The sequence below is a fragment of the Roseibacillus persicicus genome, assembly GCF_014651675.1.
Classification (GTDB): domain Bacteria; phylum Verrucomicrobiota; class Verrucomicrobiia; order Verrucomicrobiales; family Akkermansiaceae; genus Roseibacillus; species Roseibacillus persicicus.
This window is the reverse complement of record NZ_BMXI01000005.1, coordinates 115,344-173,014: the sequence shown is the minus strand read 5'-3', so window position 1 is coordinate 173,014 and position 57,671 is coordinate 115,344. Positions and strand designations below refer to the sequence as shown.

Annotated in this window: 44 protein-coding genes and 1 other RNA gene (2 of these 45 cut by a window edge); 26 read left to right on the top strand and 19 right to left on the bottom strand. The window is 56.5% G+C overall.

Annotated features, from left to right (window positions below):
- Positions 1–344, bottom strand: the 5' portion of a protein-coding gene (locus tag IE099_RS07550) for an MOSC domain-containing protein (protein WP_189569133.1). It extends 163 nt beyond the left edge of the window; the window shows 344 of its 507 coding nt (coding positions 1–344); it begins with the start codon at positions 342–344; its stop codon lies beyond the left edge, outside the window.
- Positions 345–465: 121 nt separating this feature from the next.
- Between IE099_RS07550 and IE099_RS07545 the strand changes: the two genes are divergently transcribed.
- The gene (locus tag IE099_RS07545; protein WP_229809437.1) at positions 466–1,443 is read left to right on the top strand and encodes an ABC transporter ATP-binding protein; all 978 of its coding nucleotides are present in this window, start codon (positions 466–468) and stop codon (positions 1,441–1,443) included.
- 111 nt (positions 1,444–1,554) lie between these two features.
- Positions 1,555–3,021, top strand: coding sequence for a prenyltransferase/squalene oxidase repeat-containing protein (locus tag IE099_RS07540; RefSeq protein WP_189569131.1), 1,467 nt, complete (start codon positions 1,555–1,557; stop codon positions 3,019–3,021).
- A gap of 223 nt (positions 3,022–3,244) precedes the next feature.
- Here IE099_RS07540 and IE099_RS07535 read toward each other — a convergent pair whose 3' ends face one another.
- The 7 genes from IE099_RS07535 to cdd all read right to left on the bottom strand — a co-directional run bounded on the left by IE099_RS07535 (position 3,245) and on the right by cdd (position 10,954).
- Positions 3,245–4,255 carry an ABC transporter permease gene (locus tag IE099_RS07535; RefSeq protein ID WP_189569128.1) on the bottom strand — a complete coding sequence of 337 codons (1,011 nt, stop codon included), beginning with the start codon at positions 4,253–4,255 and terminating at the stop codon, positions 3,245–3,247.
- Positions 4,252–5,211: an ABC transporter ATP-binding protein gene (locus IE099_RS07530; RefSeq protein WP_189569125.1), complete on the bottom strand. Its 960-nt coding sequence runs from the start codon at positions 5,209–5,211 to the stop codon at positions 4,252–4,254. Before IE099_RS07530 ends, IE099_RS07535 begins: the two co-directional genes overlap by 4 nt.
- 32 nt (positions 5,212–5,243) lie before the next feature.
- Positions 5,244–6,086, bottom strand: a complete 843-nt coding sequence (locus tag IE099_RS07525; protein ID WP_189569122.1) for a hypothetical protein — start codon at positions 6,084–6,086, stop codon at positions 5,244–5,246.
- A 161-nt stretch (positions 6,087–6,247) separates the two neighbouring features.
- The gene (locus IE099_RS07520; RefSeq protein ID WP_189569119.1) at positions 6,248–8,122 is read right to left on the bottom strand and encodes a M48 family metallopeptidase; all 1,875 of its coding nucleotides are present in this window, start codon (positions 8,120–8,122) and stop codon (positions 6,248–6,250) included.
- 9 nt (positions 8,123–8,131) lie between these two features.
- Positions 8,132–8,725: a LemA family protein gene (locus tag IE099_RS07515; RefSeq protein ID WP_189569117.1), complete on the bottom strand. Its 594-nt coding sequence runs from the start codon at positions 8,723–8,725 to the stop codon at positions 8,132–8,134.
- Positions 8,726–9,197: 472 nt separating this feature from the next.
- Positions 9,198–10,247: a glycosyltransferase family 2 protein gene (locus IE099_RS07510; RefSeq protein ID WP_189569114.1), complete on the bottom strand. Its 1,050-nt coding sequence runs from the start codon at positions 10,245–10,247 to the stop codon at positions 9,198–9,200.
- Between the two features lie 287 nt (positions 10,248–10,534).
- Positions 10,535–10,954, bottom strand: a complete 420-nt coding sequence (cdd, locus tag IE099_RS07505) for a cytidine deaminase (RefSeq protein WP_189569111.1) — start codon at positions 10,952–10,954, stop codon at positions 10,535–10,537.
- A gap of 84 nt (positions 10,955–11,038) precedes the next feature.
- Here cdd and IE099_RS07500 point away from each other — a divergent pair, with 84 nt between their 5' ends.
- Positions 11,039–13,228 (top strand): sulfatase/phosphatase domain-containing protein, encoded by a 2,190-nt coding sequence (locus IE099_RS07500; protein ID WP_189569107.1) that lies wholly within the window; start codon positions 11,039–11,041, stop codon positions 13,226–13,228.
- Between the two features lie 68 nt (positions 13,229–13,296).
- Here the strand turns inward: IE099_RS07500 and IE099_RS07495 are convergent, their stop codons facing one another.
- Complete coding sequence (locus IE099_RS07495; protein WP_189569105.1) at positions 13,297–13,842, bottom strand: hypothetical protein; 546 nt, start codon at positions 13,840–13,842, stop codon at positions 13,297–13,299.
- A 227-nt stretch (positions 13,843–14,069) separates the two neighbouring features.
- Between IE099_RS07495 and IE099_RS07490 the strand changes: the two genes are divergently transcribed.
- From IE099_RS07490 to IE099_RS07475, 4 genes are all read left to right on the top strand, one after another.
- The gene (locus IE099_RS07490; RefSeq protein WP_189569102.1) at positions 14,070–14,609 is read left to right on the top strand and encodes a sigma-70 family RNA polymerase sigma factor; all 540 of its coding nucleotides are present in this window, start codon (positions 14,070–14,072) and stop codon (positions 14,607–14,609) included.
- The gene (locus IE099_RS07485; RefSeq protein WP_189569099.1) at positions 14,606–16,195 is read left to right on the top strand and encodes a LamG-like jellyroll fold domain-containing protein; all 1,590 of its coding nucleotides are present in this window, start codon (positions 14,606–14,608) and stop codon (positions 16,193–16,195) included. Before IE099_RS07490 ends, IE099_RS07485 begins: the two co-directional genes overlap by 4 nt.
- Before the next feature lie 7 nt (positions 16,196–16,202).
- On the top strand, positions 16,203–19,049 hold the full coding sequence (locus IE099_RS07480; RefSeq protein WP_189569096.1) for a PSD1 and planctomycete cytochrome C domain-containing protein: 2,847 nt from the start codon (positions 16,203–16,205) through the stop codon (positions 19,047–19,049).
- Positions 19,050–19,192: 143 nt separating this feature from the next.
- Entirely contained in the window at positions 19,193–20,620 is a 1,428-nt protein-coding gene (locus IE099_RS07475) for a DUF1501 domain-containing protein (protein WP_189569093.1), read from the top strand.
- A 407-nt stretch (positions 20,621–21,027) separates the two neighbouring features.
- Here IE099_RS07475 and IE099_RS07470 read toward each other — a convergent pair whose 3' ends face one another.
- Both IE099_RS07470 and IE099_RS07465 read right to left on the bottom strand, forming a co-directional pair.
- Complete coding sequence (locus IE099_RS07470) at positions 21,028–21,612, bottom strand: hypothetical protein (protein ID WP_189569090.1); 585 nt, start codon at positions 21,610–21,612, stop codon at positions 21,028–21,030.
- 163 nt (positions 21,613–21,775) lie between these two features.
- Positions 21,776–22,618 (bottom strand): BrxR family helix-turn-helix transcriptional regulator, encoded by an 843-nt coding sequence (locus tag IE099_RS07465; RefSeq protein ID WP_189569087.1) that lies wholly within the window; start codon positions 22,616–22,618, stop codon positions 21,776–21,778.
- 141 nt (positions 22,619–22,759) lie between these two features.
- Here IE099_RS07465 and IE099_RS07460 point away from each other — a divergent pair, with 141 nt between their 5' ends.
- The 5 genes from IE099_RS07460 (at position 22,760) to IE099_RS07440 (ending at position 27,750) form a co-directional block, all read left to right on the top strand.
- Entirely contained in the window at positions 22,760–23,425 is a 666-nt protein-coding gene (locus IE099_RS07460) for a vWA domain-containing protein (RefSeq protein WP_189569084.1), read from the top strand.
- Positions 23,426–23,543: 118 nt separating this feature from the next.
- A complete protein-coding gene (locus IE099_RS07455) occupies positions 23,544–24,161 on the top strand; it encodes a vWA domain-containing protein (protein ID WP_189569081.1) in 618 nt (205 codons plus the stop codon).
- A gap of 259 nt (positions 24,162–24,420) precedes the next feature.
- Positions 24,421–24,897, top strand: coding sequence for a RhuM family protein (gene rhuM / locus IE099_RS07450; protein ID WP_189569078.1), 477 nt, complete (start codon positions 24,421–24,423; stop codon positions 24,895–24,897).
- Between the two features lie 67 nt (positions 24,898–24,964).
- Positions 24,965–26,002 carry an SIR2 family protein gene (locus tag IE099_RS07445; protein ID WP_189569075.1) on the top strand — a complete coding sequence of 346 codons (1,038 nt, stop codon included), beginning with the start codon at positions 24,965–24,967 and terminating at the stop codon, positions 26,000–26,002.
- A complete protein-coding gene (locus tag IE099_RS07440; protein ID WP_189569072.1) occupies positions 25,999–27,750 on the top strand; it encodes an ATP-binding protein in 1,752 nt (583 codons plus the stop codon). Before IE099_RS07445 ends, IE099_RS07440 begins: the two co-directional genes overlap by 4 nt.
- A 541-nt stretch (positions 27,751–28,291) precedes the next feature.
- Here IE099_RS07440 and IE099_RS07435 read toward each other — a convergent pair.
- From IE099_RS07435 to ffs, 7 genes are all read right to left on the bottom strand, one after another.
- The gene (locus IE099_RS07435; RefSeq protein WP_189569069.1) at positions 28,292–30,403 is read right to left on the bottom strand and encodes a hypothetical protein; all 2,112 of its coding nucleotides are present in this window, start codon (positions 30,401–30,403) and stop codon (positions 28,292–28,294) included.
- Positions 30,404–30,687: 284 nt separating this feature from the next.
- Positions 30,688–32,088, bottom strand: coding sequence for a sulfatase-like hydrolase/transferase (locus IE099_RS07430; protein ID WP_189569389.1), 1,401 nt, complete (start codon positions 32,086–32,088; stop codon positions 30,688–30,690).
- A gap of 961 nt (positions 32,089–33,049) precedes the next feature.
- Entirely contained in the window at positions 33,050–34,498 is a 1,449-nt protein-coding gene (locus IE099_RS20780; RefSeq protein WP_229809434.1) for a hypothetical protein, read from the bottom strand.
- A 253-nt stretch (positions 34,499–34,751) separates the two neighbouring features.
- Positions 34,752–34,910, bottom strand: a complete 159-nt coding sequence (locus tag IE099_RS07420; RefSeq protein ID WP_189569066.1) for a hypothetical protein — start codon at positions 34,908–34,910, stop codon at positions 34,752–34,754.
- A 10-nt stretch (positions 34,911–34,920) separates the two neighbouring features.
- A complete protein-coding gene (locus IE099_RS07415) occupies positions 34,921–35,307 on the bottom strand; it encodes a hypothetical protein (protein WP_189569063.1) in 387 nt (128 codons plus the stop codon).
- 18 nt (positions 35,308–35,325) lie between these two features.
- Positions 35,326–36,207, bottom strand: a complete 882-nt coding sequence (locus IE099_RS07410) for a hypothetical protein (RefSeq protein WP_189569060.1) — start codon at positions 36,205–36,207, stop codon at positions 35,326–35,328.
- 293 nt (positions 36,208–36,500) lie between these two features.
- Positions 36,501–36,595, bottom strand: an RNA gene (gene ffs, locus IE099_RS07405) — signal recognition particle sRNA small type.
- A 118-nt stretch (positions 36,596–36,713) separates the two neighbouring features.
- Between ffs and IE099_RS07400 the strand changes: the two genes are divergently transcribed.
- The 9 genes from IE099_RS07400 (at position 36,714) to IE099_RS07360 (ending at position 49,177) form a co-directional block, all read left to right on the top strand.
- Positions 36,714–37,187: a DoxX family protein gene (locus IE099_RS07400; protein WP_189569058.1), complete on the top strand. Its 474-nt coding sequence runs from the start codon at positions 36,714–36,716 to the stop codon at positions 37,185–37,187.
- Positions 37,188–37,253: 66 nt separating this feature from the next.
- A complete protein-coding gene (gene pyrF, locus IE099_RS07395) occupies positions 37,254–38,042 on the top strand; it encodes an orotidine-5'-phosphate decarboxylase (RefSeq protein WP_189569056.1) in 789 nt (262 codons plus the stop codon).
- 23 nt (positions 38,043–38,065) lie between these two features.
- Entirely contained in the window at positions 38,066–38,974 is a 909-nt protein-coding gene (locus IE099_RS07390) for an MBL fold metallo-hydrolase (RefSeq protein WP_229809433.1), read from the top strand.
- 4 nt (positions 38,975–38,978) lie between these two features.
- Positions 38,979–39,386: a Holliday junction resolvase RuvX gene (gene ruvX, locus IE099_RS07385; RefSeq protein WP_189569054.1), complete on the top strand. Its 408-nt coding sequence runs from the start codon at positions 38,979–38,981 to the stop codon at positions 39,384–39,386.
- 12 nt (positions 39,387–39,398) lie between these two features.
- A complete protein-coding gene (locus IE099_RS07380; RefSeq protein WP_189569051.1) occupies positions 39,399–41,018 on the top strand; it encodes a DedA family protein in 1,620 nt (539 codons plus the stop codon).
- A 1,496-nt stretch (positions 41,019–42,514) separates the two neighbouring features.
- Complete coding sequence (locus IE099_RS07375) at positions 42,515–44,077, top strand: RtcB family protein (RefSeq protein WP_229809432.1); 1,563 nt, start codon at positions 42,515–42,517, stop codon at positions 44,075–44,077.
- Positions 44,078–44,237: 160 nt separating this feature from the next.
- Positions 44,238–45,245 carry an RNA 3'-terminal phosphate cyclase gene (gene rtcA, locus IE099_RS07370; RefSeq protein WP_189569048.1) on the top strand — a complete coding sequence of 336 codons (1,008 nt, stop codon included), beginning with the start codon at positions 44,238–44,240 and terminating at the stop codon, positions 45,243–45,245.
- A 1,084-nt stretch (positions 45,246–46,329) separates the two neighbouring features.
- Positions 46,330–47,799 carry a Do family serine endopeptidase gene (locus IE099_RS07365; protein ID WP_189569045.1) on the top strand — a complete coding sequence of 490 codons (1,470 nt, stop codon included), beginning with the start codon at positions 46,330–46,332 and terminating at the stop codon, positions 47,797–47,799.
- 106 nt (positions 47,800–47,905) lie between these two features.
- Entirely contained in the window at positions 47,906–49,177 is a 1,272-nt protein-coding gene (locus tag IE099_RS07360) for an alginate export family protein (RefSeq protein ID WP_229809431.1), read from the top strand.
- A 13-nt stretch (positions 49,178–49,190) separates the two neighbouring features.
- Here IE099_RS07360 and IE099_RS07355 read toward each other — a convergent pair whose 3' ends face one another.
- Complete coding sequence (locus tag IE099_RS07355; RefSeq protein WP_189569039.1) at positions 49,191–50,159, bottom strand: LysR family transcriptional regulator; 969 nt, start codon at positions 50,157–50,159, stop codon at positions 49,191–49,193.
- A gap of 89 nt (positions 50,160–50,248) precedes the next feature.
- On the opposite strand from IE099_RS07355, the gene IE099_RS07350 reads away from it, so the two are divergent.
- From IE099_RS07350 to IE099_RS07330, 5 genes are all read left to right on the top strand, one after another.
- Positions 50,249–51,298 (top strand): CmpA/NrtA family ABC transporter substrate-binding protein, encoded by a 1,050-nt coding sequence (locus IE099_RS07350; protein WP_189569035.1) that lies wholly within the window; start codon positions 50,249–50,251, stop codon positions 51,296–51,298.
- 40 nt (positions 51,299–51,338) lie between these two features.
- Positions 51,339–52,700, top strand: a complete 1,362-nt coding sequence (locus IE099_RS07345; RefSeq protein ID WP_189569032.1) for a CmpA/NrtA family ABC transporter substrate-binding protein — start codon at positions 51,339–51,341, stop codon at positions 52,698–52,700.
- A 97-nt stretch (positions 52,701–52,797) separates the two neighbouring features.
- Complete coding sequence (locus IE099_RS07340) at positions 52,798–53,664, top strand: formylglycine-generating enzyme family protein (protein ID WP_189569030.1); 867 nt, start codon at positions 52,798–52,800, stop codon at positions 53,662–53,664.
- A gap of 150 nt (positions 53,665–53,814) precedes the next feature.
- Positions 53,815–55,449 (top strand): ABC transporter permease, encoded by a 1,635-nt coding sequence (locus IE099_RS07335; RefSeq protein WP_189569027.1) that lies wholly within the window; start codon positions 53,815–53,817, stop codon positions 55,447–55,449.
- A gap of 221 nt (positions 55,450–55,670) precedes the next feature.
- Positions 55,671–57,671, top strand: partial view of an FAD-dependent oxidoreductase gene (locus tag IE099_RS07330; RefSeq protein ID WP_189569024.1) — the 5' portion only. Its footprint extends 12 nt past the window's final position; the window shows 2,001 of its 2,013 coding nt (coding positions 1–2,001); it begins with the start codon at positions 55,671–55,673; the stop codon falls past the right edge of the window.

Genomic DNA, 57,671 nt, shown 5'->3' with positions numbered 1-57,671 from the left:
AATTCCAAATCACCAATCGCGAATTGCTGCCCAATCAGCGAATTGAGGTCGACCCCGCTCACGATGACATTGCGTCGAAACTCACTCGCAGGCAGCTCGGGGAGGGCGAACTTTTCTTTCACCGCCAACCAAATCGACTCTTCGAAAAACGTGATCTGCCCTTTGAAATCCTCTTTGTGGTTGAAGTAGCGGTCTCCCACGATTCCGCTGCCGGCCACCAGCTCCACCTCATCGCAATCGACCACTCCATTGTCCTCGCGGCCCAAACCATGGCGCCCGCGAAAATCATGCCCGGGGGACACGAAGATGTGCTTCACTTCCAGAGGATGGCCGTCGCTTTTCATGCCGTAAAGAAAACCCAGTTCTCGCAAAAATGAACTTCTAATTCGTGGAAACTTCGCCTCCTCCCACCCTTCGCAAGATTAAGAACTGACAAGGCCGCCCTCTTGGTCGATAAATTCCCGAGTGTCGGCGATTCTTGTCCAAAACCTCTATCGATACTTCGGCCAGCTGAAGGCGGTCGATGGCATCTCTTTCGAAGTTCCCCATGGTTCGGTTTGCGGATTCGTCGGCGCCAATGGTGCGGGCAAAACCACCACCATGCGCATTCTCGCCACCCTCGACTACCCCACCATGGGCACCGCCGAGGTCTGCGGAATCAACGTCGTCCACCACCCTGACAAGGTGCGCTCCCTCATCGGTTGGATGCCGGATCACTTCGGCAATTACGACAACATGACGGTGCTGGAGTATCTCGACTTCTATGCGCGCGCCCTGGGTTTCAAAAACGAGGAACGCCGCAACCGCATTCAGGAGGTCATGGAGTTCACCGACCTCGGTCCCCTTGCCGACCGCCTTTCCAACAAGCTTTCCAAAGGACAAACCCAGCGGCTCGGACTCGGGCGCGCCCTGCTGCACGATCCCCAGATCCTCATCATGGACGAGCCCGCCGCAGGACTGGATCCCAAGGCCCGGGTGGAGCTCAAGCATCTCATTCGCATTCTCGCCGAAGAGGGCAAAACCATTTTCATCTCCTCCCACATTCTCTCCGAGCTCGGCGAAATGTGCGACTCCCTGCTCTTCGTCAATGGCGGTCGCATTGTTCACCACGGCGACGCCGATTCCCTCAAGATGGGCTCCGACGCCACGGGTGGAGTCTACTACGATATCCAGGTCGTCAACCGGCCCGAAGCGGTTGCGGACTGGGCGGTGCTCAATCCCGACGTGGAATTCATCGAGTCCCGCAAACGGGGCGGCCGCATCCGCATCAGTTCCGCCGACCCCGAAAAAGCAGCCGAAATGCTGCGCCGCATGGTCAAGGACGGGCTGCAAATCATTGAGTTCCATCGCGAAGAGCGAAATCTGGAAGACGCCTTCATCGACATTCTCAGCCGCATCGACCAAGGCGAGACGGCGATTCAGATGCCTAATGTAAAAAATTAGCCGATTTTCTTCCAAGAAGGAGGCTTCACATACGTTTATTCAATGAACCTAAGGGTCTACTTGCTGCTTGTCAGATGGACCTTGAAGTTCTTTCTTTAAGGAAAGCCAATTATGAGTCTTCACGCCCAACTTACTCCCGAAGCAGCAGAGCGCCTGCGTGCGCAAAAGCGCAACTCGACCCTCACAAGCTTGCTAATTTCCATTCTCACGATCGTGCTGATTGGAATCATTCTCGGCATCTGGGCAATGGCCTCCATCGTGGTCGATCAGCCTGATATCGTCACCTACAAGGGCTCTTCCAATAACGACGACACATTGGAGAAAAAGGAAATCAATCCTTCCATCCAGCGCAAACCTTCCGCGCCCTCTTCCGCAATGGCCAAAGTCATCGCGGCGAATACCACCAGCCCCACTGCCATTCCAGTTCCTGATGTGGATGTCCCTCTCCCCTCCAGCGACTTCGGCGACGGCGACGATTTTGGTGCCGGTTGGGGAACGGGTGGCGACGGCGGCGGCGGTGGCTTCGGCAATATCCCCGCCGACATGCGCAAGCGCTGTTCCAAGGCAGATCGTCTCCAACGTTTGGCCGAAAATGGCGGAAACGAGCAATGCGAAGAAGCAGTCATGAAGGCTCTCCGCTGGCTGAAAACCAAGCAGAAGCCCAACGGCAGCTGGGGCAGCGAGAAGCCAGTGGCGATGACTGGTCTGGCCCTGCTGGCCTACCTCGGTCACTGTGAAACCCCTCTTTCGGAAGAGTTCGGCGAGAATGTGACCAATGCCATGGTTTTCCTCGTGAACAACAACATGAAGCAGAATGGCAAGTCCGCTTCCGACCTTCAGGACAAGCACTGGTGCTACGAGCACGCCATCGCCATGTATGCCCTTTCCGAGTCCTACACTTTCTGTAAGCAGCTCAAGATCGAACACGTCGTTCCTCAGCTTGGTGAAGCCGTGAAGGCCGGCACCGAGTGGATTATTGATAACCAAACCAGCGCCGGTGGTTGGGACTATGCTTATAACACCGCTGGCCGCCCTGGCGATTCCTCCATCGTTGCATGGCACTTGCAGGCTCTCAAAGCTGCTTCCGCTACCGGAACCAAATTCTCAAAAATCAAGGGAACCGTTTCAGATGGACTCGACTTCTTGGAAAACACTCAAGCCAAGAACGGTGGCTTCGGCTACGGTTTCAATAAGAAGCCTGTCGGAACCTCCGGTCACTTCACCCTGACCGGTGCCGGAGCTCTCTGCTTCCAGCAGCACAAGGGAGCGTCCAACTCCAAGGCACGCGCTGGCATTAAATATATCGACGAGAACTCCAAGTTCAATTTCGCCAACCGCGAAGCCAATCTCTACGAGCACTACTACAGCAGTCAGGCCATGATTAACCACGGTGGCGAGCAGTGGAAGAGATACAACAAGCTCTTCCGTGATGAACTCATCAAGAACCAGAGAGACGATGGCAGCTGGCCAAACCCCGGCGGTCAAGGTAGCCACGGCGACCCCGTCTATACCGTTTCCCTCGCGACTCTCATGCTGGAAGTTTACTACCGCTTCCTTCCTGGAACCGGAGGCAAGTAATCCATCGCTGCGATTAACTCATTTTTCAAAAGGCTCCTTCGGGAGCCTTTTTTGTGGGCAGCATTCTCGCCCTTTCGGAAAGCTCAAGTGGCAATGGCGCGCTTCCTCTTCGTCGAAAGCACTTTCCTCTTTGACTCACCACTTGCTCAAAGACCAAGGATCAAGCGATTCCTCCCCCGCAACAAGATCCTCGTCAGCTGAAGGATGGATGAAAGCGGGTTCTCTAGAAATCGCGCCGGGCGAAGATCCAGCCTCCCATCCCCAGCATAACGACTTGAAAAAGGGCCGAGGGCAGGAGAATCTCAACTACAGACATCCGCTTCTCGGCCTCAATCTGAGCTTCTCTCATAATCCCCTCCTCCGGCACTTGGGCTCCAATACCGATCAACGAGACCCCGGCGAACTCGCCCAATTCATCATCGAAAATCAAGAAACGTTTGGTCAGTAAAGTCGTCTTGCGGGGCTTTGGCAGCACCCAGGTTGACTTCCGAATGAGGTTGTAATAGCGGAGATGATCTTCGGGAACTTCTTGCTTTTCCCCCGTGTCGACGAGCTCCAAGCCCTCTTGAACCAGACCCGCATTGGCATTCCGAATCCGCGAGTAGAAACCAAGCTCGGTGAGGTGAACCAGGAAACACACGCCCCAGAGCATCATGGTAGCAAGCAGGGCAAAGAGGGTGGAACGAGTCCAGACCCCGACAAAAACCGCAAAGGAATAGAGGATGCTGTAGACAAACGTGAGCAAAGGAACCGCCAGAAAGACCTCCCACTTCCAAACCTCCGCCCGCAAGCCCAGAGCTAGGAATACAATGAGACAAAACAAAGTCAGCGGTGCAGCCATGAATCCCAGCATCCCCAGATACTTGACGAAGAAAATTTTCCAACGGGAAACCGGCTTGGACAACACCGTCTCGATCGAACCCTCCTTCATCAGCTCGGGAAAGACCGAGCAGCTTGTTAGAATCGAAAGCAATACCGCCAGAAAACCCAACCAATGCGGGATGATGAAGTTGGTGAAGAGCAGGATATAGAACATCTTGGACAGCTCCGTTCCCTCTACCAAAAGCTCATTTCGCGCGACTTGAAACCAAAGGAAGGTTGCTCCCTCCTCATTGAAGCCAATCGACGCGTAAAGCAGTCCCACCACCAGCGAGATCCCGACGACAATCCAGAACAGTTTGCGGGCGCGGAGGAGCTTCAAGGAGTCTCCTAGAATAGTAAGCGTTTCTCTCATTTCAAAGCAGGTGGTTGTGGGCTTCTTGCCGCCTTGGGTGCGGCTCCCGGGGTATCGGTTCCGACGGCCTCCATGAAGACATCTTCCAAGCTCGCCGACTTCCGGACCAGCCCCTCGATGACCACGCCCCCTGCCCGCAGCTGGTCGAGCAAAGGCATGACTTCTTCAGCAGCGGCAGTGGCTACGACCAGATCCCCGGCCTCCCAGCGTGTGCCATCATTGACAAAGGATTGCTTGAAAACGGAATCAATTTTTCCGCAGGAAATGCGATACTCGACCTGGCGCCCCGTCAAATCCTTGAGCGCACCTTCGAGCTTAATCTCGCCCTTGGAAAGGATCGCCACCCGGTCGCAAACCATTTCCAACTCCCCCAGCAGATGGCTATTCACGAAGACCGTCTTCCCTTCTTTTCGCAACTCCTCCAGCAATAGGCGAAAGTCGCGTCGACCGGCGGGATCGACACCATCCGTAGGCTCATCGAGAAAGATCACTTCCGGATCATTGATGAGGGCCTGCGCGATGCCAACCCGCTGCTTCATTCCCTTCGAAAAGCCACCGACCTTTTTATTCTGCCAATCACCCAGTCCCACCCGCTCGAGCAGAGTGTTGGCTCTCCCGCGAGTGACAGCCGGTTGCATTCCGCTCAATCCGGCCGCCATATGCACGACCTCACGAGCTGTTAGATATTCTGGAAAGCGGGCATGCTCCGGGAGATAACCCACCCGCTTCAGGGTTGGCTTGTGCCCAACTGCCTCCCCGAGAAAGGTCCCCTCACAGGCGGTGGGCCGAATGATGGTGGTGAGAATCTTGACCAGAGTGCTTTTTCCAGCCCCATTGGGTCCCAGCAGCCCGAAAATCGTCCCCCTCGGTACCTGAAGATCAACCCCTCGCAGAGCCTCCACCCCTCCGCGATAGACTTTGCGCACTCCCTTCAAATCCAGCACCCATTCACTCATGTCCCAATGTATGAGAGAAGATGCCTTCGCCGTCAATTTTCGAACCAGAACCAAAAGATGGGCAAAGGTAACAATAGCGCCACATCCGCCAAAACCCGCAGCAAGCGAGCCGAGAGACGGGCTCGAAAATGGTCCAGGCTCAATAGGCCTGCAGAGGCCAACAACATGGAGTAGTAAAAGGGCTTGTGGTAGTCGTGCCAGAAAGTGGCTGCCAGTAGCGAGATGAAGCCAATGATCAGCAGTGGCAAAGTCAGCAGGAAGTCTCGCACCTCGAGATCTTCGCCCGCGATCTCCTCCCTTTCCCAAAGGTCAATGGCATTGAGATTCATCAAACAAAGAAAAGCAAAGCCCAGAGCCTCGAAGGATCCCATCATGGCGAACACCCCTTCCGAGGTATAGAAGTGGGCCCCGATTGCCGTTCCAAAGGCAAAAGTCAGGGCCGCCAAAGCATTCTTGAAGAGCACCGAATCCATGCCGTTGCCACTTCGTTGGCTAACAACGAAGTAACAGGCGGTCAAAAAGACCACGATGAAGCCGTGGGTCAAAAGAGCATGAGCCAGCGCCGCCAGACTAAAAGGAAAGCCCCTGGGCCAATCCCACACCAAGGCCACCGGAACCCCCAGGACAAATCCGACCAGACACGCCACCGCGACCGCCGCCACCAAGACCTTGAAGATCTTCCGGTGACGCCAATGGAACTCGTGACGTTCCCGCAATTCGGGATCCTCATTGGCGGCATCCCGCAGGCGATCCACCACATAGATGAGCCACACGGCTCCCGCCAGGAGCCAGTAGACAAAAGGATCCTGATACTTAACGTAGTAGAGACGCGAGAACATCCAAAGCCAGGCCACCGCCACCAATGGAGCGTCCAAGCTCAACAGGTTTGGCCACTGCCACCAGGGTATCCGGCTTTTCTCCACCAAGGGGAAATGTCCCAAACAGGCGAGAAACTCAAGCGCGGAGTCACTCTACTCATGACAAGAAGCGCGCAAACCAAGCGCTAGAAAGAATTGAGCAAGAGGGTGCAAGCCCCTCATCCCACCATCTTCAACTCCTCGACCCATGGCGGAATCGCACATCCGATGCTGTCGGCCATCGCGCGAAGAAGCTCGGCCTCGCGGCTGGAAAGCCTTTCATCGGCTGCTACCGAACGGGTGCATGCCTGCAAGAGGTCCCGCTTGACGAGAGGAGACGCCAACTCCAGACGCTCCAGCGCTTGACCGATTTCCTTGAGCGAAATCTTGTCTGGCGGCAAGAGTGACCCCGAAGTGATTTCCAGGCGTTCGAACCCTTCGGCAAAGGAAGCGGCCGGATCGGGGTTCAAGTGCGCAAAGGCAGAAAGAAGCACCTCGGCCTCGGACGACAAGTCCTTGAGATGATGGTAGCGGATTCGGCGAACTCCATGACGTCCAAAGTGCCCGTCGAGGTGATGCTCGATCAGCCTTTGCAGCATGAATTCGAAGACGTCCACCCGGCCATCACTGCTGATCAACTCCCGCGTGATCCCCACGAAACGTTCGTATTCGATGCGAGAAAGATTTCGCAACGTCGGAACCGCCAGGTCGATGAGCGCGATTTTGCGGGCCGAATGCGACTCGCCCAACTCTCTCTGCCAGCGGAGTGCCAGCTCGGCAGCAGCCTCACCTGCATCCCGCTGCAGGAGCGCGACCTCCCCCCGTCGCATGTGCTGATCCTGAGCGAGAAGAAGACCGAAGATCAAAGACTGTGCTTCATCGCGATGATGCACCGCACTCTGCCACTCGATCGGAAGGTCCTCTTTGATACGTCGACCACGCTCGTGGCTCACCCGGGCCGGGTTGCTCAAACCGCCACTCTCTCCACTTGAGAAGCCCGAAACACGCGAGTCCGTCCCCGCGCTCGCACGACTGGACTTTTCCGCAATGGCGGGGATCTCCCCATCCGCGAACTTGCCATCCCAGTCTTTCTGAATCCGGCTAATTCGCAGCGCCAGAGGCGGATGGGTGGCAAATCCGAAAGCGAACATCCCGCCGTCGGCAAAGAAGCAGTGACTGGCTTCCGAAGCCTTGGCCGTCGCAATCTTCGAGCCCTCGCTACCAATCTTCATCAGCGCACCCGCCAAACCTTCTGGCTCCCGGGTGAACTGAACGGCGGAGGCATCCGCCAAAAACTCCCGCTGACGGGAAACCGCTGCTTGCAAGAAACGCGCAAAGAACACGCCGATTCCTCCTATGATCATCAAGCCCACCCCCACAGCGAGGATCGCCAGCAGGATGGCACCGCCTCCATTGTTATCGCGATTATTCCCACCGACTCTCACGAAGCGCAAGCTCTCCAACAAACCTCGCCCCATGATTGAGAGAACCACCAAGCCAAAGATCCAGCCGATGAGCCGCATGTTCAGCTTCATATCTCCATTGAGAATGTGCGAGAACTCGTGCGCTATCACCCCCTGAAGCTCCGACCGGTTCAGCCGCATCATACAACCCCGGGTCACCCCGATGGCCGCATTGCCTGGCTCCGTCCCCGCCGCGAAAGCGTTGATGCCCTCCTGATCGTCCATCACATAGACCTGGGGCACTGGCACCCCGGAGGCGATCGCCATCTCCTCCACCACGTTCAGCAATTTGCGCTCCTGGCTCTCGGTGGTTGACGGGTCGACCAGACGTCCGCCCAGATCCCGGGCGACAACCCCTCCCCCTCCTCGCAGCTGCATGGCCTTGAAGCCACTCGCGACGAAGATCAGAGCCCCCGAGCCCAGTCCGATGAGAATTTGTAGCTCCAGCGGCAATGCTCCACCCAGCAGAATCCCCACCCCCCACGACAGGAGGCTGACAGAAATCACCACCCCAATGACACACAGTAGAAATAACCACAGCAACCAGCCGGTCTTTTTACGTGCGTCGTCTTGTGCTTCGAAAAAGTCCATCGAGGCAGATTAGTCGAACTTCACGTCGACGCGGTCACGCTCACCGGGCTCGCTCACTTCGAACAAGACCGCTGGACCGAAGTTAAACATGTTGGCGATGAAGCTGGTGGGAAAGCTCTCACGCTTGGTGTTGTAACTGGTCACCGCATCATTGTAGGCCTGACGGGAAAATCCGACCTTGTTCTCCGTGCTGGTGAGCTCTTCCTGCAGTTGCAACATGTTCTGGTTCGAGCGCAACTCGGGATAACTTTCGCTCAAAGCAAAGAGACGTCCCAAGGAACCGCCCAAGCCTCCTTCTGCCACACCCAGGGCGGCCACTGCATCCGCGCTTTCAGGACTGGCTCCGGAGCGCGCGCTTTCGGCCGCATTACGGGCCTGAATCACCGCCTCCAAGGTTTCGCGCTCATGCTTCATGAAGCCCTTGGCTGTTTCCACCAAGTTGGGAATCAGATCATGGCGACGCTTCAACTGGACATCGATTTGTGCGAAACCATTGCGGTAACGATTTCGCGAACTCACGAGGCCATTATACTGCGCCATCAGCCAAAAACCGACCACCGCGATGAGGCCGACGACAATGAGAATTACGATCAGTGCTTCCATAGAGCTGGAAATTAGCAAAGACCACTCGCTTGGCGATTACAAAGAGAGCCTCCGGTTGGAAGCCGCTCATTTGCCCTGCTCAGTTCGAAGGCGCCTACCAATCAAATATCCAGCACCCGGAAGCAGCGAAAGGAGGAAAAACGGCTCATCCGTGCGACCTCATTTTCATCTCGCCGCGCTGAACTCTCCCGCTGGGCGAGCATGGAAAACAGCGCTCCAATCAGGGTGAGCAGAGCGATGGAAAGACCCGCCAGCCGGCGGCCTCTCTCCGAACATATCGCAGTGAACCCGGTTTTCCTGCTTTGGGGTGCAGGAATTTCCTGTTCACCACAAGGGCGAGCTTTCTCGTTCATTGATTTCATGACCACATTCTCATCTGAAAAAAAGCTTCCCGGGGGGGATTTCCTGCAAGCGGGAGGCTCCAAGCAGGAGGGGAATGAATCGCGGGAACCCAGTTTTTGACTCAACTGTCTTAGGCAGTCTGAAAGTTGGAGATGCTTTTGGAATAGTCGTCCTCATCCACCGTCTCGAAGGCCGTCTTGTGCCGATGGGATTCGGTAATCGGAAGAACTCGCTTTGACTTCATTCGCTCGTGGGTGGAATTCTCCATCAGAATCCCCTGATTGAGAGTGAGGAAACCGGTGAGAGCAGACATCGATCCAGTAGTCATCAACACCCCGGAATCTTTCCCCAACACCATCAGGACCACTGCCCCGAACAACTGGAGCACACCTACTGCCATGAGAAGGAAGGCCGCTTTCCCCGCGTAGTGCATGGGAGAATCACGAAATTTCTTTAGAAAACTGACAGTGGTCATATCCATCACACCGATGGCGATGCGTCCCCAGCCATACTTGCTCACACCATGCAGCCGGGGATGATGCTCCACGACAATTTCGCCCGTCTTATAGCCATTGAAGGACGCCAAGGACGGCACCATCCGGTGCATATCGCCATACATTGGAATGCTTTCCAAGACCTCTGCCCGATAGGCCTTGAACCCGCAATTGTGATCGTGGAGGTGGACATCTACCAAACGGCTCAACACTGCATTGAAGACCCTACTGGGCAGGACCTTGTGCCAGGGATCGTGGCGCTTCTTCTTATACCCCGATACAATATCGTAGCCCTCCTCGAGCTTCTCGAGAAAGCGGGGAATCTCCTTCGGGTCGTCCTGCAGGTCGGCGTCCATTGTGAACACAATGTCACCTTTGGCCTCGCGATACCCTAGGGCAAGGGCATCGGCTTTGCCACGATTGTGGCGGAAACGGAACGCGCTCACATTCTCGGAGTGGACATAGGCCAGATTGAGCATCACGTCCCAGGAGGTATCGGAGGAACCGTCATCAATGAAGATGACCTCCCATCGCGAGCTCACTTTTTCGGCCTGATTCTTAATCCCCTCGAAGAGGGTGGCCAGGGTTTTTTCTTCGTTCATCGCAGGCACGATGAAACTGAGGGATGGCTTCTTTTTCTCGGTTGATCCGAGCATGTGGATGTTGTTGTCGGGAACAGTCTTCATATCTATTTGGATATAGCGCTCAGCGAACGGGATGTGGGATGGTCTGCTAAACAATTTGGATAATGACGATATTAAGACATCTTTACAAGTTGCCTTTTTGAAAGGAATTGTTAGACGCCGCAGACTTCACTGATTTACAGTCATTTACACGCCGAAAAAAAATGCAACAAAGCATCAGCGTTCAGCCAAGAACACTCAAAATAGTGCAACAAAGCGCAATTATGACACTATTAATCAACCTTCTCACAACAACCGAAAACTCAGGTTCCGAAAGCCTTTGCGACCTTTCAGGAGAGGTTTTCAGGCCCGAAACTCTCGGGCAAAAGCTCACCCAAGGTCATGAGTTTCCGGATTCCCTCCGGACCCGCAATTGCAATAGGTGTTTCCGCTATCGAAAACTCACGGATTCGTTGGCGACATCCACCACAAGGAGTGCATAGCCCCTCTCCTCCCCCGACTACAGCAATCGCTCGAATCCGTCTCGCCCCCGAGGCGACCATTGCGGCAATGGCTGCCGTCTCGGCGCAGATTCCATTGGGATAAGCCGCATTCTCGACATTCACCCCGGTATGGATTTCACCCTTTTCATCCAAGACTGCCGCTCCTACGAAAAAGTTCGAGTAGGGAGCATGGGCCATCGGGCGAATGGCGATTGCGGCCTCGGCGAGAGCAGACAAGGAATCAGGGGAAACGGCAACTTCCGGCATCACACCACCAAACTCCCGCTCCAGCCCATCGATAGCAATCGAAAAAGCTGCTAGGATTCTAGAATCACTTTCGTAGAGTGCAGCATGCAATTACCAATCCGTCCGCTGGCTTGTCTAGCGATTGCGACCAGCGCTGCCTTTGCCGCCGAGCGTCCCAATATCCTTTTCCTCTTTTCCGATGATCACGCCTGCCAAGCCATCTCGGCTTACCCCGGGGGAATTCTTGACGATTTGGCCCCCACTCCCTCCATCGACCGCATCGCCAAGGACGGCCTTCTCTTCGAGAATAGTTTCTGCACCAACTCCATCTGCGGACCATCCCGGGCCAGCATCCTGACGGGCAAGCACTCCCACCTCAACGGGTTCCTCGATAACGGGACTCAATTCGACGGCTATCAGCAGACCTTCCCCGTTCTCCTGCAGGAAGCGGGCTATCGCACCGCCATGATCGGCAAGTGGCACCTCGGAACCAATCCGGTCGGCTTCGACCACTGGGAAGTCCTGCCCGGACAAGGCTCCTACTACAATCCCGATCTCAAGCAAATGGATGGCGAGCTGAAGCGCTATCCCGGCCACTGCAATGACGTGGTCACCGACATCGCCCTCGACCAATTGAAGAAAAGCAAGGACTCCGACAAGCCCTTCATGATCATGGCCCAATACAAGGCGCCTCACCGAAATTGGTCTCCCGCCCTTCGTCACGTCAACCTCTTCGACGACGTCACCTTTCCCGAGCCCGACAGCCTCTTCGACGATTACTCCAATCGTAGCGAGTCCTTGAAAGGCCAGACCATGAGCATCAAGAACGACATGTATTGGGGCCACGACATGAAGTTCCACGGCGAGTCCGCCTACCCCGAATACTTCGCCAAGGGCCTACCGAATGGAGAATACAGGCGCATGACCGACGAGCAAAAAGCCGCTTGGGACGCCGCCTACGAGCCTTTGAACAAAGAGATCCTCGCCAAAATCGAAGCTGGCGAAGTCACCGACAAGGAAGTCCTCCAGTGGAAATACCAGCGATACATCAAAGACTACCTCCGCTCCATCCGCTCCATGGATGAAGGCATCGGCAAAATCCTCGACGAACTGGAAGCAAGCGGCCTGGCCGACAACACCATCGTCATCTACTCCTCCGACCAAGGGTTCTACCTGGGCGAACACGGTTGGTACGACAAGCGCTGGATGTTCGAGGAGTCCTTCAAAATGCCCTTCATCATCCGTTGGCCCGGCGTCATCAAGCCCGGCACCACAACCAAATCCCTTATCCAGAACATCGACTACGCCCCGACCTTCCTGGAAGTCGCGGGCGCAGAAATCCCCTCCGACATTCAAGGAAAGTCCCTCGTGCCCATGCTGAAGGAATCCGGCAAGGAGCCCGCTGACTGGCGCGACAAACTCTATTACCGATACTACGGCGAAGCGGTCCACTCGGTCGCCGCCCACGACGGCATTCGCACCGACCGATACAAGCTGATGTATTTCCCTGAAACCGAAGAATACAACCTCTTCGACCTCGTCAACGACCCTCAGGAAATGAAGTCCGTCCACGACGACCCTGCAATGGCCCAGATTTTCGCGGAGATGAAAAATGAACTGGTTGCCACCCGCGATGAATACCGCGCGAGCACCGCAGTGATTCCAGTCGACCGCAATCAGGAGGACTGGTGGAAAAAGCGCCAGAAGGCAAAAAACAAACAAGCTGCTGAAGCCAAACACGACCTCATCTTCATCGGCGACTCCATCACCCAAGGATGGGAAGGAAAAGGCAAAGCGGTTTGGGAAAAATTCTACGGCGACCGCAAGGCTCTCAACCTCGGCTTCTCTGGCGACCGGACTGAACACGTCCTCTATCGACTCGATCGTGGAAACCTCCGCGGCCAACAGAATGCCAAGGCGGCCGTCATCATGATTGGCACCAACAATACCGGTCACAGCCAACAAGATCCGGTAGAGACCGCTGACGGGATCTCCCGCATCGTCTCCATCGTGCGGGCCCGTTGTCCGAAGGCTCAGATCCTCCTCCTCGGAGTCTTTCCCCGGGGAGAGCAACCCGACCACCCGATGCGCAAGCTCAATGTCGAAATCAACAAGCTCATCGCCAAACACGATGGCACCGAACGTGTGCACTTCCTCGACATCGGCGAAACCTTCCTCGACGAGAATGGAGTCCTTCCCACAAGCGTGATGCCCGACTCCCTCCACCTCAACGAAGAAAGCTATCAGCTCTGGGCCGAAGCCATTGAGCCCAAGCTAAAAGAACTCGGCCTTTAACGAAAGGTTCGCTCGAAAGCCTCCACCGGAGCAGGGACGGAAATGTCCTCGCTCCGGTCGATACCGCCCTACGGCACGCGAAACTTATGTGGCATTTGGTCCACGGGCAATAACGTGCCATCAGGATTCCGATTCGCGGGATCCCTTTCATCATAAATGAGTCGCCCCGATTCCACGCCCCGCACATCGACCGGGCGATTCGTGTAGGGATTAAAGACCCAGCCCTTCCGGCTCGGCACGGGCATCGCGTAACGATAATCAATATTCATCGGCGGAAGCGGCGGCAAATCCTGGGCCTCGGCCCCCGCCTGGGCCATCGTCTGCTCTCCTGTCGCGCCCCCTGCGGAACCGCCTCCCCCAAACATTCCGGCTCCGGAAGTGCCCCCATTGCCGCCACTCAGTTCCGCCCGCTGCTCGCGCAATTCACGGAGCTCCTCACTTGTCGCCCGCTGACCGGATCCCACCGAGCTCACAGGAGTGCTTCCGCTTCGCACGGTCGCCATCCCGGGAGTCGACCCGGCCCCGGCTCCTCCATACGCACCACCTACCGGGGTACACGAAACCGCCCCCAACAAGGCTCCCGCCATCGAAATCAAAGACCAACGTTTCATCATGAGTGCTCTATAGGACGAACGAAGCGCCCAAATAGTCAATCCTCGGGCGTGAAATTCCCTTTCTTTTCAATTTTCTACCCCATTTCGACATATCCATCCTCTAGAGGGGTCTCACACACGACCCCATCCCATCTGCCTCCGATCAAAAAAACGTCGGCACGAAAAAATTTTCAACTTCGTGTTAACCTCAGGGGCGGAATGGACATTTCTAACTGTCCACAATCTCTATGGAAGGCCCCACCCCAGAACACGATGCCCAATTCGTCGCTTTGCTCACTGAGCATCAAAGCGCGCTCAGGCTTTTTGTGGCCTCATTGATGCCAGGAAACAGCCAGGCCTCCGATGTGGCCCAGCAAGCCAATGCCAAGATTTGGCAAAAACACGCTGACTTCCAACTGGGAACCAACTTCAAGGCCTGGGCTTTCGCCATTGCGCGCTACGAAGTTCTCAACTTTCGAAAGAAGCAGGCTCGTGACGCCCGCTTGGTCTTCAGTGAAGAACTGGAAGACGTATTCGCGGAAGAAGTCGCCGAACTGAGCTACGACCTCGAGGAACGCCAGCTCGCCCTGCGCGGTTGTCTGGAGGGCCTCAAGAAAAACGAACGCGAGCTCATCCTCAACCGATACTACGAGGAAGGAACTCTCGCCGACTATGCAAATAAAGTCGGCCGCAGCAAAAATGGCATCAAGGTCACCCTCCATCGGGTTCGCAACAAATTGCAAACTTGTATCGAAAAGAAACTCAACCCATCCCCCGCTGAGCTATGAAAAAAGATGAATTGATCCAACTCATCGACGATGCGCTCGATGGCGATTGCTCCGAAGCTGACTTTCTCCGCTTGGAAGCTCAGCTCCACGTTGATGTCGAGGCGCGTAAACTTTACTACAGCCGCCTCCTCCTCCAGGACAGCCTGACCATTCACAGCCAGGAATTGGCAGAAAACTCTCCCACGGAAGAGCCCACCAATATTGTGAGCCCCGACTGGGGGAACCGTTCAGGTATGTGGCTTTGGGCTGGGGCTTTCGCTGCTGCAGCTTCGATCACCCTTGGCTTCATCATCGAAGATAGTAAGAAAAAGAACCTCCCTGCTACTGCCTCCCAGAGCATAGGAGAGGAGCCAGTCGCGACCGGATTCGGAGTTCTCGCCGAGTCTTCCGGTGCCGTTTGGGACAATCTCACTCTGGAACGGGGAGCGCTCATCCCGGCGGGACCGCTCAAGTTGGAATCCGGACTCGCCAAGTTGGAACTCTTTAGCGGAGTGCAAATCATCATCGAAGGAGAAGCCGAGTTCGAGCTCCACTCCGCGATGGAAATGACGATGCAAAGCGGGAAATTGCAAGCCCAGGTCCCCGAACCCGCCCACGGCTTCAAGGTGCAAACCGCCTCGGGGGAAGTCGTGGATCTCGGCACCCAATTTGCCATGAACGTCACCGCAGAGCACAACGACCTTCAGGTTCTCGAAGGAGAGATCGAGTGGCATCCCAAGACCGCTCCCAAGGAAAACCTCCTCGATGGCGACTCCTTGCGATGGACCGTGCAAGGCCAACGCTCCCAGTTCCCTGCCAATATCAATCTCTTCGAAAAGGCGACCGATTTTGAGGAAAACCTCGAGCTCCGCAAGCGCTCCTGGCAAGAGGCCAGCAAGGAACTCCAACAGGATTCCCGCCTTCTCGCCTACTTCACCATCGAACCCGCACAACGCGGCAACCGTCATCTCAGCGACCGTTCAGCCAAAGGGAACGACGGGACTATCGTGCGCGCCTCCCGCGCCACCAACCGTTGGGGCGAGAGCGAGCGGGCCCTCGACTTCAGCCCCACCGGTAGCCGGGTTCGCCTGAATGTGCCGGGCAAGCACCCCGCCCTGACCCTCTATTGCTGGTTGCGCATCGACAGCCTCGACCGTCACTACAACTCGCTTTTCCTAACAGACGGACACGAACTCCATGAGCCCCACTGGCAAATCATGCACGATGGGCGACTGTTCTTTTCAGTCAAAGCCCACAACCCTCCGAACAAACACGGTGATAAACACATTGCCTACTCCCCCCCCATCTGGACCCCGGCCCAGAGCGGACAATGGATGCAAGTTGCCACCGTCTACGATAGCGCCAACCGCACCACCACCCACTACGTGAACGGCAAACAGGTGAGCCAAGACAAACTCTCAGCCTCCATGGTCGTGCCAGAGGTCAGCATCGGAGCCGCATCGATCGGCAACTGGAGCGAACCCTACAGCCAAGACCCCGACTTTGCAGTGCGCAACCTCAATGGCGCCATCGACGAATTCGCCCTCTTCTCCACCGCCCTCAGCGCGGAAGAAATCAATACTCTCTATCAGACAGGAAAACCCTAAATCACCCATGAACTCAAGGATCCCCCTCACCCTTCTCACCGGCTTCGCCCTCAGCTCTCAAGCCCTGGCGGAATTCTCCGACGAAGATCGCCACTTCACTCTCAAGGTCCTGCCTCTACTGACCGAGAAGTGCTTCGGCTGCCATGGTGACCCCAACCAAAAGCTTAAAGGCGGTCTCGACATGACCTCCCTCGAAAAGCTTCTCCATGGCGGAGACAACTTCACCAACGTCCTGGTCCCCGGCGATGCCGAGGCTAGCTTTCTCATGACCACCGTCCGTTGGGACGACGAGGACTATGAGATGCCTCCCAAGGAGAACGACCGCTTGGATGAAAAACAAATCGCTGACCTGGAGCAGTGGATCAATAGCGGTGCGACTTGGCCGGAAGAATCTGTCCAAGAGAAAATCTACCTCGCCGAGCGCGAGCGCGAGGTGACCGACGAAGGGGTTCTCATCAAAACCTCCGGCGGACTTGCCGACACTTGGACCTATCGACGTTATCAGGCCGAAGACGTCTGGGCTTTCCGCCCTCTCGACCGTTCCGTCGAACCCGTGGCGCAGTCCGCCCACCCTGTAGACTCTTTCATCTCAGCCAAGATGGAGGAAGCCGGTGTAGCCAAAGCCCCTCAAGCCGATGCACGCACTCTCCTGCGCCGTGCCTACTTCGACCTCACCGGACTCCCCCCCACCCCCGAGGCCACCGAGTCCTTCCTAACAGCCTATGCTGCGGATGAAGAAAAAGCCTGGACCGACCTCATCGACCAACTACTCGACAGCCCCCAATACGGAGAACGCTGGGCCCAGCACTGGCTCGACATCGCTCGCTACGCCGACACTGGCGGAATGTCGAACGACTACGAGCGCTCCAATGCCTGGCGCTATCGCGACTACGTCATCCGCTCTCTCAATGAGGACAAGCCCTACGATCAATTCATCATGGAGCAAATTGCCGGCGATGAACTGGCAGACACTTCCCTACGCAAGCGCACCCCAGACTGGGATCAGTATCAGACTGCCCGCGAGGAGGGACACTATAGCGAGAAGGAAGCTGAGCTTCTAATCGCCAGCGGCTTCCTGCGCATGGGCCCTTGGGACCCCGCCATGGTCAAGGTCGAAGAGGCACGCCAGATGTATCTCGACGATGTCATCAACTCGGTGGGCCAGACTTTTCTGTCCACCACCATGCGCTGCTTCAAGTGCCACGATCACAAGTTCGATCCCCTTCCCGCCCGCGACTACTATCGTTTCTACGCCAGCTTCGCTACTACCCAATTGGCTGAACGTCAGGCTCCTTTCCTGGAGGTCGAAGAACGCGCTGGATTCGAGGAAGGCAAGGAATTGGTGGAGGAATTGCTCTCCTACGCCACCGAGAAGAAAGACGAACTCTTTAACAAACAAGAGGATGCAGCTAAAGCGTGGTATGCCGAGCGAGGCAAGCCCTACGTCACTCTTGAAGAACGCAAGGACCTCCCCGATGAAGAAAAGCCCCCTCGCATGGTCGGTCTCGATCACATCGAGCAAGGCCGTTTGAAGGTTCGCGAACAGGATGTCTGGATCTGGACCCGCCGCCTCGAGCGCTACCAGCCCATGGTGCAATCCGTCTACAACGGACCTGACTCCAAGTGGGCCAATGCCCGGAAGCTGCGCATGAACACCAAGGGCAACGCCGATTGGGTTCCAAACAGCACCATCCTCTCGGGAGGATCCATCGAGGCCCCCGGCGTGCCCGTGACCCCCGGCGTGCTCAGCGCCCTCGGCCTGCCTTCTCCCACTGCCTCGGAGTCCGATCCCTACAAGTTACCCGAGGACCAGTTCGGTCGTCGCCGTGCCTTGGCCGAGTGGATTGCCCACCCCGACAACGCCCTCACCGCCCGTTCCATCGTCAACCGCATCTGGCAATACCACTTCGGCAAACCCATCGCCGGAACTCCAAACAACTTCGGGGTCAAGGGCGCCAAGCCCACCCACCCGGAACTCCTGGACTGGATGGCCGCCGACTTCGTGGAAAATGGATGGACCTTCAAGCGCCTCCACCGCCTCATCATGACCTCCGACACCTACCGTCAGTCGGCCCAACACCCCGACTTCGACAAACTGGTGAACGGGGATCCCAACAACGACCTCTTCGCCTACTTCCCCGTCCGCCGGCTCACTGCGGAGGAGATTCGCGATGGCATGTTGCAGATCACTGGCGAGCTCAACCTCGCTCAAGGCGGCCTCCCGGCTCGCCCCGAGATCAACATGGAAGTGGCTCTCCAGCCGCGCATGATTCAGTTCTCCCTCGCCCCCGCCTACCAGCCCTCCCCGACTCCCGAGGAGCGTAATCGTCGCAGCGTCTACGGCTACCGTGTGCGCGGAATGGCGGATCCATTCCTCGAGACCTTCAACCAGCCCAACCCCAACGATTCCTGCGCCGTGCGGGATGCGGCTTCGGTCTCTCCCCAAGCCTTTACCCTCATGAATAGCGACTTGGTCACCGACCGCTCCATCGCCTTCGCCCTTCGCTTGGAAAAAGAAGCCGCCACCCGCGACGAGCAAATCACCCGCGCATTCCAGCTCGCTCTGGGACGCGAACCCAAGGCAGACGAAGCAGCTAAGATGAAGGACTACATCGCCGAGATGGAGAACTATCATCAGGATTCCCATCCGACCAAACGCGAGTATCCCACCAAGATCACCCGCACCCTCATTGAGGAATTCTCGGGCCAGCCATTCCAATACGAGGAAATCCTGCCCGTCTTCGAGAATTATCAGCCCGACACCCAGGCCGCCGAGGTCCCCCCGGCCACCCGGGCGCTCGCCGACTTCTGTCTCGTTCTCTTCAACTGCAACGAGTTCGTCCACCTCTACTAACAGGGCAACTCGTGAACCCGGCTCCACGACCAAAGCACAAAAAAAATCAGAACAACTTTAAAGAAACACAACCCCGTCCTCTGCGCGCACTCCGAGTCTCTGAGACTCTGCGTCGAAAAACATATCAACAACCCCAACTCCCTATGATTCATCAAATTTGCTCCCGCCCCATTTCCAGCGCTTCCTCGCGTCGCGAGTTTCTCTATGGACTCGGTGCCAGCCTTGGCTCCGTTGCGATGACCAATATGTTGGCCAAAGAGGCTGCCCCTTCGATTCTCCAAAATCCTTTGGCCCCCCAGGCCCCCCTCAATCCTGCCAAAGCCAAGAACGTCATCATGCTCTTCATGGAAGGCGGTCCCGGCCACATGGACACCTTCGACCCCAAGCCCAAGCTGAATCAGCTTCACAAGAGCGAATCCAAGTTGGCGGCCGGGCTGGAGACAGGCTTCAAGTTCTTCGTCGGCAGCCCTTTCACCTTTTCCAAAGTCGGCCAGTCTGGCATCGAGATGTGCGACGAGTTCCAATACTTGCGCGACCCCGAGATTGTGGACGAGCTTTGCAACTATCGCGGTTGTCAGGCCGAGTCCCTCAACCACCCCGAAGCCCTCTTCCACATGAATACCGGCAGCCGTCTCGGTGCCGACCCCGCACTCGGGGCCTGGGCCACCTACGGCTTGGGTAGTAGCAACCAGAACCTCCCCGGATACGTCGTCATGACCGAGAACGCCCTTCCCCAGGGTGGCTCGCGAAACTGGTCCAACGGCTTCCTGCCCGCCTATCATCAAGGCACCGCTCTCCGCCCCACCGGCTCCCCTATTCTTGACCTCCAATCGCAAGGATATAAGTCGCGCGCCCACCAGCGCGCGGCTTTGGATGCCCTGGGCTACCTCAATCAAGAGCACGCCAGCCACCATCCCGAGCACGCCGACCTCGCCGCCCGCATTGAATCCTACGAGCTGGCCTACCGCATGCAGATGGAGGTCCCCGAAGTGGTCGCCATCGACGATGAGCCCGAGTATATGAAAGAGATGTATGGCCTCAACGACACCGACACCGCCGACTTCGGCCGCCAGTGTCTCATGGCCCGCCGCCTCGTCGAAAAAGGCACCCGCTTCGTTCAAATTTTCTCCGGTGGTTGGGACAGCCACGACTACCTCGAGCGTGGACACCGCGCCCGCATCAGAAGCGTGGACCGCCCCATGGCCGCCCTTATCAAGGACCTCAAACAACGCGGGATGTTGGAAGACACCCTCGTCATTTGGACCGGTGAATTCGGCCGCACTCCAGACAATAACAAGCGCGGCGGAGTCTACTCCATTGGCCGCGGCCACAACGCCAACGCCATGACCATGCTCATGGCCGGCGGAGGCGTGAAGGCCGGGAGCATTGTGGGCGCCACTGACGAAATCGGAGCTGAGGCCGTCGACGTCAAGCACCCCATCCGCGACTTCCACTGCACCCTCCTCCACCTGCTCGGGCTCGATGATAACAAGCTCACCTACTTCCACGCCGGCCGCTACAAACAGCTCAGCCAGTTTGGAGGAAAGGTGATCCAAGAGCTCATCGCCTAGACTGTTTTCCACATGAGATTGCCGAAATCACGGAGAGGAAATCTTTCAAGAACAAGGCGCGCCGAAGGAGCTGGTCGAGACCAGTGACTGAGAAGCAACGCCGTTATTGGAACATTTCATCCCGTTCTCACTCTGAATTGGAACGCAGTTCCCTAGATTTCGGATACTCTCGAAAATAGATTTCGGTAAGGTCAGGCGGAGAACGGGCTAAGCCAGATCAAGGTATCGAGTTCCCTCGAAAAACATCCACGAGTCGTCAGCCCGTCCCAAAAAACCTAACGTCAGGAAAAAATCCCCGACGTTTCCCACAGGCAAAACCAGGGACGAGCTGAAGACTCGCCGCTCTTCTTCGTGATAAAAAGGAGGGACACCCCTGCCCCTCCTGCGCGTTGTTGAGTTGTTCACCACTAGGCACTGGCGGTTACCGCCTTGGCCTTGTGCTCACTTTTTCCCTTGGCCGCGAGACGCTCCTGTCTCACGCCGTGGAAGTAAAGAATCAGAGCCATCACCGCCCCCACCGCGACGGACGAAATCACTGCCAACGGTCGGTCCACGAAGGAATCCGCGCCAATCGGAATCGTCATCACGACCGGGAGAGCCAGTAGGGCAAAGCCCGCCACGAGGGCATCGTTCAGGGTCTCCGTAATGCTCCAGCCTCCCCCACGAATCCCGACCCACAGCTTGCCTAGCAGCAACTGCCCGAGGTGACTGCCAAAGAGCGCCACCCCCGCCGCCACCAACACCCAGTTGACCCACGGCAGGTGGAACATCTCCACCTTATCGATCCACTCCAGCATGGAGGCCGCGGTCTCGCGACCTTCCGGAGTCTCCGCCAGCTCATTGAGCCGGCTCGAGATTTCTCCATACTCGGTCACCACCAGATTCCCCACATCCACTCCCGTATTCTCGGGAGTAGCCTCTTGCGCATTCGCACCTACTAGACTTCCCGTAGTTAGAAACGGGACCAGCAATCGATTCAATTTATTGTTCATGTTTGTTGTCCTCCTTTCGGATGGTCCAAAGAAACACCACCGCCACCCGATCGCCTATTACAACAGACCCCCTTCGTTGTAATGGGGGGGGGAGTAGTTGTCGGTTGTCGGTTGTCAGGAGGCACCACTCACCACTCACCACTCACCACTCACAATTCACAATTCACTCCCCTAGCACAAAATGCCGCGGCAAATTCCTCCCGCTCTCCTCATCTAAAAACAATCCCGCCAGCAAGTACGGCTTCATCGCCGCGCGCACCCGCAACTCCAACACCTCCCCCGTCAAACCATAATCCAATCGCAAGGCCTCACGCGATTCCTTCTTCAACTTCGGATTGATCACCAACTGAATCACCTCAATCCGACACCACGCCTCGTCCTTCGGCAACTCCTCCCGCACCTCCCCGGGCCACTCCACCGACTCGATTCGCCCCAGCACAAAATCCCGCCACTCCTCGTTCTCGCAACACCACGCCCGGGTATGCCAACGATGGCCATCCCAACCGAATCCCCGTGGCACCAGACTCCGCTTGCGAGCGGTGCCACTGGCGACGGAATAATAATTCACCTTCACCTCACGCCCCTCAATGGCGGCCAACACCATGCGACGCGCAATCGCTGGCTTCGCCCGCCGGCGCGGCAACTCCAGGGTCGCCACCCGCTCCACCGTCGGATGACCCTCACTCTTCGCGTTTCCAAACACTCCCGGCGTGCCCCCATCCCAATCTTCCTCCAAGAACCCCAAGCCCTCTCCCAACTGCGGTTCATGCAAAACACACCTCATCCGTGGCCCGCTTTCGTAACGCTTGCGACTGGTCTGATAGGACATCGCAGAAGGATTCAACTCGGCATATCGCTGCAAATCACTGGATGCCTGCGCCGCAGAAATCCCAAAGAGCGCCCGTAGATCACTGCGCCCGACCCAGCCCCGCCACCACAGCGTCACCTCCACCCAACGCAATCGTTCGCGTGCCGCCCAGTTCTCGAGGTTGGTTTCGTTACCCATCGTCTTTTTAGATACATTCGTCTTTTTTTCTTGTCATACAACCCAAACCCATGTCATTCCTTGTTCGTCGTTTTTTACGACTCGTTTGAATTTAACGCCAGTATAATTCCTATTATCGACGAACAAACCACCGTCTGAACCATGAACAAGAACCTCACCGAAATCGCCTACATCCTCGACCGCTCCGGGTCCATGCAACCACTGGTTGAATCCGCCATCTCCGGTTTCAACCAATTCCTCGCCGACCAACGCGAAGCCCCCGGACACGCCACCCTCAGCCTCGTGCTCTTCGATGACGAACACCTCGTCCCCCAAAACCGCGTCCCCATCGACAACGTGCCGCCCTTGGACACCCGCACCTACATTCCCCGTGGCAGCACTGCCCTCCTCGATTCCATTGGCATCACCATCGACGCCATCGGCCGCCGCCTGGCCAAACTTCCCGAGGAAGACCGCCCCGGACACGTCGTCATCGCCATCTTCACCGACGGAATGGAAAACGCCTCCCGCCAATTTACCCTCGGAGACATCGAGCAAAAAATCCGCCATCAACGCGAGAAGTATGGCTGGGAATTCCTCTTCCTCGGGGCCAATCAAGACGCCATCGCCACCGCCGCCAGTATGGGCATTGGTGCCGATTCCGCCGTCACCTACCACGCCTCCGCCAGCGGTCAGGAACGCTCTAACAAAGTTCTCTCCGACGCCATTCTTTACTCCCGTCGAAAACTCCAAGAGGGCGAATCCGTGCACGAAAAGGAAGTCACCCTCAGCCAACGCTACCAAGCCGAGGAAGACAACGAATCCTAAGGGACCGCGAGTATTTCGCTCGCCCCACGACCCCGTCAAAAAACCGTCACAAAGCACCCAGATAATCCGAACAGATCCCATCGCTACCAAGCAAGAAAAACAACCCGCACTCATCAACATGAACCCCAAGCTCACCGAAATCGTCTACCTCCTCGACTGCTCCCAAGCCATGCGCCCCCACACCGCGCGCGCCCTTCTTGGCTTCAACCGTTTTCTCCGCGAACAGCGGGAAAGCGCCGACCCCACCCGGGTCAGCCTCGTCCTCTTCAACGAGCAAGCCCGACTCCACCTCAACCGCGTCCCCACCGGCCAAACACCCCCGCTCGCCCTCCGGCACTACCGCCCCCACGGTCGATGCGCTCTTCACGACACCCTCAATCTCACCATCAACTCCCTCGAGCGCAAACTCAGCAGCCTGTCCGGGAAAGAGCAACCCGCCCACGTCCTCATCGCCCTCTGTTCCACCGGCGAGGACACCGCCTCCCGCCGCATCACCCTCCCCGCCATCCAGCAAAAAGTCTATCACCAGCGCACGCAACGAAACTGGGACTTCCTCCTCCTCGCCCCCGACCGAACCTCCCTCCTCACCGCCAACCGCCTCGGCATCGACCACGACTCCGCCCTCACTCTGGGAGAACCACGCCCAACTCAATCTCGCCGCCGCAATTCCATCTCACCCGAACGACACTTTCCTCCCCGCCCATTCCCCCACCACTTCGATCGGAATCAGAGCTAAAACCACGTAACTGAATCTATGGCAGTCGGACAGGATCCACTCTTCTTTCTCCTCGCCAAACTGTTAGATGATTGCCTAACTTGGCCTACAAAGTTTCTTTCATGCCCGCTACCAAGAAAATGACGGCTAAAAAGGCGAACAAAATTTCACTCAAAAACAACACTATTGGGAATGGAAGCGGGAACACTTCTGATTTGAATTGCCATGACCAGACGGGCGGCTCTCGCCGCGACTCAGCCGAACAGGAAAGAAGGCTTCGGTGAGCGAAGTCGTTCTCAACACTACCGACGATGGTCGCACCCGCCTCGACTTGCGCGTCGAGGCAGCTTCCGAGGAATTCTTGACAGTTAAAGCCGAGGGAAATCGTGAGATCCAGCGCTTGATTCAGCTCTTCAACCTCGACTTCATTTGCGCCATCAGCTACCGCGGTCGCTTCCCGCACGGCCTGCAGTTCCGCAAATGGGCCAGCAGCCATATCAAGGAACACCTCGTCAAAGGCTTCCTCATGGACGACGAGCGCCTCAAGAACTCCGGCGACTGGAAATACTTTGACGAACTCCCAGAGCGGATTCGCGAGATCCGACCTTCAGAAAAACGCTTCTACCAAAAAGTGCACAACCTCTCCGCTCTTAACAGAGTCTACCAGACTCGGGAAGAGGGAACCTCGATTTTCTCCGACGAGGCACAGAACAAACTCCTCTACGCAGCCACCCAGCACACCCCCTGCCGAAATTAAGGTATTTGAAACAGACTAAAAAGAGCTTTGAAAACATACCTATACAAAAGATTAGACTCACTATAACATGCCAAAAACCGCATTCGAAATTCTTAATAATCGCGCACAAGCCTGCATCGCAGCGACACCTGTGATTGTTCTTGGCAGTGGAGCTTCCATAGCAGCCGGAATCCCAGGTATGGGCGAGTTGCGGGAACATCTGCTCTCCCTAGCAGTTCCCCCTGCTCTCGATGAATCAGAGGCTGGCCTCTGGCAAAAATTCAGGAATACTCTTGAGAATACAGATTTGGAGTCCGCCCTCCAACAGGTCAACCTTCCCGAAGGGGTGGATGATCGGGTTGTGAGAGCGACGTGGGATTTCCTTCACCCCTTCGATCTTGAGGCACTGCGGAAATTACTTATCCAGCGCTCTCCCTACCCGCTGACCCAACTTTTTCAGCACCTTCTCAGGAGCACAAATCGGGAGATTGATGTCGTGACCCCCAACTACGACCGAATGGCTGAATATGCGGCTGACCTCGGGGGGTTCTATCATGAGACAGGTTTCTCCTATGCTCACTTGCGCAAGCCCTTGGGTGACAAACGACAAATTGTCCGTATTGCTGGAATCGATCAGTCAAAAGTGAACATTTGGAAAGTTCATGGCTCCTTTGATTGGTTCAAGGATCAACATGGGATTATTCAAGCACTACCAATTTCGTATCCCTGCCCAGATGGTTGGACCCCAGCCATCGTGACTCCAGGATTGCAAAAGTATCGCAGGGTTTATGACGAACCGTTTCTCTCGATCAAAGCGGCATCGGATCGTGCTTTTTCCAACGCAGGCGGATTTTTCTGCTCCGGATTCGGATTCAACGATGAGCACATTCAGACGAAGCTGAAGGAACGTTGTCGCAGCAAAAAAGTTCCATTGGTCCTTATCACCCATGGACTAACTCCGGCTGCACAATCTTTTTTTCAAGACGAATTCTGTCAGGAGTATCTCGCAGTTGTGGCAGCCCCAGAAGGCTGCCGAATTTTTTGCCCTGAGTTTCCCGAAGGGGAAATAGTATCAGAAGGAGAATTCTGGCAACTCGAAACATTTTTAACTCTTATCCAGTCATGAGCACTATTTTTTCATACCAAGACACAGACGCCCTCGGAACGGTGCGCTCAGTTGATACAGCAACAGTGATTGTTCACGTTCCGACACCCGAGAACCTTCGTAAACTCCAAGTTAATCGATTGGCAGTTCTACGAAGTAGCAAGCCGGGCCAGCACCTCATCGGAATCATCCAGAAAATTAGTAGAACTTCGATCGAAGGAGAAAAACCTGCCGATGATGAAGATTCTCCGCCACCTACTGAGTTGAATCTTGTGCGGATCGCGCTCATTGGTACCCACCTCGACAGACGGAGCACAGACACCAACGTCTTTGTGCGGACTCTCGAAACTGTTCCAGAAATCGATGCTAAGTGTTTTGCTCTCGAAGGTGAGGTCTTGACTCGGTTCATGGAAATCATCGCCAGCATCGGAGAAAATACTGCACAAAGGCTTTCTCTAGGCACCTATACTCTCGATGAGACCGCCGAAGCGTTTCTGAACGGCAACAAGTTCTTTCAACGCCATGCCGTGATCGTTGGCGGCACGGGATCTGGAAAATCGTGGACGACAGCCAAAGTTCTTGAACAGGTCAGCAAGCTACCGAATGCGAACGCCATCATCTTCGATCTGCACGGCGAATACGGTCCTCTACAAGGTGGTGGCTTCCGCCACTTCAAGATTGCTGGTCCTTCCGACTTGGATGCGAATCGAAGTCTCAAAGACGGAGTGATCCATCTTCCCTACTGGCTTCTCAGCTACGATGCGATGGTGTCAATGTTCATTGATCGGAGTGACAACAATGCGCCCAACCAAGCCATGGTTATCAGCCGGGCTGTTATTGCAGCAAAGCAAGCTTACTTAAGCGCGAAGGATGAAGAAACCTTGATCGACAACTTCACGATCGACAGTCCAATTCCGTTCGACCTAGCTGCAGTCTTGGAAAAGCTAGAAGAACTAGATACTCAGGACGTCGAGGGAGCACGACCAGGAACAACGAAAGCCGGTGAGTTCAAGGGTAAATTAGGTCGACTGATTCAACGGCTCAAAAACAAACAAACCGACCGTCGGTTAGGATTTTTGTTTCAAGGAGGCGACCAGACTCTCGAGTTCAACTGGTTAGAAAAATTGTCTTCCGCCCTCATTGCTGGCAGCAAGGACCAATCCGATGAATGCGGCGGTGTAAAGGTCGTCAACTTTTCCGAGGTGCCTTCCGACATTTTGCCATTGATCGTCAGTCTCGTGGCGAAACTCGCGTTCTCCGTACAGCAGTGGACAGCAAACAAAGATCGCCACCCAATCGCGCTCTTTTGTGACGAGGCCCACCTCTACATTCCCGAGAGAACAAGCACGGATAGTTCAGGGGAAGTTTCGGTCCAGATTTTCGAACGAATTGCCAAGGAAGGACGGAAATATGGCTTGGGCCTCGTTGTCATTAGCCAACGTCCATCGGAAGTGAACAGAACGGTTATGAGTCAGTGTAATAACCTCATAGCCATGAGGTTGACCAATGGCGACGACCAAAACGTAGTCCGCCGTCTACTTCCTGACAGCTTAGGTGGCTTTGGCGATCTCCTCCCGATTCTGGATACAGGAGAGGCACTTGTTGTGGGGGATGCAACTTTGCTCCCAACCCGCATTCGCATCGCCGAACCTGAGAATAAGCCAGACAGCGCTACAGTGGCGTTTTGGGAAGAATGGGCAAAAGAAGAAGGAAAAGATTCAATCTCTTCAGCCGTGGCCAACTGGCGTCGCCAATCAGTGCAGTCATAATTCTGAAACTTTTTGTTTCTTTTTAATGAATCGAAACAGCCGTCCCCATCCAAATTAATGTCGCCTCCAAAGTTTTGACGACATCACCCCACTTTATTTGTCGCTAAAGCTGCTAAGCACGACACAAAATAAATTTTTATATCGCAAAACCAAGGCGACGGATTGAGTTGGCCGGAATGTTACCGCTGAGATTCTAGACGCAGACAGGGAAACATTGCTCGCTATCGGCTCCGCCCGAGTGAGTTCGCCCTGTGGAAATCAAAATAGAAGTCTTGAAAGTGAGAGAATACGATACCGGGCAAGCTTTGATAGAGAACGCCGGCCTGTCACGCCGGAGGTCGCTTGTTTCGGCCGGATTGGTGGGCCGGAACTGCGGGGCGGGCTGAAGACCCGCGCTCCGGTGGGGGCTTTGGCCTTTGGCCTTTGGGGCTTGGGGCTGGCTTGCGGTTGGCCTCCCGCATCGCTTTTCATTCCAATAAAAAAACCGCCCGAACTTTCGTCCGGACGGTTTATTGGATTGCTTGCGAAAGAGAGCTTTTCCTTACTCAGCCTCGACGCGGAAGTAGCCGGAGGTCTCGGTTACATCGAACTCGAAGCGATTGTCGCCCGCGCCCGCAGGAGCCAAAGTCGTCGTTACATCCGACTTGTTGTTAGCGAAATCAAGCCCGGGCGCTGTGGTCACCTTGTAGCCAGCACCACCGGGGGCGAACTCGATGAAGAAGGTGTCGGCATCAACGAAACCGGAATCCGTAATCTCCAAATCGCCGGTCGGCTCGGGAAGAATCCCATCTTGAAGAAGATTCTTCACCGTCACTTGATCGAGGCAATCTTGAGCTCCTTTGTTGTTCCGGCCAAACTGCAACGCAAAGAAGGCATCCTGATATGGGAAGAAAGCATTTTCCTCCATCCACAAGAAGCTGCGGGGATTGGCAACGGTATCAAAAGTGAAGGTCTCACCTGAGGCGAGATTCTCCACCGTGAATTCCTGCAAAGTGAAGAGACCGTCCCAGAGACCGTCTTCGGGGGTCTCGTCCTCCGCCAAGATCACATAGGTGATGCGCAAAGGATCCGATTCCGTGTCCACGCCGTTGCCCAAGACGTTCAGAGGGTCGACCCCGACATCATGACCATCGATGAAGAATGCATAATCGTTCTCGACATTGACATCGTTCTCCATCCGACCCTCGTCCTTGAGGTCGGGGAAAAGCCTGAGGGAACCTCCAATGGAGTCGGCCGCGAAGGCGCCATACTTCATTGAGAAGCCTTGCGCAGGAGGTACGTTGCCGATGGAATCGGGGCGGAAGCCTAAAACCGCCAGATTGATGTTCGATGGGATATCGTCAATGGTGAAGGAGTAGTCGACAACCAGCTCGATGGAACGACCGGTCTCGAAGTCACCGTCAGTCACAGCCACTCCACCGGTACCACCCCGGAGACCTTCTCCATAGTGGGCGCGCAGGTATCCGCCATCAGCACAAATCTGGCCTGCGCCGTCGGTATCGACCACGGTCAAGCCCTGGCCCAACCAGCCATTCTGACCGCTCAGAGTTCCGGTTATGATGTCATCCGCGGGTTCCTCGGGAGTCCCGTTGTCATCGACAACGGTATCGACGTAGCCTTCGCCAGCAGTGAAGCCGAGGGAGAAGATCGTCTCGGGATCGCTTTGGGCATTCAAAGGATCGCTGCCATAGGTCAGCTCAATATTGTTTGGATAGCCGTCGCCGTCGGCATCGCCGTCGTCGCTGCTCACTCCACCTGCGATGACATCATCGAAGACAAACCCGGTCACTCCGCCGCCAGGCAGGGTCTTGTAGCCATTGCCAGAAATCGGACCAGCTCCGCCATCAGGATCCACCCAAGGCACTGAGACAACAGGATAAAGCGTTGTCACCCCGGGTACGACCAGATTCTCGGTGACAGAAAGCGGGTTGCCCTGATTGGTGGTCAAGACACGATCTACGACAACGTGCTCGAAAACAACGACTCCGCCGGAGTTGAGAACTTGCCCCTTCATATCCCACAGTTCGCGTCCCTCCGCGTCCTGCGTTCCCTTGCTTTCGAGGGTCAAGACAAGTTCGAACCAATCACTGGTAGCGGTCTCCCCCGCTAGCGGAAGTTCATTGGGCAGGCCGATGCCGCTATTGGCTTCCCAACCTGTTATCTGCCAAGACTGCGGCTCCAACGCGTCTTTACCAATCCCAGTCAAGCCAAAGCGCTTGCCACCATCCCGGCGGGTTAGGGAGAGGTTGATATTGGCACCATTCCACCACTCTGGTTGAGTCGACAAACCGACGGACACAATCGTATGGTTGGCCGCCTCGGGAACCAGGTCGTTAACCGTCAGCTGGAACTTCGACTTCACCTGATAGAAGGTTCCCACTACACCGCCGTCGGCATCTGCCATGCGGTAGTTGCCATTCGCGGTCACGGTATCAAGGACAACGCCTTGGGAACCATTCACTCCGCTCCCGGCAGTCGCGACCATGAGGTTCATCTGGTCGGTTTCCGCGGTGAAGGTCTGATTCGGCACAGTGCTGCCGTCTGCGAAGGACTCAAAATCTTCAACAATCAATTGGCTGGAGCCCAGACCTGCGAAGGCAAAGGAAAACATGGTGGCGAGCGGCCACTTCATCACTCTAAATTTGTCTTTCATGGATTTGAATTTTTGCACACGGGCGCACTTAAACGGCCACGTACAGAGAGGTGATGTCCAGGCAGACCAACAATTGAAGTGGTTTTGAAAAAAATAAGAAACTATCTCTCCGCCCGCCTGCGAGAGTGCATTTTGCCTATCTCCAAAAGGCTACATCTTTCTTAGAAAGCAAACTTCCAGCCACTTTCTTTGCCACGAGAAATCCAAGGTTCACCAGGCGATGAACACCAAATTGGCTGGCACGCGCGAGGGCGCGCACAGACCGGAGAATTTTCCGCGAGGAACTAGAGCTCGGGGGCTTTCCAAGCCGGGATTCCGGTGGATTCTTTTTGTTTGCGGTAGCTTTCGCTGAAGGGCTTGGGGACGTCGAGGGGGGCGTTCTCGTTGACCAGGAGGGGACGGGCCCTGTCCCAAAACGCATCATAACCTTTCATAAGCTCAGCAACCACTTCCGGATGCTGCTCGGCGACATTGTTCTTCTCACCCTGATCCTGGACGATATCGAACAGGTGGTCGGGGCCGACGAGGCGCCACTTCTCGGTGCGGACGGCGAAGGTCTTGTGTTTGTAATTGTCGATGTTCTTGTCACCTGCGCCAAACTTGCCTCTCGCGCCTTCCTTGGGCCAGCGGCCTCCATGGAAATAGAGCTGACGGTCGGGCCACTCGGTTGCGGGGTCTTTGAGGAGAGGAATCAGACTGCGGCCTTCCAACCCGAGCCCGGAGATGTCCGCCCCGGCGAGGTCGGCAAGGGTGGGAAAGATATCGATGTGGCGCGCGAGTTGATCCAGATCTTCGCCCGGCTCGGTGAGACCGGGGAGACGGAAGTAGAGCGGAACACGGGAGCCGCCCTCGCTGAGGGAGCCTTTCGCCCCGCGCATCCCGGCATTGAAGATGGGCGTGCCCTTGGAGCTGCCGTTGTCGGTGGTGAAGACGAGGAGGGTGTCCTTGCTAAGGTCCCACTCATCCAATTTTTCCAAGATGAGACCCATGTTTTCGTCCATGTTGGTGATCATGCCGAAGAAGATGGCGCGGTCGGGATTGTCGACCTTGTCGAGATAGGGATCGGAATACTTCTTGTCGACGACCAGCGGGGTGTGCGGGGTGTTGTAGGCGAGGTAGGCGAAGAAGGGTTGGTCGCCCTTCTCCTTCTGCTCGCGAATCCAGCCAAGGGTCTGCTGGGTGAAGACGTCCGCGCAGTAGCCCTCGGTCTTCACGAATGTGCCGTTGTGACGGATGGTGGGATTGAAGTAATTGTTGCCCGGGACATCTCCCTGCGAGCCGGCGAATCTCTGCCCAATGCCCCCTGCCCCATGGATGAAGACCTCGTCAAAGCCCCGGCTGCCGGGCTGATAGGCGTCCTCCTCCCCGAGGTGCCATTTGCCAAAGATTCCGGTGGCGTAGCCGGCCTTCTTGAGAATTTCCGCGACGGTGGGAACACCAAGGGCCATGCGCTCGCGTTCCACGATGGTGTGGGTGACGCCGACCTCGAAGGGATTCTTACCCGACATGAGCGCGGAACGCGTGGGTGCGCAGGTGGGGCTAACGTGGTAGTCGGTGAAGCGGGAGCTCTGGGCGTAGAGCTTGTCGAGATTGGGAGTCTGGATGAAAGGGTGCCCGTGGGCTCGAATATCGCCGTAGCCCTGGTCGTCGGTCATGACGAAAAGGATGTTGGGCTGCTTGCCCATGGCTTGACCGAGCAAGGCCGCACCGCAGAACAGAAGAGCGGCGAGAGAACCAAGAGGGCGATGGGAGGAGGAGGAGGAGTGGAGCGGACTTTTCATGATGGTGAAGTCGTGGGCGCAAGACATTCGGTCGCGCGCGCGAGCTTTCGCGGTTACCCATAGCCCGGCAACGCTCTTTCACCCGCTGGCTGTCTTTGAGGAGAAAGGACAACTCCTTGGAGAATTCGAGCGTTTGAGAAGTAGTGAGAGGTCGTTCGGGAACGGTGGGGGCCTTCTGGAGTGCGTGCCGCTTGCTGCCGCTCTGGGGTGGATGGGTTCGTTCTTTGACTCTCCTGGGAAGAGCAAAGCTTGCTTGCTCGACCAGATGGCCACCACGAATCAAGGAGAGAAGATATCCAAACGACCAAAGACCTCCCCGCACCATCGATGCGCATCGGTAGGGTCCTTTTGACAAAAGGACCGCGAGTGGTCTGAGTTGCTCGTAGGATCGGTGAGCGGACGAAGCGCGAGAACCCGGGGACCTTCCCCGAACATTCGCGGCTGTTTTGTCAAAACAGCCCTACCGGTGGAGGCCTTTTGGAGTGCGTGCCGCTTGCTGCCGCTCTGGGGTGGATGGGTTCGTTCTTTGTCCTTCACGGGAAGAGCAAAGCTTGCTTGCTCGACCAGATGGCCACCACGAGGCAAGGAGAGAAGATATCCAAACGACCAAAGACCTCCCCGCACCATCGATGCACATCGGTAGCGTCCTTTTGACAAAAGGACCGCGAGTGGTCTGAGGTGGTCGAAGAATCGGTGAGTGGACGAGGCGCGAGAACCCGGGGACCTTCCCCGAACATTCGCGGCTGTTTTGGCAAAACAGCCCTACCGGTTGGCACTAGAACAATTCGTTAGTCGAGTGATGAGTTACAGAGACGATTCGGTGGGGCGAGTGGGGGCACTCGCGGTCCGGGGAGCCTTCAGCTTTCTAGCGCTTGATGGCGAAGCCTTTTCCGTTGCCCACGGCTGCGGCTTCGTCGATGTGAATCCAGCGAATCTCGTAGCGGGCTCCCCAGGAATCACTCACCGCTAGCTCCTGCGTCGCCTCGTTGTAGCCGATGATCATGCACACGTGAAAGTTGGCTTTGACGTTTTCCATCGTCTTGGCATTGGCCTCCGCTTCTTCCGCGATTTGAGCCGCGTAGGCCGCCCAGTCTGTCACGCTTTTGCGTGCTTGGGTGCGCCGGTTTGCTATGGCGTTGTATTCGGACAAGCTGCACATCTGCCACATGATGGGCACGCCCTCGTCGATGTAACGCTGCACGGTGCGCATGCGCAGGGGGTTGATCTTCACGTCGTCTGGACGACGCCCTTTGCGGCGCACGATGGACTCCACTTCTTCAAAGAGGCGCTGGGTATTGGTGCCACCACCGGGGGCGGTTCCGCCAGCCACCGCAAGGAGATACATGTCGGCGGGGACGCCCTGATAGCGCATCGCACGCTCGAAAGTGGCGGGGACGCAGTAGCCCTTGGGCCCCTGATTGACCATGGGGATGTTCTTGATGTGAACGTCGCCATTCTTTTCGTGCACCACGTTGTTCGCGAGACGCTCTTTGATTTCGGAATCAGGAATGCGGTCGGTGCGGCCCCGGTTCTCAGCTTCCTCAATAGAGACGATGAGGAGCCCGACATATTCCTCATCCTCTTCGGAGAGAATGAAGGCGTGCCCGTTCCAGTCCCATCGCACAACCCGCCGCCGGTCGTTGCCTTCGCCAAAGTACTGCACCTCTCCTTCCCCCAACACGCTGGTGAGTGAATCAGTCACGGCGGCGACGTCGTGCTTCAGCATCTGGGCGAACTTCTTCATGGTGGTGTCGCTCTCCCCTTCCTTGAAGTGGTCCTCGGCCATACCTGCAGCGGAAAAAGAGTCGCCCTTGTTAGCAAAAACGAGGGACATGCGGGCGAGAAGCCCACGATCATCCCCGTAGGCGGCGACGGAATAGGGCCGCGCGCCGAGAAAGCGGTAGTCGGACCCGGTGTAGCGGCGGAAGCTGCTGGAAAAGGGCGTTTTCGATTCCGGCCGCCAGGCAAGACGTTTGGCGACGACCTCGGCCTTTTCGTCCCACAAGCGCCAGGAATCGAGGAAGACGGGTTGACCGATGACGGCATTGAGCTTTTTGCCAACCGCGGCGCGCTTTTTCCAATCGGCTTCCCACTCGAGAAACCAGCTCCGGTCTTCGCTGGAAAGAACCTCCAGAGGAGTCTCGAACTGTTCGCCGGCTTCGTTTTCTAACAAGACACGCCCTTCGCCTAACAGAGCCACCGCGCGGGCATTGACGCCCCGGCCATCACCGGCCGCCAAACGGCGCCAGTCGTTGTTAAGTGCTCCAGGGAGCAAAAGTGTGGTGATGGTGAAAAAAATGAGAGTCAGGCGCATGGGTATCGATTCGAGTAGAGATGAAACGCTGCCCAGAGAGATATCTTTGTAAAAAAAGCCATGGAGCAGGGACATTCCTGTCCCTGGCACGGTCCGTCCGCACCAAATCCGTCCCTCCCAAAACCTCTGACACCCCGGGGCTCTGCCCATGGACAGAAATATCCATGCGCCGGTGAGGGCCCTCTTTTCACGAAAAAGGGGAGTGGCGAACCACTCCCCTTTTCACACACATGCCGCATGGCAATCGATCGAACTACTTGGTTCCGCTGATGTAGCTCCCAGTGGGAGTCACTGGCGGCACGGAGCCTGGGTAGACCCCACTTGGCTGTTCACTAACCGGAGAACAACTCACCAAAACCCCCGCGACAAACGCTGCCGCGGCTAATGCTACTACTATTGTTGTGCTTTTCATTTGAAGAAATCTATTTGCCCTCTTCCGGGAGACATATCATGCCCACCAAAGGAGGATCGTCCTGACCACTACTTCCCGAACAAGCAGCCAGACCTAAACTACCTGCTGCCGCCGCCCCGAGAACAACCTTCCGAATCTGTCGCTCATTCACGGCCTTCGAGCCGCAACCCTGCGTCACCAATCTGTCTTCGGCATCACGGCGCAATCGTACACAAGCCTGCCCGAGAGCTCCGGCCTCTTCGACAAAAGCCTCGGCTTCCTCGCGCGACATTTGCGACAAGTCGGTAACGGTCTTCTGACATTTGCTACAAAACCGCTCACGCTCATCGCCCGCCATCGCGTCCCAATCCATCGGGCAGCGAAAGCCGATCGTCACTCGTTCCAAGACACTCACCATCTTCTAACAATTCGGATTCTAGCGCACGGTGCGCAAGGGGGCTTCTGCAAAAGGACGGGCCTCGCCCCGTTGGCTTGCGTCGTTGGTCGCCCAGCGCCAGGGAGGACTTCCTTTTTCGGCAAAAACGGCCAAGCCAATGACCCCGATGTCGCGGGTCTGACCATGGCGCAGGTTGCTGTAACTCGCCCCCACGGTCGAAAATTCGAAGGCCGCCACAGTGTCGTAGCTGGTGCGGAACCCTTTCACCTCAATCTTTTCGCCAGGTGCAATGATGTAGCCCCGTTTCTTGAAGCTGGCGGCCTTGCCATCCATCACATCGAGTCCGTCGACCGAAAGGACCACTTCCAGCCGACTGTCGCTGACATTGCGCACCACGAGAGAATACTTCCGTCCTTTTTTCCCCACCACATAGCGTTTGGAACCGGACATATAATGATCGGGGGTAGACCAACCACTCTTCACTCCCCACTCGACTGCTCCGTTGGCGGCCCGCTGATAGGCCGAGGTTTTGTTCTTATATGAACCAGCCATGGCATTAATCCCCTCTTGATCATTGTAGTAAATCATCCCCACTCCCCCAAAGGGCTGATTGCTTTCTCGAATGAACTGCGTGTTGTTCAATGAGGAAGAAATCGTATCCCCCCAACCCGTTCCCAGTCCGGGGCGTCTGGTGGGAACCTTCATTGTATAATCACCACTGCGCAAACCACTCGTGACCGTTCCTCCCGAAAGGGCCGCCGATCCATCTGCTCCCACTGGAGCCATCGCTACTGATTCCGAAGCCGGAGCTGGTGCAACCGGACCTGTCGAGCAGCTCGCCAAAATCAAGACCGCGCAGACCGCAGCCCCAATCAGCAAGAATGCTCCCAACTCTTGAAAAACTTCCTTCTTCACTTTCATGCGTGCTAAAAAACCAGCAAATACCTCCGGGGTCAAATCCTTTTTGCTGAAAATCCAGCATTAAAAAATCGATACCTGAATGGATTCAGCTTCCTCAACCGCAGACGGAGGCGGAGATAGGCAGATTTCCGAACGAAACGGTCCGAATCATGAATGGAGGGAAAGCGCTCCCAGCTTCACGCCGGCCCATCCCCCTATCCACCCTGAACTGAAGAGAATGGTGCGGATTGAAAAGACCTGACGACGGCGCAGTTGCTGCTCAAAAAGCCAACCCCCCCTTTGCCACAAAAAAGAAAAACCAGGGGACCACGGCAATGAGAGACAAGCTACGGCTGCTACGTTTCCGTCCTGACCGGGTTCACCAGCTCGCACTCCGCGGCCCCTGGCAAGGACAGCCGTAATCGCAAATGCCATTGGGCGAAAGTCGTTTTTTCTACTTTTTCCCAAATCATCAATTTCGCCCTCCCAGTTTGCGCCCTCCCTGTCCCTTTGCTAGCTTGCCATCCATGCCGAGCATCACCGCCACCCTCTTTCTCATCCTCCGCCTGGGATTGGGAATCTTCTTTGTGTGGAGCGGTCTGATTAAGCTCGCAGACCTCGATGCCTTCACCGAAGCGGTCTTCAACTACCAGATCCTTTTCCCCCCTTACGATGGCTATGCCGCCTATTTCGTCGCATGGCTGGAGGTCATCGCCGGCTTGGCGACGATCATCGGTCGCTGGGGCGCGCGGGGAGGGCTGCTGGCAATTGCGTTCATGCTCGCTGCCTTCAACATCGCCTTGGGCATCGCCGCCAGCAAGGGGCTCAATATCAACTGCGGCTGCTTCGGCTCATCCGAGGAGCCAACCAACTATCTCTTGCACATCGGACTCAACCTTCTCTTATGGGTCCTCGCCATCATCCTGCTGTGGCGGGAATTCACCGCGCGCTCGAAGCGTCTCTTTAGCGAAAACAAACTCAGTCTCCCGAACCAATCCTGATCTGAACAAACTTCTGCGTGTCCAATGCGCCCTTCGTGGTTCAAAACCAGTCGCAGCGACCTACCCATGACTTTTCTCGAAAAACTCACCGCCCGCACCGCCGCCGTTGGCAACCTCTGCATCGGACTCGATCCTCGCGTGGAGAATCACCACAACCGCATCAACGAAGTCGAGGACTACCTTGTCCGCTTGATCGAGGACACCGCGCCTCACGCCGCCGCCTTCAAGCCCAACAGCGCCTATTTCGAGAGCTTGGGCTCAGAAGGTTTTGCCATGCTGGAAAGAACAGTGGCGCGGATTCCGTCCGAGATCCCCATCGTGCTGGACGTAAAGCGCTCCGACATTGGCGAAACCCAGCGACGCTATGCCATCGCTTGCTTCGAGCATCTGCGGGCTGATGCCGTCACCCTCAATCCCTTCATGGGCTACGATTCTATCGAACCATTTCTCGACTACCCCGGCGGCAAGGGTCTCTACCTTCTGGCCCTGACCTCCAACAGTGGCAGTGCGGACTTCCAACGCCTTGAGGTCGCGGGCGAGCCGCTCTATCAGAAGGTAGCTTCCTTTGCCGAACGAGCTCGCTCACAGAATCGCCCTTCATCGGTTGGACTCGTGGTTGGCTTGACCAACGCGGGCACCGATGTCCTCGAGCGCATCCCCGATATTCCCTTGCTCATCCCCGGCCTCGGCGCCCAAGGGGGCGACCTCGCGAGCTTGGCTTCCAGCAATCGCCTGGCTCCCAATTTGATCAATGTCTCGCGCGGCATCATCTATCCTGGTGAAGGAAAAACCCCGGCCGACATGGCAGAGCACTATCGCCAGGAAATTGCCACGGCCTTGAGCAAACAATCGTAAACACCTCAATCACTTCCCCCGCCTTGTCCAAGAACGGTAAATCCTCAGGCTCCTACTCCGGCATCTTTCCGAAAAAAGGATGGACCGAGCGTTCGTATCGCTTTTGGAGGCATCGCATCATCCCGCAGATGTTCCGCCAACCCGAGGGCGAGACTTTGCACGCCAATCACGAGCCCCCTCCCGAAGGCAAAACTCGCGTGACATGGATCGGACACGCGTCCTTTCTCGTCCAGTTCGATACTCATTCCGTTATCTTCGACCCCAATTGGGCAACCTGGATGGGGCCGGTGAAACGCCAGCGCCAACCGGGATTGCATCTGGACTCCTTGCCCGAGGTAGACTTGGTCTGCGTTTCGCACGCGCACTTCGACCACATGCACCGTAGTTCCCTCCGCATCATCAAGTCGCGTCAGGGAATCGTAGTCCCCAAGGGCTCGGGCTCCCTGGTGCGCAAGCTGGGTTTCCAGCGCGTGACCGAGATGGCGATTTGGGAGGAACAGATTCTGGACGGCATCGATGTGATCCACACCCCATCCCATCACTGGGGCGCGCGCTTTGGCCACGACACCCATCGGGACTATGGCGGCTTCATCGTGAAGACCCCGAACCGCAATGTTTATCATGCCGGGGACAGCGCTTACTTCGAGGGATTCAAGGAGATTGGAAAGCGCTACGAGATCGACATCGCGCTCATGCCCATCGGCGCTTACGAGGCCCCCAGCGGACGGGATGTCCACCTCAACCCCGAGGAAGCGCTGCAAGCCTACCTCGACCTGGGGGCGAAAAAACTAATTCCAATGCACTACGCCACTTTCCCGCTGGGGAACGAAGAACCCAGCGAACCCGAGGAGCGACTCCTCAAAGAGGCCGACCGGCTGGGTGTTCTCGACCAAATTCTAATTCTGGATCCCGGGGAGGGAGTAGAGGTCTAACAAGATGCATCCCATCCTCGCCATCGATCACGGAGAAGCCCGCATTGGTCTGGCGGCCACCGACGAATTCGGAATTGCAGCCTTCCCGGTGGAAACCATTCAGCAAGCCACCACTGAACCCCTCGAGCGGCTCGCGGAAATCATCGCCCAGCGAAAGACCAAAACCTTGCTGTTAGGCTTGCCCCTGAAGAGTGACGGACGCGAGGGTGACGCCGCCAAGAAGATTCGCGCCTTTGGCAAAGAGCTGCGGGAGACCTTTCCCGACCTTCCTCTCCACTACCACGACGAGTCCTTCACCACCGTGACCGCTTCCGCCAAACTGAGGCAAGCTGGCAAGAAGGCGAAGAATCAAAAGGACATCATCGATCAAGCCGCAGCCTTGGAGATATTGCAAAACTTCCTCGGCTGGTAAGCCTTTCCCGCTATGGACTGGCTTGAGCAACTCCAGAACCATCAAGCCCCTCCTCTGGTGCTCGCCGCGCTGATCTTTCTCGGCACTCTATTGAGCGAAGACTTGGCCTGCATCGCAGCTGGCATCTTGGCGGCCAAGGGCTGGATCCCGCTCCCCATGGCAACCGGAAGTGCCGCTCTGGGAATTTGGTCCGGTGACATCGGGCTCTATTTCCTGGGATGGCTCAGCCAGAAATCCAAGACCCGATTTCCTTGGATACAACGGCTTGCTAGCGAGCACCGCATCGAGCGGGGACGACGATTATTCGCCCGCTTCGGCACCACCTGGATCTTCCTCTCCCGCTTCCTTCCAGGGAGCCGGGTGCCATCCTACCTCGCTGCCGGGGCGGTTGGCTGGTCATTCCCCCGATTCTCTTCCGCCCTCGGAATCGCGGTGCTCATCTGGACTCCGATCCTGACCGGATTCTCCTTCTACTCAGGTCAAAGGACCCTGCTCTTTCTTGAAAACTACCAGCGCCTGGCTTGGCCTCTTCTTCTCAGCGTGGGTCTTTTGATCTATCTCTCGATCAAACTCGTCATCCCCCTCTTCAGTTGGCGCGGGCGGCGGATCTTGGCCGGACGGTGGCGACGGTTCACTCGTTGGGAATACTGGCCCCCGGCCATTGTCTATCCGCTGGCCATCTGGCCTCTCCTCTTCCGGTGGCTCCGGGGCGGCAGGCCACTGGACTTTCTCTCCTGCAATCCAGCGATGCCCTTCTCCGGATTCGCAATGGAATCCAAAGGCGACATTCTCGACGGCTTCACCCCGCCCCACCCCCACCGAATTCGCACCGCAAGCTATCGCAGGTTGACGGGCAAAGACGGGCTCGATGCCGTGCTCGCGTTCGTCGAGCAACATTCCTGGCCAGTGGTGCTGAAGCTCGATGTAGGCGAACGTGGTCAGGGCGTGGCAATCGTTAGAAACAAAGACGAAGCAAACGAGTGGCTGAATCTAAACAAAAACAGCCCCGCTCTCGTGCAAGAGTTCATCACGGGTTTGGAAGTGGGGATTCATTGGGCCCGGCGGCCCGGCGAGACAAGCGGCCGCATTACCTCACTCGCCCGCAAGCTTCCCCAAAGCCTGTCCGGCAACGGACGAGAGACAGTCGAGGAACTGATTCTCCACGACCAACGGGCTGCCGCAATGGCCAAGCATTTCCTCTCCCAACATGCCCAGCGCCTGCACGAAATACCGGCAGAAGGCGAGAAGCTGGTCCTAACCGAGCTCGGCACACACTGTCTCGGCGCCATCTTTGAGGATGCCCGCAATTGCATCACCCCAGAGCTTTCCCTCAGCATGGATCAGGCAGGTCGGAGCTATGAAGGATTTCACTTCGGACGCTATGATATCAGAGTGCCGGATGAAGAGTCTTTGAAGAAGGGTGAGGGTCTGGTCATCCTTGAATTGAATGGAGTCACCGGAGAACCCGCGCACATCTATCAGCCCGGTTACCCTCTCCGAAAAGGCCTGTCTGACCTGCGGAAGCACTACCAGCTCGCGAGTAAAATTGGCTATCAGTTGCAGAAAGAAGGAACCCCTTCAGCATCCCTCAAAGAGCTTTGGTGCCTCATCAAAGAACATCGCAAGAGGTAAGAAGAGGTAGCGCAACGGACTCGCCAAGACGCCGTGGAGTCTAACGTAGATTCTGACTCACCGGGGCTCTGCTCATGGACAGGAATGTCCATGCTCCGGTAGGGTCCTTTTGATAAACGGACAGCGAAAGCTCTGGGGTGTTCGAAGGATTCTATCGCGGACGACGGGCGTGAATCTAAGGACCTTTCCCAAACATTCGCGGCTGTTTCGGCGAAACTGCCCTACCGATGGAGCAAGGACATTCCTGTCCTTGGGACGGTCCGTCTGCACCAAATCGGTTTCCTCGAGCTTGCCGAAGCACGGTGGTGTTTGACGAAAGTTCTGACTCACCGGGGCTCTGTTCATGGACAGGAATGTCCATGCTCCGGTAGGGTCCTTTTGATAAAAGGACCGCGAATGCTCTGGGGTGTTCGAAGGATTCTATCGCGGACGACGGGCGTGAACTAGAGGACCTTCCCCGAACATTCGCGGCTGTTTTGGCAAAACAGCCCTACCGCTGGAGCAAGGACATTCCTGTCCTTGGGACGGTCCGTCTGCACCAAATCGGTTTCCTCGAGCTTGCCGAAGCGCGGTGGTGTTTGACGAAAGTTCTGACTCATTGGGGCTCTGTTCATGGACAGGAATGTCCATGCTCCGGTAGGGTCCTTTTGATAAAAGGACCGCGAGTAGTTTGGACTGTTCGACAGGCTCTCTCGCGGACGAGGGGCGTGAACCAGAAGACCTTTTCCGAACATTCGCGACTGTTTCGGCGAAACAGCCCTACCGCTGGAGCAAGGACATTCCTGTCCTTGGGACGGTCCGTCTGCACCAAATCGGTTTCCTCGAGCTTGCCGAAGCGCGGTGGTGTTTGACGCAAGTTCTGACTCACCGGGGCTCTGTTCATGGACAGGAATGTCCATGCTCCGGTAGGGTCCTTTTGATAAAAGGACCGCGAAAGCTCTGGGGTGTTCGAAGGATTCTATCGCGGACGACGGGCGTGAACTAGAGGACCTTCCCCGAACATTCGCGGCTGTTTTGGCAAAACAGCCCTACCGCTGGAGCAAGGACATTCCTGTCCTTGGGACGGTCCGTCTGCACCAAATCGGTTTCCTCGAGCTTGCCGAAGCGCGGTGGTGTTTGACGAATGTTCTGACTCACCGGGGCTCTGTTCATGGACAGGAATGTCCATGCTCCAGTAGGGTCCTTTTGATAAAAGGACCGCGAAAGTTCAGGCCTGTTCGAAAGGCTCTCTCGCGGACGAAGGGCGTAAGCCTAGGGACCTTCCCCGAACATTCGCGGCTGTTTCGGCGAAACAGCCCTACCGCACCCCTACCCACCATCTCATTTTTTCTACTTTGTTCTCTTAAATGCTACAAAACAAGAAACAAGACCTTCCTTACTTACACCATTAAAAATCCGAAATCCACTTAAAATAAAAGACTTAAGAAAAACAGAACAATCTTGGCACGACGAATGCCATTAGGTATCCCGCTAGCAATTCGGCTGGCTTTAAAAACATGAAAACCAAGCCCTTAGACCCGATGAACAATATCTCCCAACCCCTCTCTTCCCCTGCCCCTCTAACCAAGAGCTCGGGAATCAAGATCCATCAGACGGATGAGGCCATCGGCTTTATCCCTCTTCCTGACAACTCCGGCAAACCCATCACGGTGATCGGCAATGATGCCATCCGAAACTCGTTCGACGACACTTGCCTCCAACAAATCGTGAACTCCCGCATGTCGCCCGGGGTGACCGAGGTGATTCTCAATCCCGACGGGCACGCTGGTTACGGGGCCCCCATCGGTTGCGTGATGGTGTCGCCGACTCACATCTATCCAGGTCCGGTGGGCGTGGATATCAAGTGCTCGATGTCACTCTTGCAAACCGATATCCCCGAAGAAGCCGTCGCCGACAAGTCGGTTCGCCGTGCGCTCATCGATGCCATCACGGAGCGAACTCCGACTGGCGCGGGACGCGGAACCCGAAGCGTGAAAAAGGGACGCAAGTTCACCAAAGAGCTCGGCATCCAGGTCGTGACCGAAGGCGCTTCGCCTGCCGTCTGCGAAGCCTTGGGCATCCCGGTGGAATGGGCGGAGCGCTGCGAGGACTCGGCGCACTTGGGACATGACGGGACAGCGGAGAGCTTGCGAAAGCGACTCGACTTCATCCTGGAAACCAAGCGCGTGAAGAACTTTGGCGACAAGATTGGACAGCTCGGTTCCTATGGAGGAGGCAACCACTTTGGCGAGTGCGAGATCACCCGAATACTGGACCTTCCTTCGGCGAAAGAAACCGCCGAGGTGTTCGGCCTAAAGGATGGCCACGTATCTTTTCTTAGTCACTGCGGGTCGCGCGGATTCGGAAACATCTTGGCCTGCGCCCAGTTCAAGGACTTGGAAACGATGTTCAACAAGTGGGGCATCCCCTACCCAGCCGGAGACAAGAAGCTGGTCTACGCGCCCCTCGGAACCCCGGAGGCCAATGCCTATCTGGATGACATGGCGCTGGGGGCGAACTTTGCGACGGTGAACCACCTCCTGATCAACGCGCTGGTGTTAGAGGCCTTCCAAGAGGTCCTCCCGGGAACGACTGGAAAGCTGGTCTACTTCATCTCGCACAACATTGCGCGGGAGGAGATCGTCGAGGGCCGCAAGGCTTGGGTTCACCGCAAGGGGGCGACCCGCGCGGTGCCTGGGGGCCACTTCTCGCTCGCGGGAACGCCCTTTGCCGAAACCGGACACCCGATTCTGCTGCCAGGAAATCCTCGCGATGGTTCGGTGGTGATGGTGGCGCAAGGGGGAGCCGAGCGAACCGCGTGGTCGGTGAACCATGGAGCTGGTCGTCAGATGGGTCGAAAGCATGCCGCCCAAACTTTGGACCAAGCTGCCGTGGATGCGGAATTCGATTCGGCGGACATCCTCTACAACAGCCGAAAGTATCCCATCGACGAGTCGCCGGATGCCTACAAGAACTTCGCGGACGTGCTCAATAGCGTGGAGGCGGCAGGACTGGCCAAGACGGTGGCGAAGCTGGAGGCACGCTTTGTGATTAAGGACTCGGCGGAAGCCGATGATTGAGAGAAAGGACCAGAAGGGATGGGGTGAATGGGATTTCCTGTTTATTCTATTCGTTCTGGTCCAATTTTGGGAAAGCGAAGGACTAGGGCTTTGTTATTTTTGGACAGGATTGGACAGAATTTGACGCGGGCTTGGGCTGGGAACTTTTTTGAGTAGCAAGATGAAATTGATTCAATTGAATGGCCAGTCAGGTGGTGGGCAGATGCTGCGCACGGCGCTGAGCTTGGCGATGGTGACGGGACAACCGTTTCGGATGACTCATATCCGCGGCCAGCGCTCGAAGCCGGGCCTGATGCGGCAGCACTTGACCTGCGTGAAGGCCGCGGTGGAGATCTCGCAGGGAACCGCTGATGGCGCGGAGCTGGGGTCGACCGAACTGGTCTTTCGCGCGGGAGAGATTCAGTCGGGCGACTATGAGTTCGCGATTGGCACTGCGGGGAGCACCACTCTCTTGCTGCAAACTTTGTTACCAGCGCTTTGGACGGCAAAGGGCAAATCGACGCTACGTCTTTCGGGAGGGACCCACAATCCCCTCGCTCCGCCTTTTGACTTTGTGGAACAGGTCTTTCTGCCCGCGATGAAGAAGTTCGGGGCAGAAGCTACTATCCGTCTAGTAGAAACAGGTTTCGCCCCCACGGGCGGCGGGATTCTGGAGGCTGGAATTTCTCCAACTGCGGGACTCGGGAAGGTGAACTTCACGGAACAAGGCGAGTTGCAGGCGACGAGCCTGCGAGTAATCTCGCGTCAGGTTTCGGATTCGGTTGCCTCGCGATTGATGGATGCCGTGGGAAAGGCTTGGACGTGTGAGAAGCGCAAGATCGAACATCGCGACGAGGGCCCCGGACAAGGGTTGATCGGCTATGCGGAGGCACACTTTGCAAATGGCTGCGAAATGGTCAGCGGCTGCGGCGAACGCGGACAAAGCGCGGAAAAAATCGGCCATCGAATGGGCAAATCGATGGCGACCTTCATGAACACCCGCGCGGCTGTGGGACGCCATCTGGCCGACCAGCTTTTGCTGCCCATGGCCTTGGCTGGCGGAGGCGAAATCACCACCACCGCCCCAGACGCCCACGTCCCCACCAACGTCTCCATCATCGAAAAGTTTTTGCCGGTGAAGTTCTCGATAGAAGACGAAGACGGCGGACTGTTTCGGATAAGCTGTTAGAGCGTATCAATCGTGAGAATTTTCAGAGAGCCGCCCCACTGCGAGTGAGGACTTTCTGGAGTGCGTGCCGCTTGCTGCCGCTCTGGGGTGGATGGGTTCGTTCTTTGTCGCTCCCGGGAAGAGCAAAGCTTGCTTGCTCGACCAGAGGGTCGCCACGAATCAAGGAGTCAAAGTCTCCAAACTACCAAAGACCTCCCCGCACCATCGATGCCCATCGGTAGGGTCCTTTTGACAAAAGGACCGCGAATGGTCTGGGGTAGCCGAAGGATCAGCAAGCGAACAATGGGCGAGAGCTTGAGGACCTTCCCCGAACATTCGCGGCTGTTTTGGCGAAACAGCCCTACCGATGGAGCAAGGACATTCCTGTCCTTGGGACGGTCCGTCTGCACCAAATCTGTTTCCTCGAGCTTGCCGAAGCGCGGTGGTGTTTGACGAATGTTCTGACTCACCGGGGCTCTGTTCATGGACAGGAATGTCCATGCTCCGGTAGGGTCCTTTTGATAAAAGGACCGCGAAAGCTCTGGGGTGCTCGAAGGGTTCTCTCGCGGACGAAGGGCGTGAGCCAGAGGACCTTCCCCGAACATTCGCGCCTGTTTTGGCGAAACAGCCCTACCGATGGAGCAAGGACATTCCTGTCCTTGGGACGGTCCGTCTGCACCAAATCTGTTTCCTCGAGCTTGCCGAAGCGCGGTGGTGTTTGACGAAAGTTCTGACTCACCGGGGCTCTGCTCATGGACAGGAATGTCCATGCTCCGGTAGGGTCCCTTTGATAGAAGGACCGCGAATGGTCTGGGGTGCTCGAAGGATCTGTGAACGAACGAAGGGCAAGAGCCTGAGAACCTTCCCCGAGCATTCGCGGCTGTTTTGTCAAAACAGCCCTACCGGTGGGGACTCGAACAATTCGTTAGTTGAATGATGAGTTGCAGAGACGATTCGTTGGAGCGAGTAGGGGCACTCGCGGTCCGGCCGCGACCTCTCCTGAAAGAGCGATTTTTCGCGGTCACTCGTTTGACTTTCGGGCAATCTGTGCAGAAATTTTTTCAGATAAAATCCGTCTCACAGAGCGATTCCCTGTCGAAACCTTATGAAGAAAAAGAACCAAATTTTCCTCCCCTTGGCGGCCGCTGCGGTGGCTGCGGTGTCGGGCTATCTTGTGGCCCAGGATAAAATCGAAGACAAGCCCGCCCCGCTCATCATCAAAGCCGACAACCGGCCAATTGAGCGCGTCGGGGGTGCACAGCCCACCAGTTACGCCCCGATGCTCGCTGAGGCCAAGCGCTCCGTTGTCTCGGTCCACACCGCCGAAGTCGTTCGCTATGCGCGAGGCTCGGGCTCCCGCGAAGACCAGATCCTGCGCCAGCTCTTCGGCATGGGTCGAGCGCCGCAGGGCGAAGAGTCCATCCAAGAACAGCGCGTTCCCCAAGGGGTCGGCTCCGGGGTCTTGATCAGTCCTGATGGCTACATCCTCACCAACAATCACGTGGTCGTCGACCAGCGGGGTGGCGATGCGGATGAAATCCTCGTGACCTTGAGCGACGACACCGAGATGAAAGCCACCTTGATCGGCCGCGATCCGCAAACAGACATCGCGGTCATCAAAGTCGACGGCGAGGATCTTCCGTTCGCCCGCGTGGCCGACAGCGAAGAGATCATGGTGGGTGACATCGTTTTTGCCATCGGCAACCCCCTCGGCGTGGGAATGACGGTGACCTCCGGCATCATCTCTGCCACCGGTCGCTCCATTGGGATCTACGGTCAGGACGGTTACGAAGACTTTATCCAAACCGATGCCGCCATTAACCAAGGAAACTCCGGTGGTGCTTTAGTCGACATCGAAGGCCGTCTCATCGGTATCAACTCGGCCATCATGTCCCGCTCCGGCGGCTCCATCGGACTGGGCTTTGCCATCCCCGCCAACCTCGCGGTCGATATCGCGGAACGTCTCACCGAATCCGGCGAGGTGAAGCGTGGCTTGATCGGAATTCGCATGAGCGAGTTGGATCCCCGGGTGGCAGAGGCCATGGGCGTGCCCAACACCAAGGGCGTGCTGATTGAAGAAGTCATCGAGGGCTTCCCGGCGAAAGAAGCCGGCCTGCTGCACGGCGACATCATCACACAAATCAATGAACGCAAAGTAGAGGACCCCAACGACCTGCGCCTGGAGGTCGCCGCGATGAAACCCGGTGAAATCCTACAGATCAAAGTCCTGCGTGACTCCAAGGAAAAGTCCTTTGACGTCAAGATCGCGGACCCCGACCAGACCGCCTCGCTGAGCGACGAATTCGTGGAAGGCGTGAAGGCGGCCCTCCTCAATAACGAGCTGCGCCAGACCTACGGCATTCCCCGCGGAGTGTCCGGATTGGTCATTACAGAGGTCAAGGGCAGCTCCCCCTTCAATCGCTACCTGGAACCCGGTCTCGTCATTCTGGAAATCAACAAGCGACCCGTTGACTCCCTCGAACAAGGGCGCAAGCTCCTGCGCGACAGGGGCAACAACCTCCTCTACGTCTACAACCAAGGGCGCACCTCCTACTTTGCGCTACGGCTGAACTAAAGGAGCATGAATCAAAATCATAGTTTCGGAAAAATGATTTAGGGCTAGCGAGGCGGGTTACGAAAACAAGTGGCACTGGAGCGGCTTCTCCTCGAGAGACCATTCCATGAAAATGTTACAACCAACCATTTGCTGCTACGCCCTCAGTCTTGGCCTCCTCTCCCCTGCCTTCGCGGGGGAGACGGTGGTCGACTACATCCCCGACACCACTGCCCCTGGTGAACCTGATGCCTTTCAATGGCTCAAGCCCTCGGTCGACATCAATACTCGCTACGAGTTTCGGGAAGTCGATGGACTGGATCCGTCGAATGCCCTGACTGCTCGCGCTCGCGTCGGTCTCTTGTTAGGTGACTTTGGCGGTTTCAGCGCTTTTGCCGAGGGCGAATTCACGGGCGCCGGGGTCACGGACTATCGCAGTAATCCCACAGGCAGCGACAGCACCTATCCCTACGTCGCCGGCAATACTCCCATCGGCGACCCACAGAATGCGGAGCTGAACCGCGCTTGGGTCCAGTATGAAAGAGACGGCTTCCTTGCCAAAGTCGGACGTCAGCGCATTATCCGCAACTCCGCGGCCTTCATCGGTAACGTAGGCTGGCGCCAGAACGAGCAGACCTTCGACGCAGCGCAAATCGCCTACAAGTCCGACGACTTTTCGTTATCCTACGCCTATTCCAACCGGGTGCAGCGCATCTTCGGAAACGACGCCAACGATGCGCCTCCGGGACCACCACTCCATGATTTTGAAGGTGACTTCCACTTCATCGATGGAACCTACAATGCGGACTTTGGTAAAGTGGGCGGATACGCCTATCTCATTGACGTCGACAACAATGCCAATGTTGGCGAAAGCAATACCTACGGCCTCTTCACCACCATAGGCGGTCTCTATGCCGAGGCCGCTTTCCAAGACGGAACGAGTGCAATCGGCGGAGACTATGATGCGATGTATGCGCACGTGAAGTATACCCAAAAGGTCGGCAAGGCCTCCTTGATGGCGGGTATCGAATACCTCGGTGACGACTTCAAGACCCCCTTTGCCACCGTGCACGCCTACAACGGTTTCGCCGACGCTTTCGTGCTGGACCGCATCGGCCTGCGCAATGGTCCCGGTGGAACTTATGAAGGGCTGAGCGATGTCTATCTGGGTTACGTTCAGCCAGGGCTACCCGGCGGACTGACTTTCAAGGGCTTCCTCCACTACTTTGCCGACGACAGCTTCGACAACACCTATGGCTACGAGGCCGATGCCGTCTTGGTCAAAAAGTTCTCCGACAACCTGACCGGCCTGATCAAAGCCGCTTACTTCTTTGGAGATGACAGCAGTTCATACAGCGACATCAAGCAGGTCACTGTCGACTTGAGCTACAAGTTCTAACAACTCTCTCCAACTAAACTTGACTCAGAGCCGTTGCCTGTCGGGCAGCGGCTTTTTCTTGTCCAGTGGTCTGGTTGGCAAAGGTCCGTGCGGTCAGCTCACAGATTCCCACGAAGGTATCCTCCACCAAGGACAGGTTTTTTGACTCATGGCTGAAGACCCCCCACTCACGGCGAAGCGGCTCTTTGCGGATGGGAACTTGGACGAGCTTTCCTTTCTCCAACTCATCACGGGCAACCCACGGAGAGACAATGCCGACTCCAATGCCGATGCGCGCCATCTCCTTGATCGCCTCCATCGCTCCCAAGTTCAGAGTCGCCCGTAGCTTCACCCCCAGGCTATCGAAGTGATGCCGAATGAGGCGGTGGGTTTCGCTATTCTTGGCATAGACCAGGAACGACTCGCTCGCGATTTCCTCGAGTGGAATTTCCTTTTTGGACGCCCAAGGATGTTGGGCCGAAACTACGAAAACAAGCTCATCGTCAAAGATTGGATGAAAAGACGCCCACCCGGGGGTGCGTCCGCCCAAGCCGAGAACAAGATCCAATTGCGCTCTTTCCAAGCTGGAAAGCAAGGCTCCGGTATCACCGGATTCGATGTGGATCTCGCAGCGGGGAAAGCAGTCGCGGAATTCGCGCAGAACCGTGGGCAAAAGGTATTGGCAGAGGGTATGGGTCGCCCCCAGACGGATTCGTCCCTGCCCCCAGCGTTTCAACGCGTCAATTTCCTTGGTGGCCATCTCCAACTCATGAAGCACCGAACGACAACGCCGCAGAAAGACGACTCCGTCCTGGGTGAGCGCAATGCGCTTCCCTGCCCGCTCGACGAGCTGAACCTCGAGCTGCTGCTCGAGGCTACGGATCGAATGGCTCACCGCAGACTGCGTCAGGAAGAGAGCTTCTGCCGCACGGGTAAAACTTTGAGTATCAGCCAGCGCAACAAAGGCCTTCACCTGTCGCAAATCGGGAAGTTCACGAATCATGAATCTGGTTCATCCTTTCTCAGAGCAATTCAACTAGCACCAAACGTGCCATTTGCGGGGGATGGCACGCCTCCGGCTAGCAAAGAAGCATGGTTGCACCACCAGTTAGCGAACATCACCCCTCCGACGGCCGACTCATTCGGATCGGCTACGTGCCTCTCATCGACTGCGCTCCTATTGTCGTCGCTCGCGAGAAAGGCTTCTTTAAGAAGCATGGCCTTTCGGTCGTGACTTCGCAGCAGCCCGGCTGGGCCACCATTCGCGAGAAGCTGGTGCATGCCGAGTTGGATGCCGCGCAATGCCTGGGACCTCTCGCGCTGGCCATCCACCATGGCGTGGGAACCATCCCCAAGGACATGGTGGTGCCGCTGGTGCTGAGCGCCAATGGAAATGGCATCACCCTTTCCAACAGCATCCCCGAGACCATCTTTGATGAGGAGGATGGCTTCACCCAGTATCTGGAAGAAAATCACTCCAAGGAGAAACCCCTCACTCTGGCTTCCGTCCACCCCTGTTCTTCCCACCACAGCCTTCTTCTTCTCTGGCTTCAAAAGAACAAGGTTCTCTCCCACCCCTTCATCAACGTCATATCCCTGCCCCCGGAAACGATGATGCGCAATCTGGCCCATGGTCACATCGGCGGATTCTGCGTGGGAGAGCCTTGGAACTCGGTCGCCATCAAGAAGGGCATCGGCTGGTGCGTCTCCACTTCGGTCGAACTCTCCAACGGGCATCCTGAGAAGGTTCTCACCGCGACGCAGTTCTTTGCCTCCCAGCGCCCCAACGACCTGCGCTCGCTGACCATCGCCCTGCTGGAGGCCTGTCAATTCTGCCAAGACCACGCGAACCGCGCCAAAGTCCTCTCCTTCCTCTCGGCGGAGCCTGGCCTGCAGTCGATTCAAGAATCCCTTCCCTACAGCTTGTCCGGACGGCTGCCGTCTGGCGGCTTGCACGGGGAACGCATGCTCCCGGATTTTCACATCTTTCACAACGAACAAGTCAATGCCCCCAATAGCCTGACCGCCTCTTGGCTGCGTGAAGGCGTCCGTCACTCCGGACTCCTCCGGAAAGGACAAGAGCTTAAGAAGGACTCCATCTTTCGCATGGACCTCTTCGAAGAAGCCCAAAGCCATCTCTAACCCCAAAAAACAACAGCGCCCCTAGAACAGAACCAATACCATGAACCTAAAAAACATCACTACTGCCCTGGCAGTAGCAAGCATCGCCCCCCTCGGAGCAGAACAACTCGACGTCGAGAAGGACGAACTCAAGTTCGGCTTCATTAAACTCACCGACTGCGCCCCCATCGTTATCGCCAAGGAAAAAGGCTTTTTCGAAGAAGAAGGTCTCCAAGTGGAAGTCATCGCCCAACCGAACTGGAAACAGCTTCTCGACAACGTCATCACGGGAGAACTCGACGGAGCCCACATGCTCTCCGGACAACCCATCGCAGCGACCATCGGCTTTGGCACCAAGGAGCACATCGTCACTTCCTACACCCTCGACCTCAACGGCAACGGCATCACTGTTTCCAATGACATCTGGGAGCAAATGCAGGAAAATGACGAGAAGCTCGACAGTCCCACTCCCCCCCATCCTATCACGGCCGACTCCTTGAAACCCATCGTTGATGAGGCCAAGGAAGATGGAAAGAAGCTCCCCATGGGTATGGTCTTTCCGGTCTCCACCCACAACTATGAGATTCGCTACTGGTTGGCTGCCGCTGGAATCAATCCCGGCTTCTACACCTCGACCGACCTCAAAGGCTTCACCGATGGCGACATCGAGCTCTCCACCACCCCTCCCCCCCAAATGCCAGCAACCTTGGAATCCGGGAAAAACGTCGCCTATTGCGTGGGCGAACCCTGGAACCAGCAGGCTGTAGCCAAGGGCATCGGCGTTCCCGTCGTGACCAACTATGACATCTGGAAGAACAATCCGGAGAAGGTCTTTGGCGTCACCAAGAGCTGGGCAGACGCTAACCCCAACACCCACATCGCGGTCACCAAGGCCCTCATCAAAGCTGGAAAATGGCTCGATGCGGAGGAAGACGGCAAGCTCATCAATCGCGACGAAGCCTGCCGCATCCTTTCGCAGCCCAACTACGTGGGCGCGGACTTCGACATCATCAAGAACTCGATGACCGGCTACTTCTTTTTCCAAAAGACCGACAAGCGCGAGATGCCTGACTTCAACGTATTCTTCAAATACATGGCCAGCTACCCCTACTATTCCGATGGCGTCTGGTTCCTCACTCAAATGCGTCGCTGGGGACAAATCACTGAACCCAAACCAGCCTCATGGTATGCCGAGACTGCGAAGAGCGTGTATCTCCCTGAAGTTTACATGAGCGCAGCAGCCTCCCTCATCGAAGAAGGCTCCCTCACCGCAGAGGAAGTGCCAGCAGAAGACTTCGATGGCTATAAAGAGCCGACCACGGACTTCATCGACGGCATCGAGTTCGACGGCAAGAAGCCCATCGAATATCTGAATTCTCACAAAATCGGGAACAAGGACCCCGAGTCCCTTGCGACCCAGTAAATCCTTCCCCTAGTCACTGGTGTGCCCTGCTGCCTGGAGGAAGAGATTCCTTCAGGCAGCTTTTTTATCCCCCCCAGTCTCTTTTCCTGCTCGCTCCATGAAACTCCCCTTCATCGCTCTCACCCTTGCTCTGGCCTCCCACTCTCCGGCCCAAGAGCCTACCCTTCTCAGTTCCTGGACCAATTCCCTAGGCATCAAGCTCGTTCCCATCCCGGCTGGCGAATTTCAAATGGGGAGCCCACCTTCCGAAGAAGGTCGCGGCAAAGACGAAGACCAGGTCACAGTTACCATTTCCAAGCCCTTTCTCATGATGGAAAGCGAGGTCACGCAAGCTCAGTGGGAAAAAATAATGGGCACCACCATTCAAGAGCAGATCGACTCCAAGGTCGGTCCCATCGGCCGTGGGGCCAAGCTTGTAGCCAAAGCCTCGGCACTCGGCCCTTCCCAACCGATGAGCTTCGTCAACTGGTCTGATGCCAATGCCTTCTGCCTGAAACTCACCAAGCTCGAAAAAGAATCGGGAACCTTGCCCCCCGACCTTTCCTACCAACTGCCAACCGAGGCCCAATGGGAATACGCCTGTCGGGCGGGAACCACCACGGTCTTTCACTTTGGCAACACCCTCTCCGCCGAGCAGGCCAACTTCTACGGAAAGAAGCCCTACGGAATCGAGAAGGAAGGCCTCTATCGGGAGAAAACGACTCCCGTGAAATCCTTCTCCGCAAATCCCTGGGGGCTCTATGATATGCACGGCAACCTTTATGAATGGTGCGCGGACTGGTATGCCGATCAGGCCTCCGGCGGCCTCGATCCGAGAGGCCCCGATACCGGGGACGGCCGCATCATCCGTGGGGGAACCTGGAACCGCGTGGCCAACAGTTGCCGCTCCGCCTACCGCTATAGCTCGGGGCCTGAGAGCAGAAGTTACAACATCGGTTTCCGCATCATTCTCCAAAAATCCTAACCCACTCGCATAAAACACCTTCCCCTTTATTCCGGTTTTCCATGAATACTGTTCATGATTCAAATCGATCTTTCCCAACGCCCAATCTGACCAAAATCGGGATTTGGCCCAGACCCTGCAGGGTATAGCCGCAGCTCAACACCCACTTCCATGTCCGATTCTCCAAAAGACAAAATCAAATACGGCATCCTGAAAGCCGTCGATATCAGCGGTTTCAAGGTCCTCGATCCGCCGGTGCGACTTCTCTTCGGAGAAGAACCCCAAAAGCAGGTCAAGGATATCGCCAAGTATCTCTTGCTTCCAACCCTCTTCGTGTCCCTCTGCATCCTCATCTGGCACATCGCGGGACCGAACCACAAGACCAAGTCCGGAGAAGTCCCCACCCCGGGCAAGGTCCTCGAAGCCTACGCCGACGCCCGTCGCTTCGATGAACGCGAGAACGAAAAGGAACGCGCCTTCAACCTCACGGGTCAGGACCGTCTTGACGAAATCAAGCTAGTGGAAAAAGAGCTGGTTGAACTGGAACAAAAGGCAGCCGCTCTCCAGGAAAAATCCGCCGAGGTAGCCGCCGCTGCGAAAGTGACCCTTGCCAGCAAAATCGATCCAATCCAGGCCCGCTATGACGCCTTGAAGGCACAGAACAAGGCAGCGAAACAAAAACGTACAGAAGCTCTCGACCTCTTGGCCGAGCAAGTCGCCAGCAAGGACGCCTCCCCCGAAGCCCTCATCGCCCTCGTAAAAAAGAACGCTCTCGTTGAAGAAAAGGAAGGAGAAGCCGAATCCGTTCTCAAGGACAAGATGGACCTCATTCGGGACAATCCACCCGTGGAAGTGAAAGCCAGCCAGTTGGCCGCCAACAAGATAGAAGACGAAGTCCAGCACTACAAAAAACGCCTCGCCATCCTGACCAAGGAAAACCTGAGCATCAAACGAGAGGCTCTTTTGGCGAAGGCCGAAGAAGATTCCGCGCAACTCGCTGCCGCCACCACTGGCAAAGAAGCTCTCAAGGAAGCCAAGTCTGTAGTGCGCAATAGCGAACGGGCCGAAAGCACTTCCGAACAGGTCTACGCCCGGACCGCAACTATTTTCTGGCAAACCAAGCGCTCCATCGCAACTGTCTTCGTGGGATTCATCATCGCAGCCGTCATTGCCATCCCTCTCGGTATCATGTGCGGACTCAACCGGATTTTCATGGCGTGCATGACTCCCATCATTTCCATCTTTCGCCCGGTCTCTCCAGTGGTCTGGCTCCTCATTTTCCAAATCGTCATTGGAGCATTCTTCCTACCCGACCCCGCCAGTCATCCCCTCTTCCTCTTCATGAACGATGCCCTCAACCCCCTGGCATTCCTCCAAACCAATCCGGCCATGATCTTCTCAGCTTCCACCGTGGCAATGTGCGCGCTCTGGCCAGCCTTGGTGAACACCGCTCTGGGGGTCTCGGCCATCGACAAGGATCACTTGAATGTGGCCAAGGTCCTGAAACTTGGATTCTGGTCCCGCCTTTTCAAGATTGTCATTCCTTCATCGCTCCCTCTGGTCTTTGCCGGATTGCGCATCTCCCTCGGGGTCGGCTGGATGGTCTTGATTGCCGCAGAAGCTCTTTCCTCCTCCGACGGACTCGGTAAATTTGTCTGGGACGAATACCAAAATGGCTCCTCACAATCCTTTGCCAACATCATCCTCGCCTGTTTCGTGGTGGGCGTCATCGGCTTCTTCCTTGACCGCTTGATGATTATCCTCCAGCGCCTTGTTTCCTTTGATGACGGTTCAGCAACGGCCTAAAGACTCCGCTCTCGTTCCATGACGAAAAGAGCCCCGGGACCCCGTCCCGGGGCTCTTTTTTTACTTTGTCTCCAAAGAGATAATGAATTTCGGTCATTCATTATTTCGAAATACGGGAGCGAAACTTCCCATTAACTCCACTCATCTTTTACTGCGCATCTTTTCCTAGTTCCAGAGGAATGAAGAAGGCCGCTGGCAAATTGAGTGCTGAGTGACAGGGAGTGAAATCCGCATTCCATGGACAAGCTAAGAGCAACAAGGCAAGCCGCATTCCGGCCTTACCCAAAGGCTCCCGCTTGCTGGTGATTGGGAACGGAATGGTCGGGGGCAAGTTCTGTGAATATCTCACCCAGAGCAAAGTCTTCTCAAATCTCGAGGTAACCGTTGTAGGGAAAGAACCCTACCCGGCCTACGACCGAATCAACTTGTCCTCCTACGTCGTCCATCAGGATGCCAGGCAACTTATTTTCAAGAGCGCCGAGTGGTATCAGGAAAAGGGAATCACCCTCCTGACCAACACGGAAGCGATCGAGATCGCACCCGACCTCAAGTGCGTGACCCTATCCAATGGACAGAAGCTCAACTATGACGTTCTCGTCCTGGCCACCGGCTCACGCCCCTTTGTCCCTCCCATCGAGGGAAAGGACTCTTCAAAGGTCTTTCTCTATCGAAACATCTCGGACCTTGCCAAGATAGTCGCTGCAGCTAAAGAGAAAGAGCGAGCCGCAGTCATCGGGGGCGGTCTTCTCGGATTGGAAGCCGCCCAGGCAGTCCAGAAACTCGGGCTGCAGGCCTCAGTCATTGAGCGTGCCAGCTTCCTGATGCCCCGGCAGCTCAATCAACCGGCTTCCTCCCTGCTCAGGAAGTCTATTGAGGCCCAGGGCATTGAGCTTTTCCTCAACAAGGGATCAACTGTCATTCAGGAGGAACCAAACGGTCTCACGCTCGAGTTTGACAAAGGGGCTCCTCTCAGCTGCGACCTCGTCATTATCTCGGCCGGGATCACCCCGAACAGCGAGCTCGCCAAAGAAGCGGGACTCGATACCGGATTGCGGGGAGGAATCGTGGTCGACAACCACTTCGAAACCTCCCATCCCGAAATCTTTGCCATCGGGGAATGCGCTCTTCTCGACGGTTCCATCTATGGACTTGCGGCCCCTGGCTACGCCATGGCCCGGCACCTCGTCGCTCGATTGGAAGGACAGCGAAGCAAGCCTTTTACCAATCCGGATCTTTCCACGCGATTGAAGATGCTGGGGGTCGATGTGGTCACCATCGGCGACCCACTGGAAGAAGGGCGTCGCGTAGAGTTCGAAACCGATGAGGTCTACCGCATGCTCATCATCGGCCCCAAAGGAGAGCTCAAAGGAGGACTGGGAGTGGGCTCCTGGCCGGAGGGTGGCAAGATCCAATCCCTCTATGCCACCCGGCAGCTCATTCGCAAAAAGGAAGAAGAATACTTTGCGGCCGAGGGCCTCCTTCTCCCCGGTGGCGGCGAAACCCCGGTCGCCCAATGGCCCGACGATCGCATCGTTTGCAACTGCATGGGGGTCAATAAAGGGCAGCTCGTCTCCTGTCTCAAAAAATGCCGCAACGATCCCCAACTCTTGGCCAACGAAACGGGAGCTTCAACTGTTTGCGGCTCCTGCGAGCCGCTCTTGCACGAACTCTGTGGATCGCCGAATTCCACCAAACCGAAAGGCTCCAAGGCGCTTCTCACCTTTTCCTCCCTCGCCTTGTTGGCCGCACTGATCACTATTCTGGCGCCCCCTCCTGCGATGGCGGATTCCGTGGAGTCTTGGTGGTATCAGGTTGACAAATTCTGGAGGGAATCCGTCATCAAGCAGATCACCGGATTCTCTCTGATGGGAATCTTTCTCATTGGGCTTCTTCTCTCCCTGCGGAAGCGCTTCAAGTGGTTCCGCTTCGGCCACTTTGCCCACTGGCGGATTTTCCACACCATCTTCGGACTCACCTCTCTGGTGGCGCTCTTTGTTCACACTGGATTCCGCTTCGGCCACAATCTCAATTTCTGGCTCATGCTCACCTTTGTCGGCCTCAATCTCCTGGGGGCTTTCGCCGGAATCCTCGCCGCGCTTGAGGGCGCAGGCACCTCCCGAACCGCTCTCACCGCCCGTCGCTTTCGACCCATTCTGACTTACGCGCACCTGGCCCTCTTCTGGCCCCTGCCCGTCCTCCTCACCTTCCACATTTTGTCCGTC

Bases quoted from the DNA above. Each gene is read 5' to 3' on its own strand.
- IE099_RS07345 (WP_189569032.1), top strand. From the start codon at position 51,339: ATGAACCTAAAAAACATCACTACTGCCCTGGCAGTAGCAAGCATCGCC.
- IE099_RS20780 (WP_229809434.1), bottom strand. From the start codon at position 34,498: ATGCGCCTGACTCTCATTTTTTTCACCATCACCACACTTTTGCTCCCT.
- IE099_RS07410 (WP_189569060.1), bottom strand. From the start codon at position 36,207: ATGAAAGTGAAGAAGGAAGTTTTTCAAGAGTTGGGAGCATTCTTGCTG.
- IE099_RS07520 (WP_189569119.1), bottom strand. From the start codon at position 8,122: ATGGACTTTTTCGAAGCACAAGACGACGCACGTAAAAAGACCGGCTGG.
- IE099_RS07540 (WP_189569131.1), top strand. From the start codon at position 1,555: ATGAGTCTTCACGCCCAACTTACTCCCGAAGCAGCAGAGCGCCTGCGT.
- IE099_RS07530 (WP_189569125.1), bottom strand. From the start codon at position 5,211: ATGAGTGAATGGGTGCTGGATTTGAAGGGAGTGCGCAAAGTCTATCGC.
- IE099_RS07455 (WP_189569081.1), top strand. From the start codon at position 23,544: ATGAACCCCAAGCTCACCGAAATCGTCTACCTCCTCGACTGCTCCCAA.
- IE099_RS07400 (WP_189569058.1), top strand. From the start codon at position 36,714: ATGCCGAGCATCACCGCCACCCTCTTTCTCATCCTCCGCCTGGGATTG.
- cdd (WP_189569111.1), bottom strand. From the start codon at position 10,954: ATGCCGGAAGTTGCCGTTTCCCCTGATTCCTTGTCTGCTCTCGCCGAG.
- IE099_RS07535 (WP_189569128.1), bottom strand. From the start codon at position 4,255: ATGAGAGAAACGCTTACTATTCTAGGAGACTCCTTGAAGCTCCTCCGC.
- IE099_RS07500 (WP_189569107.1), top strand. From the start codon at position 11,039: ATGCAATTACCAATCCGTCCGCTGGCTTGTCTAGCGATTGCGACCAGC.
- IE099_RS07460 (WP_189569084.1), top strand. From the start codon at position 22,760: ATGAACAAGAACCTCACCGAAATCGCCTACATCCTCGACCGCTCCGGG.
- IE099_RS07490 (WP_189569102.1), top strand. From the start codon at position 14,070: ATGGAAGGCCCCACCCCAGAACACGATGCCCAATTCGTCGCTTTGCTC.
- IE099_RS07360 (WP_229809431.1), top strand. From the start codon at position 47,906: ATGAAAATGTTACAACCAACCATTTGCTGCTACGCCCTCAGTCTTGGC.
- IE099_RS07485 (WP_189569099.1), top strand. From the start codon at position 14,606: ATGAAAAAAGATGAATTGATCCAACTCATCGACGATGCGCTCGATGGC.
- IE099_RS07495 (WP_189569105.1), bottom strand. From the start codon at position 13,842: ATGATGAAACGTTGGTCTTTGATTTCGATGGCGGGAGCCTTGTTGGGG.
- IE099_RS07350 (WP_189569035.1), top strand. From the start codon at position 50,249: ATGGTTGCACCACCAGTTAGCGAACATCACCCCTCCGACGGCCGACTC.
- IE099_RS07475 (WP_189569093.1), top strand. From the start codon at position 19,193: ATGATTCATCAAATTTGCTCCCGCCCCATTTCCAGCGCTTCCTCGCGT.
- IE099_RS07470 (WP_189569090.1), bottom strand. From the start codon at position 21,612: ATGAACAATAAATTGAATCGATTGCTGGTCCCGTTTCTAACTACGGGA.
- pyrF (WP_189569056.1), top strand. From the start codon at position 37,254: ATGACTTTTCTCGAAAAACTCACCGCCCGCACCGCCGCCGTTGGCAAC.
- IE099_RS07515 (WP_189569117.1), bottom strand. From the start codon at position 8,725: ATGGAAGCACTGATCGTAATTCTCATTGTCGTCGGCCTCATCGCGGTG.
- IE099_RS07375 (WP_229809432.1), top strand. From the start codon at position 42,515: ATGAAAACCAAGCCCTTAGACCCGATGAACAATATCTCCCAACCCCTC.
- ruvX (WP_189569054.1), top strand. From the start codon at position 38,979: ATGCATCCCATCCTCGCCATCGATCACGGAGAAGCCCGCATTGGTCTG.
- IE099_RS07435 (WP_189569069.1), bottom strand. From the start codon at position 30,403: ATGAAAGACAAATTTAGAGTGATGAAGTGGCCGCTCGCCACCATGTTT.
- IE099_RS07480 (WP_189569096.1), top strand. From the start codon at position 16,203: ATGAACTCAAGGATCCCCCTCACCCTTCTCACCGGCTTCGCCCTCAGC.
- IE099_RS07335 (WP_189569027.1), top strand. From the start codon at position 53,815: ATGTCCGATTCTCCAAAAGACAAAATCAAATACGGCATCCTGAAAGCC.
- IE099_RS07355 (WP_189569039.1), bottom strand. From the start codon at position 50,159: ATGATTCGTGAACTTCCCGATTTGCGACAGGTGAAGGCCTTTGTTGCG.
- IE099_RS07465 (WP_189569087.1), bottom strand. From the start codon at position 22,618: ATGGGTAACGAAACCAACCTCGAGAACTGGGCGGCACGCGAACGATTG.
- IE099_RS07340 (WP_189569030.1), top strand. From the start codon at position 52,798: ATGAAACTCCCCTTCATCGCTCTCACCCTTGCTCTGGCCTCCCACTCT.
- IE099_RS07440 (WP_189569072.1), top strand. From the start codon at position 25,999: ATGAGCACTATTTTTTCATACCAAGACACAGACGCCCTCGGAACGGTG.
- IE099_RS07365 (WP_189569045.1), top strand. From the start codon at position 46,330: ATGAAGAAAAAGAACCAAATTTTCCTCCCCTTGGCGGCCGCTGCGGTG.
- IE099_RS07445 (WP_189569075.1), top strand. From the start codon at position 24,965: ATGCCAAAAACCGCATTCGAAATTCTTAATAATCGCGCACAAGCCTGC.
- IE099_RS07415 (WP_189569063.1), bottom strand. From the start codon at position 35,307: ATGGTGAGTGTCTTGGAACGAGTGACGATCGGCTTTCGCTGCCCGATG.
- IE099_RS07380 (WP_189569051.1), top strand. From the start codon at position 39,399: ATGGACTGGCTTGAGCAACTCCAGAACCATCAAGCCCCTCCTCTGGTG.
- IE099_RS07430 (WP_189569389.1), bottom strand. From the start codon at position 32,088: ATGGGCAAGCAGCCCAACATCCTTTTCGTCATGACCGACGACCAGGGC.
- IE099_RS07420 (WP_189569066.1), bottom strand. From the start codon at position 34,910: ATGAAAAGCACAACAATAGTAGTAGCATTAGCCGCGGCAGCGTTTGTC.
- rtcA (WP_189569048.1), top strand. From the start codon at position 44,238: ATGAAATTGATTCAATTGAATGGCCAGTCAGGTGGTGGGCAGATGCTG.
- IE099_RS07510 (WP_189569114.1), bottom strand. From the start codon at position 10,247: ATGAAGACTGTTCCCGACAACAACATCCACATGCTCGGATCAACCGAG.